Genomic DNA, 57,671 nt, shown 5'->3' with positions numbered 1-57,671 from the left:
GCGCAAGCTTTTGTCACTTGTGATGATATTTTGGCTATTAAATTGCAAAAGTTACTAAGGGAGAGTGGTCAGCAGGCTGATAAAAAAGCTATTATCAGTTTTAATAATTCAATCATTGCCCAAATCGCAACCCCATCATTGACCTCTGTAGAAATTTTTCCTTACAAGTTAGGAGAAGCGGCAGCTCAAGCTATTTTAGCTGAAAAGAAATTAAAGGATGAGGTATTAGTAATCCCTCATAAAATCATTGAACGTGCCTCAACACAAGAGTCCTAATGCTAATTAGGCTCTTTTTTAATTAATTTTAAGAAACCGCTTTACAAATTAAATTTTGGAGAGTATAATAAAAAGAAGAAAACCGCAAACGTTTGCGTAAAACGTTTGCAACTAGTAGATGGTTTTTATAGCTATGAGGAGATGAAGATGAAATCACAGGTTAAACAAATTTTTAGTTTCGAATTTTGGCAAAAATTTGGAAAATGTTTGATGGTTGTTATTGCGGTTATGCCTGCAGCAGGTTTAATGGTTAGTATTGGTAATTCCATTCCAATGATCAATCCCAATTCAGCAATCTTGGTTACGATTGGACACGTAGTGGCGGAACTTGGATGGGCCGTGATTGGTAATTTGCACTTACTTTTTGCACTTGCAATTGGTGGGTCATGGGCTAAAGAAAGAGCTGGAGGTGCATTTGCAGCTGGTTTAGCTTTTGTTTTAATCAACCGACTAACAGGTGCTATCTATAATGTTAATGCATCCATGCTTGCTGATCCTGCAGCAAAAATTAAGAGCTTTTTGGGAACCGAAATGGTTGTTAAAAACTATTTCACAAGTGTTTTGGAATCTCCAGCGCTTAATACTGGGGTTTTCGTAGGAATAATAGCTGGATTTGTTGGAGCTACAGCTTTTAACAAATATTATAACTATCGTAAACTTCCTGAAGTCCTAACTTTCTTCAATGGGAAACGCTTTGTTCCTTTTGTGGTTATTTTACGGTCATCTCTTGTCGCTCTAGTCTTAGCGCTTGTATGGCCGGTTATTCAAGCTGGAATAAATGGATTTGGAATGTGGATTGCCTCATCACAAGATACAGCTCCTATTTTAGCGCCATTTATCTACGGTACTATGGAACGTCTCTTGTTACCATTTGGTTTACACCATATGTTAACGATTCCAATGAACTATACAGCTCTCGGAGGAACTTATGAAGTAATGACTGGTTCTGGGATAGGTACTAAAGTATTTGGACAAGATCCACTTTGGTTGGCATGGGTTACTGACTTAGTTGGTCTTAAAGGATCTGGTGATACGGAAGCTTATAAACACTTATTGACAACCGTCACACCAGCTCGTTTTAAAGTTGGGCAAATGATTGGTGCTACTGGTACATTGATGGGAGTCGCTGTTGCCATGTACCGTAATGTTGATGAAGATAAAAAACCAAAATACAAAATGATGTTTATTTCGGCAGCGGCAGCTGTATTCTTAACAGGAGTTACAGAACCCCTTGAGTACATGTTTATGTTTGCTGCTATGCCATTATATATTGTTTACGCATTAGTTCAAGGGGCGTCGTTTGCTATGGCTGACTTGATTAATCTTCGTGTTCACTCATTTGGTAATATTGAGTTGTTGACACGGACGCCGATGGCTATCAAAGCTGGACTTGGGATGGACTTGTTTAACTTCATTTGGGTTTCTATCCTCTTTGCTGTCATTATGTACTTTATTGCTGATTTTATGATTAAAAAAATGAACCTAGCAACGGCTGGTCGTCTAGGTAACTATGATGCTGACATGTTAGCTGATGCTTCATCTGAAGGATCAGACCAAGTAGCAGATGCTAGTTCACAAATTGTAAAAATTATTAATTTATTAGGTGGTCGCGAAAATATTGCTGACGTTGATGCTTGTATGACACGTCTTCGTGTTTCTGTTAAAGAAACTGATAAAGTTGGCTCAGAAGACTTGTGGAAAAAAGCTGGTGCCATGGGTCTGATTGTTAAAGGCAATGGTGTTCAAGCAGTTTATGGTCCCAAAGCTGATATTTTGAAATCTGATATTCAAGATTTATTAGATTCTGGTGCGACTATTCCGACATCAAACTTCTCAAAAAATGAACCTGTTCAAGAAATGGCAACTTTTAAAGGTTTAACTGAAGAAGTATTGACTGTGGCTGATGGACAAGTTATGCCGATTTCGGAAGTGAATGACCAAGTTTTTGCCGGTAAAATGATGGGTGACGGGTTTGCTGTTGAACCTGAAAATGGTAACATCTATGCCCCTGTTTCAGGGATTATAACAAGTGTCTTCCCAACTAAACATGCCTTTGGTTTATTGACTGATAATGGACTTGAAGTTTTAGTTCACGTTGGTCTTGATACAGTAGCATTAAATGGTGTACCTTTCTCTGCTAAAGTTAAAGAAGGACAACGTCTTACAGCTGGTGATTTACTTGTCGTTGCTGATTTAGCAGCAATCAAATCAGCTGATCGTGAAACAACAATTGTTGTAGTCTTTACTAACCAGGCTGATATTGAATCTGTTGAATTGGTAGTACAAGGTCAACAAGCAGCGAAAACAGCAGTTGCAAAAGTAAAGTTATAAAATAAAATAAGTAAGGGTGACACAATTTATTTGTCACTCTTCTTGTACTTATTAAGGAGATGAATTGATGGCAAAATGTCTAACTTTAAATACCCATTCTTGGATGGAAGTTAATGCTTTAAAAAAGTTAGTTGACTTGGCTGAACACATTATGGCAGAAAAATATGAGATTATTTGTTTGCAGGAAATCAATCAGCTGATTGACAGTGAGGTTGCAAATGAACTTTTTAATTATCAGCAGGTGCCTGGAACGCCATCAATTCATAAGGATAATTTTGCTTTAATCTTGGTTAATTATCTTAGAAAGCACGGGCATGATTACTATTGGTCGTGGACTTATAATCATATTGGATACGGCATTTATCATGAGGGCGTAGCTATTCTCTCAAAGGAACCAATGGAGGTTTCTGATGTCTTAATTTCTAAGGCTGATGATGAAAGAGATTTCCACACTCGGAGGGCCTTGGTTGCTAGGACTCAACTTTTGGGGCGTGAGGTGACGGTTCTTAGTTTGCATATGTCTTGGTATGGCAAAGGATTTGAGGATGAATGGGCAAGGCTGGAGTCTCATCTTTTAGAGTTTGTTGATGGACCTTTGATGCTCATGGGGGATTTTAATAACCCAACGGATTTGGAAGGTTATCAAATGATTGAGAAGAGTCCACTTAACTTGCAGGATAGTCATAAGGTTGCTGACTTTGTTTTTGGTGACCACAGTATGATGAAAGATATCGACGGTTGGGAAGGTAATCAGCATACTTATAAGGTTGATCATATCTTTACAAGTAGGGATTTTGAGATTTCTTCTTCGGAGATCACTTTTGAAGGTGGTTATGCACCTGTTGTTAGTGATCATTTCGGGCTTGAAATAACAATTAAATAAGAAAAGACTAAGAAATGGATTCCTAGTCTTTTCTTATTTGTTGAGGATTAGTGCTCTTGCTGCTTCAATAGACAATTCAGGTGAGAGGATTTGTTCATCAAATAGTTTCAAGTAGTCTTTGTCATTCCACCATCTTTGAAGACTTTCTTGCCCAAAGTCATTTGCCTTAGCTCGGCCCTTGTGTCGTTTAAGTGTTTCTTCAAAGGATAAATCATAGTAGTAGGCTTGGCAGTCCTTTGGATAGTTTTGTAGAAGATGATCCCAAACGGGTTGATACCAATCTGATTTTAAGATTCCTTCAATAATAATGACATCATATTGGTGGTAAGAAAAATTAATTAGTTCAATCAGTAAGGGAATGGTCGGTGTATCAAAACCATCATGTGCACCTAATAAGTCCCTTCTAAGGGTGTCTTGAGATAGGATAATTGCTCGTTCGGGGAACTGACTTTGGACGGCTTTGGCAAGACTTGTTTTACCACTGGCAGAATTGCCTCGAATAATAATTATTTTTGCCATCATTAGGTCCTCTAAATTAGTCAATCATGTCACTTAAGAGATAAGCATCGACAAGCTTTTCTGTTGCCTCAACGGAATCAGTGTGGGTACGCTCGTAAGAATGGCTTGATTCAATACCTGCACCAAGGAGAGCATGACGGACTTCAGCACCTGAACGCATGGCTGCTGAAGCATCAGAACCATAGTATGGGTAGATATCTAGTTTAAATGGGATATTATTTTCTTGACAGAGGGCAACCATTTGCTGACGTAATTCATAATGGTAAGGGCCTGAGCCGTCTTTAACACAGATAGAAACAGTATATTCATCTGTTGTTTGATCGTCTCCCATAGCTCCCATATCAACTGCTAAGTACTCAACTGCTTGTTCAGGTAGGCTTGAATTTGCGCCATGACCGACTTCTTCAAAGGCTGAGAAGTAGAAATGCGTTGTATAAGGAAGTGTGATATTTTCTTGCTTATATTTTTTAAGCAGTTCAATTAGGATGGCAGCAGATACTTTATCATCTAAATGGCGTGATTTGATAAAGCCATTATCTGTTACAATAACACGTGGGTCAAAGGAAATAAAATCTCCAACTTCGATGCCAAGTGCGCGTGTTTCGTCGGCAGTACGGACTTTTTCATCTAAACGAACTTCCATGTTAGCTTGGTTACGTTCGGCTGTACCAGCATCTTTATAGACATGGACAGATGTTTGATGGATTAAAATCGTACCTGAAATCTCCTTGCCATTTTGAGCAAGATGGACAGTACAGTTTTCCCCTTCAATAGCATTATAGACAAAGCCACCAACAAGATCCATTTTCAAACGACCATCTGGTTTGATGGCACGGACCATAGCTCCTAAGGTATCAAGGTGGGCAGTAACTACACGTTGCTTTTGATCGTTTTCCCCTTTAACTGAAACCATCAAGCCACCTTTATTGGTGCGAACAATATCATAACCAAAGGATGAAATTTCAGCTGCAACGTAGTCCATAATTCTTCTTGTAAATCCTGTAGGTGATGGGATTTGCGTTAATGTTGTAATGTAATCAACTGTCGTTTTCATAAGTACTCCTATCAATTTTTCTTTCAACTATCCTATTATACCATGACTGAAGTTGAGAAAAAGGAAAAGGAGTGGGGCAAATATTCTCAAACTCTATTTTTTTATAGATTTATGTATATAAGGCAGTGGTTGAGTGGGCTCTAATACGTTGAAAATCAGATTTTATAGCCCTACTCAACTTTGCGGAGGTGGGATGACAAAATCAAATTGCTACGAAATTACCGATTTGTCCCACTTTCTTCTTTTTATGCCTTAAATGATTCTCTGGTTTCTAAAATGACTTTGGCAAGCCGTTCAATATCAGAAATGGTTCCACGCATTTCAAAATCACCAATCATAGGAAAACCGAAGCGTTTTGCATATTGCTTTGCGGTCAAGCAATATTGGTTATTGAAGTTGAGGTTACCTGAACCAATAACCCCGAAACACTGTTTATAGTTGTCGTGCGCAGCGATGAAGTCCCCAAGAGGAGTGGTCAGTATTTCGATATCTCCAGAATCCAGTCCGTTCCCACCTTCTAAGTAAGTTGGTAAGATCGCAACAAAGGATTGCTCAACTGGGAAGGTTTGATGATTTTGTTCCTTAATGTTGATTGGATTTGTCGTGATCTGATAGTTTTCAGCCAAATAAGTAGAGAGGCGTTTAACAAAGCTCAAGGTGTTTCCACTTAAGCTGATAAATACAATGGTTAACTCAGACATATTACTCCTTAACTATATCTTGTAATTATCTATCAGTTTAACACAATATATAGTAGTTAACAAGGTTGGAAATCTAAGTTCCTTAATTGATAATTGAATAATTTAGAGCATTACCGTATCAAAAAGCGAAGACTTTTCAATTGTCTTCGCTTTTTGTGGTTTGTTTAGTTTTGGCGACGATTTTTTCTTGTGAAAAGTGCGCCAAGGCTTAGGAATGCTAAACCAAACAGAGAAATGGCTTGTGATTCTTTGCTACCAGTAGTTGGTAAGTTTTCAGCTTTAGCAGCTAATTGTGTTGGTTGATGTGTTTCTTGGTAGACACGAGCAGCCAATGCTTGCATTTCTGCTCGGGTAGCAGGGCTGATTGTTGAAGTATTTTCAGTTGGTGCAGGTGCTTTATCAGTTGGGACAACTGGTTTCACGTAAGTGAAGACGAAGTCACCAAACCCTTCAACAGTCGATGGACCGACGTAAGAAATATCTGCTTTGTCTCCAATCAAATGTTGTGCCTTGTCTGCACTCAAGAAATGGAGATTTAATCCTTTGATACTATCTGTAAAGTACCAATTATTATCTGCTGATGGATTAATTGTTTTTTCAGAGATAATGTAATTAATGATGGCTTGGCGATTTTCTAAGTTTAGGAGACGATTGAGGCGTGCATTTTTTGCACCAGGGAATGTGCTACTTGCACGGTAGTTGTTTGTCACAATCATAAATTCTTGGTTTGGATCAATTGCTTTTCCTTGATACATTAAGTTTTTAACACGGTTAGCATCAGGATTAACTAGATTACCTTTGGCATCATATTTATTGGCTTGTGTGATATCGAATTCATATGTCAATCCATCAATAACGTCAAAATTATAAGTACGGTAGTCAGTATTGACAAGATTTTGTGGACCAGTATTTGTCGGATCAATCGTATTGAATTGTCCAGCTGACATTTCTAACCATTCCTTGAGGTCAGCACCTGTTACTTTTAGAATCGCAGTAACATTATCATAAAGATAAAGATCAGCAACGTTCTTAATGGCAATTGGACCTGCTGGGATATCTGTGTAAGCAGTTGGATCATTCCGTGTTCCAGCTTTAAATGGCGCTGCTGCTGAAAGGAGCGGTAGATTTGCTTCAGGAGTTCCTGCTAATTGCTGAGCAGCATACCAAAGCTGTGCTTTGTTAACGATTTGGACAGATGGGTCATCTTTAACTAGGGCAAAGTAAGAATTAATAGGAGAAGTTGTTTGGCCGACTGTTTGACGAACATAATCAACTGTACCATTATGAGCTTCTTGGGCTAAGGTGACAATGTCTGGATCAGCAAGAGTTGATTTGGTATCAATTTTACGAATTTCAGAATGATTTTTATTTTTATTAACCACCCATTGGCCATTTGTATAGGTAACATTTAAGTCAATCACCCCAATGTGATCACCGTATTTGCCAGCCATGTTTGTTGGAGTGCCATTGATTAGTCCGGCAACGCCATCGACACCTGTGTAGCTTTCATAAGAACCAGTTCCTTGTCCGCTTGGAAATTCAGCATGTGAGTGACCTGTAACAACTGCATCTACACCTGGTAAGCTTGCAATTTGATAGCCGACATTTTCTTCACCGACTTCATAGACATTGTCGCCAATACCAGTGTGGGCAAGAACGAGGGTGATGTCTGCGCCAGCTTGACGCATTTGAGGTAGAATTTTTTCCACTGCTTGAACAGCGTCGGTTACGGTTACTTTCCCAGTTAAATTAGCCTTATCCCACCCCATTATTTGAGGAGGAACAATTCCTGTTATGCCGATTTTAAGGTTGACAGCTTGGCCATTGGTATCCGTAAAGGTTTTTGTGATGACCTCGTAAGGTTTAAAATAATAGTTTCCTGTTGTTGCATCATAGACATTAGCATTGACAATCGGTAGCCCTGCTGAAGCAATGACTCTGTTGAGATAAGCTAAGCCATAGTTGAATTCATGGTTACCAAGGGTTGACGCATCAAAGCCTAATTTATCCAGTGCAGCATACATTGGATGAACTTCACCAGCTTGAATTGGATCGATTAGAGCGGTATAAGTTCCAAGTGGGGTACCTTGTAGGATATCACCATTATCAACTAAAACGGTATTTGGATTTTCGCGTTTAGCTTGATCGATGAGCACCGCTGCTTTTGCCAGTCCAATTGTTTGTGACGGCTTATCTTGGTAATAATCATAATTAATTAAGTTAGAATGAAGGTCAGTTGTTGACACAATGCGAACATCTACATTTTGTCCCTCAACTGGAGCCATTGCCATTGTGTCAGAAACTGTTGCTGTAGGTGTCGCAGTTGTAGTAGGCATTGGTGCTGCAATGGCTGCTTTTTCAACCGGAACTGATGATAGGGGTGTTGGACTTGCTGTAGTAGTGTTAGCATCTGCAGCTACGGGACTAGTTGCCAGGGGCTTAATAGCTGTTGTCTCAGGCTGACTATTGCTACTGCTTGATACCTCTGCAGAAACAATGTGAGCTGTTCCGGCAGCTACAATCATGCTCAAAAAAATAGCACTCTTTGAAACAAAGTGTTTTTTCATTTTTTAATCTCCTTGAAAATTATCCTAAAATTACCCAAATATGAACTTGGATATCTATTATAACCGAAGTAAAGGCTTTCATCAATACTAAATACGAACTTTTTTAATATTTTTGATAACAATATATTGTTATTTAGTGAGAAAATTTAATAATTAATAAAGTTGACTTGAAAAATGATTGTATTTTAGAGTTTTAGTCAGGGATTCTTTCTTTTTCTTTTGGTATGAAAGTGTTAAAATAGGAAAAAGACTAGATTTAGAGGATAATAATGGCAAAAGAAGTGAATTTATCAGGGGAAGAAGTTGTAGCTTTAGCAAAAAAATATATGAATGACAAAGATGCTGCCTTTGTAAAGAAAGCTTTAGACTACGCAACTGATGCTCATTTTTATCAGGCGCGGAAGTCTGGAGAACCTTATATTATTCACCCGATTCAGGTAGCTGGAATATTGGCAGATTTACAATTAGACGCTGTAACGGTTGCATGTGGTTTTCTCCATGATGTTGTTGAAGATACAAAAATTACATTAGAAGATATCGAAGATAAATTCGGCAAGGATGTTCGTGATATTGTTGATGGGGTCACAAAACTTGGTAAAGTAGAATATAAATCGCATGAAGAGCAGTTGGCAGAGAATCATCGTAAGATGTTAATGGCCATGTCTCGGGATATTCGTGTTATTTTAGTTAAATTAGCAGATCGCCTACATAATATGAGAACGCTTAAACATCTACGCAAAGATAAACAAGAACGTATTTCTCGTGAAACCATGGAAATATATGCTCCTTTGGCACATCGTTTGGGAATTAGCAGAATAAAATGGGAGTTGGAAGATTTATCTTTTCGTTACCTGAACGAAGTGGAATTTTATAAAATTACGCATTTGATGTCTGAAAAGCGTCGGGAACGAGAAGAATTAGTTGATCATATTGTTGAAAAAATCATTAGCTACACTAACGAACAGGGATTATATGGAGATGTTTACGGACGTCCTAAGCATATCTATTCCATTTATCGTAAAATGCGTGATAAGAAAAAACGCTTTGACCAAATTTTTGACTTAATTGCCATTCGTTGTGTCATGGAAACACAAAGTGATGTCTATGCCATGGTGGGCTACATCCATGAATTATGGCGTCCAATGCCTGGTCGTTTTAAGGATTACATCGCTGCGCCAAAAGCCAACGGTTATCAGTCGATTCATACAACTGTTTATGGTCCTAAAGGCCCCATTGAAATTCAAATCAGGACAAAAGAAATGCATCAGGTTGCCGAGTACGGGGTTGCCGCACACTGGGCATACAAAAAAGGACTAAAGGGTAAAGTTAGCCAGTCGGATCAAAAAGTTGGTATGAATTGGATTAATGAATTAGTCGAGTTACAAGATGCTTCAAATGGTGATGCAAGAGACTTTGTTGATTCTGTAAAAGAAGAAATTTTTTCTGAACGTATTTATGTCTTCACCCCTACAGGGGCAGTTCAAGAATTACCAAAAGAATCAGGTCCAATTGATTTTGCCTATGCGATTCACACGCAGGTTGGGGAAAAAGCTACTGGGGCAAAAGTTAATGGTCGGATGGTTCCCTTGACTTCGAAATTAAAAACAGGTGATGTGGTTGAAATTGTCACCAATCCTAATTCGTTTGGACCGAGTCGTGACTGGATTAAACTGGTCAAAACCAATAAAGCCCGCAATAAGATCAGACAATTCTTTAAAAACCAAGATAAAGAATTATCTGTTAATAAAGGACGTGAAATGCTTGTTTCCTTCTTCCAAGAACAGGGTTATGTAGCAAATAAATACCTTGATAAAAAACGGATAGAAGAAATTTTACCGCGGGTTAGTGTAAAAAGTGAAGAGTCTCTTTATGCGGCTGTTGGTTTTGGGGATATTAGTCCAGTTTCTGTGTTTAATAAACTAACAGAAAAAGAGCGTCGCGAAGAAGAACGAGCAAAACTAAAAGCAGAAGCTGAAGAACTGGTCAAAGGTGGCGAAGTTAAGCATGAAAATAAAGAAGTGCTTAAAGTTCGTAGTGAAAATGGGGTTATCATTCAAGGAGCAACAGGACTTTTGATGCGCATTGCAAAATGCTGTAATCCCGTTCCTGGAGATGCAATTGAAGGCTATATCACCAAAGGGCGCGGAATTGCTATTCACAGAGCTGACTGCAATAATATTAAGGGACAAGATGGCTATGAGCAACGTCTCATTGAGGTAGAGTGGGACCTGGATAATTCCAGTAAAGATTATCAGGCAGAGATTGATATCTATGGATTGAATAGAACAGGTTTGCTAAATGATGTTTTACAAATCTTATCTAACTCCACAAAGAGCATTTCAACGGTTAATGCACAACCAACTAAAGATATGAAGTTTGCCAATATTCATGTGAGCTTTGGAATTCCAAATTTATCTGAGTTGACAACAGTTGTTGAAAAAATAAAAGCAGTTCCAGACATTTATAATGTCAAACGTCGTAATGGTTAAAAAATAAGTAGGAGAAGTCAGTGAAAATTATTATTCAACGGGTATCACAAGCCTCAGTAGCTATTGATGGTTTGATTCATGGGAACATTCAAGCTGGTCTTCTTCTATTGGTTGGTGTTGGTCCAGAGGATAATCAGGATGATTTGGATTATGCTGTTCGTAAAATTGTTAATATGCGGATCTTCTCCGATCAGGATGATAAAATGAACTTGTCTATTCAAGATCGTCAAGGGGCTATCTTGTCTATCTCGCAGTTTACCTTGTTTGCTAACACCAAGAAAGGTAATCGACCAGCCTTTACAGGAGCTGCTAGCCCTCAATTGGCCAGTCAATTATATGATGATTTGAACCGTCAATTGGCAGGCTTTTGCCCAGTCGAGACTGGTGTTTTCGGAGCAGACATGCAAGTCAGTCTCGTTAATGATGGACCGGTCACCATTATCTTGGATACAAAAAATAGATAAGCTCAAAAGAAGAAGCATGAGAGAGAAATTACAAGAATATCGAACGAATCAATTGTTAGCCTATCTATTCTTTGGGCTTTTGGCGACTGTCTTTGATATTTTTCTGGCTGATTTCTATGTTATAATTTTTCTATGTTAACTAGTGAAAGGATTTCATATGACCCTTAAAGAGCTCTTTCCCCAACTACAACGGACACCTCTTCCTAAAGGGAGTCCTGAATGGATCAGTGTTGCCCAAGGTGATTCATATTTAAATTTTCCAAGAGCAGAACTGACAGCGCGTGAGCTGAAGTTTTTGGAACTTTTGGCTTTGGACAATAGCTCTGCAGGACAAGGAAAATCAGCATGGCAACGCTATTTAATCGAAAAAAAAGGTCAATTACCAACAGAGCTGGACGCTTATCAGTTTATTTACTTCAATCATCAGGAGCAACTTGATCAAGAATTAATTGACATTATTTCTTCCGTCCTTGGGCAAGTTAGTGAGCGTATTCCAATTAGCCCAACACGAACTGCTTTTTTGATTGAAAGAGAAGAAAGTCAAGATAGTTTGGGGATTCTGACTGATATTATGCCTACTTTAGAAAATGACTTTGGTCAGACTTTTAGAGTATTCGTGGGCAATAGATGGTCATCTGATAGTTTAGCTCCCCTATCTAGTTATTTTGAAGAAGAAAATAAACTTTTTTCAGCCTATCTTACTGAAAAAAGCGATCAGCAAGTAACAAGATATCCTGAGTTAATGCTCTGGTCTTTGCTAGCGGCGATTTCATTAAAAGCGATGGAAGCTCATTTTAACCATTGTTTAGTTCAGAACAAGGACATCTCAGATATAATTGTGGCAATGTGGCAATCACAAGGGAATCTGGTGCAATCTGCACAAAAATTATACATTCATCGTAATTCATTACAGTACAAGCTTGATAAGTTGAAAATGCAAACAGGTCTTAATTTAAAAAATCTTGATGATTTAGCTTTTGCTTATCTATATTTTAAAAAAAACTAACGATTGTGCAAGGTGCCCAAAGAAATTTGGGCGCTTTGTCTCTTTTATGAAATCGTTTACTTTGATATACTGGTTTTAACAAAAAAGGTTATATAGGAGCTAGACATGGTACAATTAAATTTGAATCACATTTTCAAAAAATACCCTAATACAAGTCACTACGCAGTTGAAGATTTTGATTTGGATATTGCTGATAAAGAGTTTATCGTTTTCGTTGGGCCTTCAGGGTGTGGTAAATCAACAACGCTTCGAATGATTGCGGGACTAGAAGATATTTCTGAAGGTGAGCTAAAAATTGACGGTGAAGTTGTTAATGACAAATCACCTAAAGACCGAGATATTGCCATGGTTTTCCAAAACTATGCCCTATACCCTCATATGACTGTATATGATAACATGGCCTTTGGTTTAAAACTTCGTAAATATAAAAAAGATGATATTGACCAACGTGTTAAAGAAGCAGCAACCATCTTAGGTTTGACAGAATTCTTAGATCGTAAACCGGCTGATTTATCAGGTGGACAACGTCAACGTGTTGCCATGGGACGTGCGATTGTTCGTGATCCTAAAGTTTTCTTAATGGATGAGCCATTGTCAAACTTGGATGCTAAGTTGCGTGTATCAATGCGTGCTGAAATTGCGAAGATTCACCGTCGCATTGGTTCAACAACCATCTATGTTACTCATGACCAAACAGAAGCAATGACATTAGCGGATCGTATCGTTATTATGAGTGCCACTAAAAATCCAGAGGGAAATGGTACTATTGGTAAAATTGAACAAGTTGGTTCTCCACAAGAGCTGTATAACCTTCCTGCTAATAAATTCGTTGCAGGATTCATTGGTAGCCCAGCTATGAACTTCTTTGAAGTAACTGTCAATGGTGGTCGTATCACGAGTGAAGAAGGATTGGATATTGCTATTCCGGAAGGCCAAGAAAAAGTCCTAGAAGCAGGTGGTTACCTAGGTAAAAAAGTCATCTTTGGTATTCGTCCAGAAGATATTTCAGCAAATCAAATTGTTCAAGATACATTCCCAAGTGCTAGTGTTAAAGCTGAAGTTTTAGTTTCAGAATTATTAGGTTCAGAAACAATGCTTTATGTTAAACAAGGTAGTACAGAATTTGCATCGCGAGTTGATGCGCGTGATTTCCATAATCCAGGAGAAATCGTAGATTTGACATTCAATGTGTCAAAAGGTCACTTCTTTGATTTGGAAACAGAACAAGCAATTCGTTAATGAGCGATTCCTCCTAGAATAAAGCAAAAACCTCAAAAGAAATGATTTTGAGGTTTTTGTTTCAAAAAAGACTAGAAAGAGTAACAAAAATGGAACAAAAATGGTGGCATAAAGCAACAATATATCAAGTTTATCCTAAGTCCTTTAAGGATAGTAATGGTGATGGTATTGGTGATTTAAAAGGAATAACCAGTCAATTGGATTACTTACAAGAGCTAGGGATTACAGCGCTTTGGATTTCGCCTGTTTATCAGTCTCCAATGGATGATAATGGCTATGATATAGCTGATTATCAAGCTATAGCAACTATTTTTGGAGATATGACTGACATGGATTGTTTAATTGCGGAAGCAAATAAACGAGATATCAAAATCATTATGGATTTGGTTGTCAACCATACATCGGATGAACATGCTTGGTTTATTGAAGCTAGAGAAAATCTAACAAGCCCGAAACGGGATTATTATATATGGCGAGATCAGCCCAATGACTTGACCTCAATTTTTTCTGGGTCAGCTTGGGAATTGGATCCAACTTCAGGACAATACTATTTACATTTATTCAGTAAGAAGCAACCGGATTTGAATTGGGAAAATGAAGAACTCCGACAAAAAATCTATGATATGATGAATTATTGGATAGATAAAGGTATTGGTGGCTTTCGCATGGATGTGATTGACTTGATTGGGAAATTACCAGACCAAGGAATCACTGGTAATGGACCAAGACTGCACAGCTATCTCAAAGAAATGAATAGAGCTAGTTTTGGCAACCATGATTTGCTGACAGTTGGTGAAACTTGGGGAGCTACACCAGAAATTGCCAAACAATACTCGCGCCCAGAAAATAAAGAATTATCAATGGTTTTTCAATTTGAACACATTGCTCTTCAGTCAAGAGAAGGTCACCCTAAATGGGACTTTACAGAAAGTTTAGACGTTTCTGCTTTGAAAAAGATTTTTTCTAAATGGCAAACAGAACTAAAACTTGGCGAGGGCTGGAATTCACTCTTTTGGAATAATCATGACCTACCTCGCATTCTCTCAATTTGGGGTAATACGGCAGAAAATCGGATTAAATCAGGAAAAGCTTTTGCGATACTCCTTCATTTAATGAGAGGGACACCTTATATCTATCAAGGTGAAGAAATTGGGATGACCAATTACCCATTTGAAAACTTGGGTCAAGTAGATGACATAGAATCTCTCAATTATGCTCAAGAAGCTATGGAGAATGGCAAAGCCATAGAGGATATTATGGAAAGTATCAGACGGATTGGCAGAGACAATGCTAGAACGCCAATGCAATGGGATGCTTCAGCCAATGCTGGATTTTCTGATGCTGAAACAACCTGGTTGCCAGTCAATCCCAATTATCAGAACATCAATGTAGCAGCAACTTTGGCTGACAAGAACTCAATCTTCTATACCTATCAAAAACTCATAAGCTTGCGCAAAACAGAAGATTGGCTAGTAGAAGCAGACTTCCAACTGTTAGAATCAGCTGACAATGTCTTCGCTTACCAACGCCAGTTACATCAAGATAAGTATTTGGTGGTAGTCAATCTATCTGATCAAAAACAAGCCATTAGATTACCAGAAAGTGACTATCAGGTTATCATTGCTAATACAGATGTTGATGCTGTAGTGCAATCATCTTGTTTACAACCTTGGGATGCTTTTTGTATTCATTTTCATTAGAAACTAAAAGACATGTTTTTGAACTGCCTCTAATCGTTAGCGTTTTTGTCTAACTTTTTGAAGGTAGTTCAAAAAGTTGTCTTTTTTAAAAAAATAAAAAACAAGCGATTGCATGTAATAAAACATTGATTTTTCAACTGCTATAATAAAATTAAAAAAATAAGCGGAAAGCGCTTGCTTTATTGTTTATGAGACGATATACTAATAATGAAAAAAGGTTAAGGAGAAAATAAGGATGTTGTCACAAAAAAAGCAAAAAGCGCTTTTACCTGAAAAGCGTCATATTTTTAGTATTCGTAAGTTCAAAGTTGGAGTTGCTTCAGTTGCCATTGCATCAGCTCTTTTTTTCGCGGGGCAATCACCAGTATTGGCCGATACGGTAAGGCCAGCAGCTAGTGCTGATGTCAGTCTAGTAACGCCTGTTACAGAGCCTTCTACGGCGATAATTGCGCAAAAAAATGTAACCGTTACCACGACCGAAGAGCCCATTATTGCACAAGGGAATCAAGCTACATCAGTGGCCGATACGAGTTCTGTTCAAGCAGCGCCAGCAATTGTTACAAGTCCAGAGCCAGTGACAAGTAGTGTGCAAAGTCAGCCTGACCAGAGTTTTGCTGCACCAGCAACTCAAGCGGCACCTAATGCTGAAGTGCCAATTGCAAGTGGTAACATTCGTTTGCATTTCCAAGGAGTGACAGATGCTAATGTAAACCAATCTTCTATTTGGACTTGGGGTGGAGTAGAAAAACCGTCTACTGGGACTTGGCCAACTGCTGCAACTTCTTTTAACAATCAACAAAAGGATGCTTATGGTCACTATTTAGATATCGCTAAAGCAGCCATTCCTGGTGATATTGGTTATGTTCTTTTGGATGGTGCTAATAAAGTGGGCGAGGCTGACCGCAAAGTACCACTAATTGATCCAAGTATGAATGAGGCTTGGATTGATAATCAGTTTAATACTTATACCTATCAACCGTTAGCTGATAAAAATAGCATTCGCATCAATTATAAACGTGCTGATAATAATTATGACGGCTGGGGAGTTTGGCCTTGGGGAGATGTCTCAACTACCAGTCAAAACTGGCCGTCAGGGGCTTTAGAATTTGTTAATGAAGGCAAGTATGGCCGTTATGTTGATGTGCCATTATCACAAGGTTTGGCCTCAAATTTAGGCTTCCTATTAGTTAATAAAAATGATCCAACAACATTAGGAAATAAAACGAGTGACATGCATTTTAGTGACCGTGAAAACAATAGCCAAATTTTCCTAAAGAGTGGTGACGATACCGTCTATACCAACCCTTATTACATCAAGGCTGATGCTGAACAAGATTTTTCAAAAGCTGTTCCTGGTAATAAAAAAGTTACAGCAACTGCAACTAGTTTACGAGCCTTTAATTACAATGAAACTGGTTTAATTGATGTACAGTTAACAAATCCAGACGCTGCTAAAATCACTCGGATGGAAGTTGACACAGCGCAACTAGGTGGGGGAAAAATTCTCATCTCACCAGAACTTAACCGAGTGACGATTACTGCTAGCTCTGCTACAAAGGTAGGTTCTTACAGTCTTCCGATTCGTATTTATGATGCTGATAATGGCTATTATGACACAAGTGTCACAGTATCAATTACAGATCGCCAAAAGAAAGACGGAGAAAAGGATTGGGATGAACAAATCATCTATTTTATGGTCACTGACCGTTTCTATAATGGCGATACTAGCAATGATAATCTCGATAATCAACCTTATAGCTCTGCGATTAATCAAAAAGGAATCTACAAAGGTGGTGACTTTAAGGGGGTAATGGCTAAGCTGGATTACCTTAAATCGTTGGGAGTAACGAGTGTTTGGATTACTCCAATCGTTGAGAATGTGCCACAAAATGTTTCGACTGAAGCAAGCAAGGAGTATTATGCTTATCATGGTTACTGGGCTAATGATTTTGAAAAGTTAAATCCTCACTTAGGCACACTTGAAGATTTCCATAACTTGATTGACCAAGCCGCAGAACGTGGAATAAATATCATTGTTGATGTTGTTTTAAACCACGCGGGCTATGGTGCTGGAAATAAATTTGCTGGAATGATTAGGACAGGTAGTGATGTTGTTAAAGGAGATGATCAAAAAGATTCATTAGCAGGGTTGCCTGACTTTAAAACTGAGGATGCCGCTGTCCGCAAACAATTAGTAGAATGGCAAAGTCAATGGTTAGAAAAATCAAAAACTGCTAAAGGTAATAGTATCTATGCCTTTCGTGTTGATACCGTAAAACACGTTGATGATACCACTTGGCAACATTTTAAAAATGAATTAGCTTTGAAAGACGCTGATTTCCACTTAGTTGGCGAAAGTTGGGAAGCAAGTTATAAGGATACTAAAGGTGACCTTGGCACTGGAACAATGGATAGTTTGCTTGACTTTGGCTTTAAAGATATTGCTAAGTTGTTAGTAAACGGTCAAATGAAGGCGGCTAGTGATGAATTAGCAGCACGAAATCAATTTATCACAAGTAGTCAACTGTTGTCACAGTTCTTGGGCAGCCATGATGAAGACGGCTTCCTCTACAGTATTGGTGGTGATCTTAATAAATTCAAATTAGCTGCTAGTTTGTTATTAACGGCAAAAGGGCAACCTGTTATTTATTATGGTGAAGAGCTTGGTCAAAGTGGGGCAAATAATTGGCCTTTCTATGATAACCGTTATGATTTTGACTGGGCTAAAACAAGCAATAGTGATCTCCTTGAACATTACAAGAAATTATTAGCCTTTAGAAAAGCACACAGCGATTTGTTTGCTAAGGGAGATTACAAACTAATTGCCTCAAATGACAGCCAAAAATGGCTTTTAAGTAAACAATCTTCGGCGACTGACCAAGCATATATGTTGTATCATGTGGAAGAGGCTGCTCGACAGTTAACGCTTAAAGTGAGCAGTGCGGATGCTGTGATAACAGATGCTTATACTGGTAAAACTTATCAGGCCCAAACAGTGGCTGATGGATTATACCATGTAACGCTAGAGGTGCCAGGATCTATTTCTGGTGGCACCATGTTGCTTACTATTAGTTCTGGCGAGATTTTAGGTGTAGAAACTAAGGTTGATACTGAAACACCTATTGCTGCGGGTTTTATCAGAATGCATTTCAAAACACTGCCATCAGATAATCTTTCAAGTTTGGGATTGTGGACATGGGAAGATGTTGATGTGCCGTCTGAAAAAAAGGGACCTTGGCCAACAGGAGCAACTAGCTTTTCTAGTGCTAAACAAGATAACTACGGTTATTATTTAGATATTAAGATGTCTGAAGGACCACGTGATTTACTGAAATGGTTGATTAATGATACAGCAGGAAATAATATCACAGGTGACCAGTCCTTAGACATTCTTAGTCAGTCAATGAACGAAGTGTGGTTTGACGAGTCATACAAAGTGCATTATTACTTGCCTCAAGCTGAAGGAACAGTGCGTATTAACTATTTCCGTACCGACGGAGACTATACCAATAAGTCTCTTTGGCTATGGGGGAGTGTAGATCCTAGTGTTCTTAGCCAGCTTGGCAAATGGCCGGACGGCATAAACTTTAAAACTATTGGAAAGTATGGAGCGTATATAGATATCAAAATGACAAACCAACCAAGTGAGCTAGGCTTCCTTCTCTTGGATGAGAGTAAAGCTGAAAATGCCGTTAAAATTCGTCAAGAGGATTACAAATTCATCGATTTTAAGAATCACTCTCAGATTTTCCTCAAAGACGATGATGCGACTATCTACACTAATCCTTATTTTGTGAATAACGTGCGTATGATGGGGGCTCAACAGACAAGCCCAACAAGTATTGTAGCCAGCATGACAAGTTTGGAAGGGGCTGACCAGGCAACAATTTTGAAAAATCTCACGATTACTGATAAGAATTCACAAGTTGTGGCAATATCTGGTATTCAATTATCTCCGATCAACAAAACCATTGACATCACAGGTAATTTCCTTGCTGGCAATGGTCCATACACTGTTTCTTATCTAACTGATAAATTTACAGCAAAAAGCAATTGGCAATATAAAGATGCCCTATATGCTTATGACGGCCCTCTTGGGGCGACTGTCTCTGAAAATGGACAAGTGGTTGATTTGGGACTCTGGTCACCAAGTGCAGAGGCTGTTTCACTCGTTATTTATGATAAAGACAATCAAAACGTAGTAACTGGAAAAGTAGCCATGACTAAAGGAGATAAAGGGCAGTGGACCCTTCGTTTGGACCAATCATCTGGTTTAGGAATTAGTAACTATAGCGGCTATTACTATCATTATGCAATTATGCGTGGTGGAAAAGAGTTTCTTGTTCTAGATCCGTATGCTAAATCCCTAGCGGAATGGAATTCTGATATAGCTGATAAAGGGCCATCATATGCAGTAGCTAAAGCAGCTTTTGTTAACCCAAGTCAACTTGGTCCAAAAGAATTAGATTTTGCTAAAATTCCAGGTTTTAAAACAAGAGAAGATGCTATTATCTATGAAGCTCATGTACGAGATTTCACCTCGGATCAAACGATTTCAGGTCAATTAACCAACCAATTTGGAACCTTTGCAGCCTTTGCAGAACGCTTGTCCTATTTGAAAGAATTAGGAGTAACCCATGTGCAATTGTTACCTGTAATGTCTTATTACTTTGTTAATGAAATGAACAAAGAACGTTTGACTAATTATGCTTCAAGTAGCACAAACTATAACTGGGGATATGACCCACAAAGTTATTTTGCCTTGACTGGTATGTATGCTACAGACCCTACAGATCCTGCTAAGCGAATTGAAGAATTTAAAAATTTGGTTAATGAAATTCATAAACTGGGGATGGGAGTCATCTTAGATGTGGTTTATAACCATACAGCTAAAGTCAATCTTTTTGAAGATTTAGAGCCTAATTATTACCACTTTATGGATGCTGATGGCACACCTCGTTCAAGCTTTGGTGGTGGTCGTCTTGGAACAACCCATTACATGACAAAACGCTTAATGATTGATTCCATTACCTACATGGTCAATGAATTTAAAGTAGATGGTTTTCGTTTTGATATGATGGGTGACCATGATGCAGCTTCGATAGAAGCTGCCTTCAAAGCAGCCAAAGCAATCAATCCAAATATTATCATGTTAGGCGAAGGTTGGGTTACCTATGCTGGTGATGAGAATCAACCACAAGTAGCAGCTGACCAAAAATGGATGAGTAAGACAGATACTGTTGGAGTGTTCTCAGATGACATGCGAAATATCTTGAAATCTGGATTTGGAAATGAAGGGCAACCTGCTTTTCTAACTGGTGGTGCTAGAAGTGTTAATGGACTCTTTAGTAACATCAAAGCACAACCAACTAATTTTACTGCGGATGACCCAGGAGACGTTATTCAATACATTGCAGCACATGACAATTTAACCCTATTTGATATCATCGCGCAGTCAATCAAAAAAGACCCATCAATTGCAGAAAATAACGCCGAAATCCATCGTCGTTTACGTCTTGGTAATTTGATGATGATGACTTCTCAAGGAACAGCATTTGTTCACTCTGGTCAAGAGTATGGTCGCACGAAACAGTTCCGTGATCCAGCCTATAAGTTGCCAGTTGCTGCAGATAAAGTTCCTAATAAGTCACACTTTTTAGTTGACCAAAATGGAAAACCTTTTGACTATCCATACTTTATCCATGATTCTTATGACTCAACAGATGCGATTAATCATTTTGATTGGCAAAAAGCTACTAATGCACAACTATTCCCAGAAAATGTTAAGAGTCATGACTACATGAAAGGGTTGATTGCACTACGTCGTTCAACAGATGCTTTCCACTTGAGCACAAAAGATTTAGTTGACCAAAATGTGAAGCTCTTGACTATTCCAGGGCAAAATGGCGTATCTGAATCTGATTTAGTGATTGGCTATATGGTGACAGCAAGTAATGGTGACCGTTATGTTGTTTTAGTCAATGCTGATCAAAAAGAGCGTCACTTCACTTTGGATCAAGAATGGCTTAAAGCACAAGTTTTAGTTGATGCTGATCGCGCAGGAACAAAGAGTTTGACAGATTATGTCGGACTTAAATTTGATGCTACTGGTCTAACACTCAGTGCCTTAACAGCGACTGTTTTGAAAATTGCTGCGCCTTCAAGTGATTCTGAGCCAGAGACAAGACCCGAAAAAGAGCCAGTGATCAGTCCAGAAGCTGGCTCACAGGATCCTAACCCGTCAGAAACTCCAAGTAGTGACGATAAAACTCCTAGGCCAACACCAACAGAACAACCATCTACTAAAGGGGATTCTCCTGTTGAAGAGGGAGTACCTGGGAAAGCTAAACAGGCCAAAGGTTACCAAACAGTAAATTATGGCCAATACAAGAAATGGGTAGCAACAGGAAAGCTAAACAAAGCTGAAAAAGAAATGCTGAAAATGGCTAAAAAAACTAATAAGCACAAGAAAAAAAGAATGCTAGGTAATGCCTCAACAACTCAAGCTTCAGTTGGGTTGCTAGCGCTCATGAGCTTAGGTGCTGTAGTTGTTTACAAGAAGAAAAACTAATGGTTGTCGATTCTTTTAAAGACATTAATAAGATGAATGCTTTAAGATAATTCCTGAAAGCTATTAGTTAACTAAGAGACAGTCTGGGCTGTCTCTTTTCTTACCTAAAAAATTGTAGAGAAAGATATTGAGAAATGCCCTTATGACAGTTGAAAAAAATCTTTTAGATGAGTATAATAATAGAGCGTATTTAGACTATAAACAACAAAGAACATAATCATAATATTGTGGGTTAAGTGAGTTAGAAATATTTATAAATAAGAATGCCTAATTAGCTAGTTTTATTTAAGGAAATAGGAGAATAAGAAATGACAATTTTAGTACTTGGTGGAGCTGGTTATATCGGGTCGCATATGGTTGATCGACTCATCGAAGTGGAAAATGAAGAAGTTGTAGTCGTTGATAATTTGGTTACAGGACATCGTCAAGCAGTTCATAAGGATGCTAAGTTTTATGAAGGTGATTTAGCCGACCAGAACTTTATGCGTCAGGTTTTCACAGAAAACCCTCAAGTTGATGCAGTTATTCATTTCGCAGCTTATTCTTTGGTCAGTGAATCAATGGAGAACCCACTTAAATACTTCGACAATAACACAGTAGGCATGGTAAAATTATTAGAAGTGATGAATGAATGTGGTGTGAAAAATATTGTCTTCTCATCAACAGCTGCTACTTATGGTATTCCAGAAGAAATGCCAATTAAAGAAAGTACTCCACAAAAACCAATTAATCCTTATGGTGAAAGTAAGTTGATGATGGAAAAAATCATGGCTTGGTGTGATGAAGCTTACGGCATCAAATTTGTAGCACTTCGTTATTTCAATGTTGCTGGTGATAAACCTGATGGTAGCATTGGTGAAGACCACAATCCAGAGACTCACTTGATTCCCGTTGTCTTACAAGTGGCCCAGGGCAACCGTGAGAAAATGACTATCTTTGGAGATGATTATGATACAGCAGATGGGACTAATGTTCGTGACTATGTTCATCCTTTCGATTTGGCGCAAGCGCATAGCCTGGCGGTTAAGTATTTAAGAGAAGGAAATGAGTCAACAGCTTTCAACTTAGGTTCTTCTACAGGCTTTTCGAATTTGCAAATTGTAGAAGTAGCACGTAAAGTAACCGGAGAATCAATCCCTGCTGAAATTGGTCCCCGGAGACAAGGTGATCCAGATAGCTTAATTGCTGATTCAAGTAAGGCACGTGAGGTACTTGGTTGGAAACCAGAATTTGATGATATTGAAAAAATTATCGCAACTGCTTGGACTTGGCATTCAAGCCATCCAAATGGTTATGAAGAATAGACTTAAAAAGACTAATTTTAGTCTTTTTCATTTCATTTCTTGAAAAATAAGAATTTTTCGCATAAAATAACAGATATAATTGAAAGAAAAAGGAAAAGATATGCATTTTAGTGACGTTATAAAACAGTTCGAAGAAGTTACTGTTCAGGAACTTAGTGATAAGATTGAAACAGAAGATAAAGTCATTGCCTTTTTAGGTCGTGACACCTGTTCATTCTGTCGACGGTTTGCTCCCAAATTAGCATCAGTCAGTAAAGAAAAAAATTACCATGTATACTTCGTTGCAAGTGATAATATGGTCGATTTGCCACTGATATCTCAATTTAGGGAAGACAATCATATTCCAACTGTCCCTGCCTTGCTTGTTTCAAAACACGGCAGTATCAGACGAGTTTGTGATTCATCATTAAGTGAGCAAGACATTATCAGCTTCATTGAAGCATAGAAAAAATAATCTTGATTTTTTAAAGACAAGAGAAGAAGTGGAATTTTTGCCTCTCCTGTCTCAAGGGTATTTCTTTAATTTATGACTACAAAGCCGTTTGAGCTATTTTATTAGGTGACTTTGTCTATCAAGCTGTTTAAGGCATCTAAATTAGTTGGGCAATTAAAAAAATGATTGTCGATTTTATAGGCTTTCCTTGATATATATCAGCATTTTTGATATAGTTAAACTTGACTTTAAAATAGATTTAAGGAGAAATCATGGGAATTTCAACAATATTAATGTTTGTAGTAATGATTGGATTGATCTTTGTCATGCAACGTCAACAAAAGAAACAAGCCAATGAACGTCAAAATCAATTGAATGCTATTACTAAGGGTGACCAAGTTGTTACAATTGGTGGTATGTATGCTTTTGTTGATGATGTTGATAAAGAAGCTAATCGTGTTGTTTTAGATGTAGATGGTATATTTTTACCGTTTGAATTGTCAGCCATTAAACGTGTTGTTTCAAAAGGTGAAGCAGTGACAGAAACAGTTGCATCAACTGAAGAAGTTGTAACTGTTGATGAAACAAATCTTCCAGTAGTTGAAGACACAGATATTGCTGTTCAAGAAGAGACAGCAATTAGTGAATCAAAATAATATTTTTTATGTCATATGTATGAGTTCTTGTAGTTATTTGATGGTCATCTAGCTATAAGGGCTCATTTTTTAAGTAAATCCACTATAAAAGGTAAGTAATATACTTGTAATTATGGTAAAATATTAAATAAGTACGCTTAAAATAAGGATAAGACATGTTTGGATTAAAAGTAAAATCAAAAAATACAAAATTAGATAAGATTCCAAAACATATTGGAATTATAATGGATGGCAATGGTCGTTGGGCAAAAAAACGGTTAAAACCACGAGTCTTTGGCCATAAAGTAGGAATGGATGCTCTTCAAGAAGTGACTATTGCAGCTTCTAAATTAGGTGTAAAAGTATTGACAGTTTATGCCTTCTCAACTGAAAATTGGTCTCGTCCAGAAGAAGAAGTGAATTATATTCTGAATTTACCCGTTGAGTTCTTTGACAAATATGTCCCTGAGTTGAACAAAAACAATGTTCGTATTCAAATGATCGGTGAGACGCACCGGTTACCAGAATCAACTTTAGAAGCTTTAAATCAAGCAATCGAAACAACACGTCGCAATTCAGGGTTAGTGCTTAACTTTGCTTTGAATTATGGCGGCCGTGCTGAGATTACCAGTGCTGTGCGAATGATAGCTCAAGATGTATTGGATGCTAATTTAAATCCAGGAGATATTACGGAGGACTTGATTGCCAGTTATTTAATGACAGATCATCTCCCTTATCTTTACCGAGATCCTGATTTAATCATTCGAACAAGTGGCGAATTACGGCTAAGTAATTTTTTACCATGGCAATCAGCCTATAGTGAGTTTTATTTTACGTCAGTATTATGGCCGGATTTTAAACAGGCCCAGTTGATTGAAGCATTAGAAGAGTATAACCGTCGTCAACGTCGATTTGGTGGGGTTTAGTAGGAGTATTTGTTTATATGAAAGAACGTGTAATATGGGGCTTAATTGCAGTAGCGATTTTTTTACCCTTTTTAGCATTTGGTAGCCTACCTTTTCAACTATTTGTTGGGCTGTTGGCAATGATTGCTGTTTCTGAAATGTTCAAAATGAAGCGACTTGAAGTTTTTTCATTTGAAGGCACTTTGGCGATGATGGCAGCTTTTGTGTTGACTATTCCGATGGATTCATATTTGACTTTTTTGCCGATTGATGCAAGTTTTGCTTGCTATGGGTTATTTGTCTTTCTCATTTTAGCTGGAACGGTTATCAATAGTGAGCGCTACTCATTTGATGATGCAGCCTTCCCGATTGCAGCTAGTCTTTATGTAGGGATTGGCTTTCAAAATTTAGTCCATGCAAGGATGGCAGGGATTGACAAAGTCTTATTAGCCTTATTTATTGTTTGGGCTACTGATATTGGTGCCTATATGATTGGTCGTCAATATGGGAAACGAAAATTGTTACCAAAAGTATCTCCTAATAAAACTATTGAAGGTAGTCTAGGAGGTATTCTGTCAGCAGTTGTTGTAGCATTTCTTTTCATGCTTATTGATAAAGCTGTTTATGCGCCATTTAACTTTTTTATCATGCTTATTTTTGTAGCATGTTTCTCTGTATTTGCACAATTTGGTGATTTAGTTGAAAGTGCTATCAAGCGCCATTATGGCGTTAAGGATTCAGGGAAGTTAATTCCTGGGCACGGGGGCATCTTAGATCGATTTGATTCGATGATTTTTGTTTTTCCAATTATGCACCTATTTGGCTTATTCTAAGAAAAATGAAATAAACTGAAAGGAAAGTTATGTTAGGCTTATTTACCTTTATTATCATCTTTGGAATCTTAGTTATTGTCCATGAATTTGGGCATTTCTATTTTGCAAAGAAATCTGGTATTTTAGTTCGCGAATTTGCAATTGGAATGGGACCGAAAATCTTTTCAAAAGTTGACAAAGAAGGAACGCTCTATACTATTCGTATTCTCCCTTTAGGTGGCTATGTTCGAATGGCCGGTTGGGGTGACGATACCACTGAAATTAAAACAGGTACTCCTGCTAGTTTAAGCTTGAATGAAGAAGGCTTAGTAAAGCGGATAAACCTCTCTCAAAGGAATATTGATCCTACGAGCTTGCCGATGAATGTAACAGCTTATGATTTAGAAGACAAGCTAGAAATTACTGGATTGGTGATTGATGAACGAAGAACCTATGCTGTGCATCATGATGCAACTATTGTTGAAGAAGATGGGACTGAAATTCGCATTGCACCATTAGATGTTCAATATCAAAATGCCAGTATTTGGGGAAGATTAATCACCAATTTTGCTGGTCCGATGAATAATTTTATTCTTGGTTTAGTGGTCTTTATCATCATGGCTTTCGTACAAGGCGGTGTTCCGGATTATAATACAAATCATATTCGTGTTGTGGACAATGGCCCAGCTGCTAAAGCTGGCATTAAAACGGATGATCAAATCATTAAAATTAATCAGTACCCTGTTAAAAATTGGCAAGATTTAACAGAAGCTGTACAGTTGTCTACCAAGAAATTATCTAGTGTTGATTCTTTACAAGTGACAACGCTATCGCACGGCGAGAAAAGAGTACGCAACTTAAAACCTGAAAAGCAGGGAAAACAATACCTTATTGGTGTTCAATCGCAACTTAAAACTGGCTTAAAAGATAAATTAGTTGGTGGTTTTGAGATGGCTTTGAACGGTGCTATGATAATAATTAGAGCATTAAAAAATCTGATTACAGGATTTAGCCTTGATAAACTAGGTGGTCCCGTTGCTATCTATCAAATGTCCAGTCAAGCTGCTCAAAGTGGGTTGGTCTCTGTACTATCATTAATGGCTATGTTATCTATAAATCTAGGAATCTTTAATTTGATCCCAATTCCAGCTCTTGACGGTGGGAAAATTTTTATCAACTTGATTGAAGCTGTCCGTCGTAAGCCACTGAAACAAGAGACTGAAAGTTACATCACTCTTGCAGGAGTAGCAATTATGATAGTATTGATGATTGCAGTAACTTGGAATGATATTATGCGTGCTTTTTTCTAATGAAATAGGAGAAATTAATTACTATGAAACAATCAAAAATGCTTATACCAACACTTCGCGAAATGCCAAGTGATGCCCAAGTTATCAGCCATGCTTTGATGGTGCGTGCTGGATACGTGAGGCAGGTTTCAGCTGGTATCTATGCTTATTTACCACTTGCAAACCGCACAATTGAAAAGTTTAAAACGATTATGCGTCAAGAGTTTGAAAAAATTGGTGCCGTTGAAATGCTTGCACCAGCGTTACTCACTGCTGATTTATGGCGTGAATCTGGTCGTTATGAAACCTATGGTGATGACCTTTATAAACTTAAAAATAGAGATCATTCTGATTTTATCTTAGGTCCAACGCATGAAGAAACCTTTACAACATTGGTTCGTGATGCGGTTAAATCGTACAAGCAATTACCATTAAACCTGTATCAAATTCAGTCTAAATATCGTGATGAAAAACGTCCACGTAATGGGTTGCTCCGCACGCGTGAATTCATCATGAAAGACGGCTATAGCTTCCACCCTGATTACGAAGATCTTGATATTACTTATGAAGACTACCGTCGTGCTTACGAAGCTATCTTTACCAGAGCTGGTCTTGATTTCAAAGGAATCATTGGCGATGGCGGAGCAATGGGCGGTAAAGACTCTCAGGAATTCATGGCAATCACACCTGAACGTACTGATCTTGACCGTTGGTTAGTTCTTGATAAATCCATTCCATCTGTGGATGACATTCCTGAAGATGTCTTGGACGCTATTAAAGCAGAACTTAAAGCCTGGATGATTTCAGGAGAAGATACCATTGCTTATTCAAGTGAGTCCAGCTATGCAGCTAACCTTGAGATGGCAAGTGATGAGTACAAACCTTCTCAAAAAGTTGAAGCACAAGCTGAGTTGGCAGAAATTGCTACTCCTGATTGTAAAACAATTGATGAGGTTGCAGCCTTTCTTGACATCGATGAAAAGCAAACGATTAAAACCTTGCTCTTTATAGCTGACCAAAAACCAGTTGTAGCTTTATTGGTTGGTAATGATCAAGTTAATGACGTTAAATTGAAAAACTATCTTGGTGCAGACTTCTTTGAAGTGGCAACTGAGGAAGAAGCTTTCACAGTTTTTGGTGCTCATTTTGGCTCACTTGGACCAGTTAATTTAGCAGATGATATTCAAATTGTGGCTGACCGTAAAGTAGCGGACCTTGCTAACGCAGTTGCTGGAGCTAATAAAGATGGCTATCATTTAACTGGTGTCAACCCTGAGCGTGATTTTAAAGCTGAGTATGTTGATATTCGTGAAGTTAAAGAAGGTGAAGTTTCTCCAGATGGACATGGTGTTCTTCAATTTGCGCGTGGTATTGAAATTGGTCACATCTTCAAGTTGGGCACGCGTTATTCTGACAGTATGGGTGCAACGATTCTTGATGAGAATGGCCGAGCAGTTCCAATTGTTATGGGCTGTTATGGTATCGGAGTAAGCCGTATTTTATCAGCTGTGATTGAGCAGCATGCGCGCCTGTTCGTTAATAAAACGCCTAAAGGCGACTATCGTTTTGCATGGGGAATTAACTTCCCTAAAGAATTGGCACCGTTTGATGTCCACTTGATTACGGTTAATACAAAAGACCAAGAAGCGCAAGAGTTAACAAGTCGTATTGAAGCTGATTTAATGGCTAAAGGCTATGATGTTTTAACGGATGACCGTAATGAACGTGTAGGCTCAAAATTCTCGGATAGTGATTTGATCGGCTTACCAATCCGTGTTACAGTTGGAAAGAAAGCCTCAGAAGGCATTGTTGACATTAAAATTAAAGCAAGTGGTGACAGCATTGAAGTGAATGTTGAAAATCTTATTGAAACTTTAGAAATTTTAACTAAGTAAAGAGATAAGAGAGTGGGACAGACACCCATGAGGATTTTGTCCTCATGGGTGTCTGTCCCAGCTTTCTTTTTTATTTCCTAATGGTCTGGGTCGAAATGTCTTCCTATTTATGGTAAAATATAGGCTAAGATATTCAGGAGAAAACTATGTCAGATTTATTCGTTAAATTAATGGAACAGATAGAAATGCCGCTTGACATGAGAAGTTCAAGTGCTTTTTCGTCTGGAGATATCATTGAAGTTAAGGTACATTCTGTGTCGCGACTTTGGGACTTTCATTTTTCTTTTGCGGAGCTATTACCAATCGAAATCTATCAAGAATTAGCTTATCGACTGAAGCATACGTTTGAAGCTGCAGAAATAAAGACACGTTTTGATATTACGGTTGATCGTCCAGAGTTCTCTGGTCAACTCTTGCAAGCTTATTACCGTGAAGCGTTCGAACACGAACCGTGTAATGGGGCAAGTTTCAAGTCGTCTTTTGCAAAATTAGAAGTGTCTTTTACTGATGGACAAGTTCGAATAATGGCGCCTCACTTTGTCAATAATGACCACTTTAGAATGAATCACATTCCAAATCTAGTTAAACAATTTAAGGAGTTTGGCTTTGGAGACTTAGACATCATCATGGTTTCTGATTCTGAAATGACACAAACCTTACAAGCGAATTTTGATAATAGCCGTCAAGCTATTTTAGAAAAAGCTGTGCAAGAAAATCTCGAAGCTCAAAAATCATTAGAGGCTTTACAACCTGCTCCTGAAGAACAAGCACCGAAGCCAAGTTTTGATTTCAAAGAACGGGTGGCGCAACGTCAAGCAGGATTTGAAAAGGCGACAATAACACCGATGATAGAAGTTGAAACTGAAGAAAATCGGATTGTCTTTGAGGGAATGGTATTTGATGTGGAACGCAAAACCACGCGAACTGGCCGTCACATCATCAATTTTAAAATGACAGACTATACATCTAGCTTTGCTATGCAAAAGTGGGCTAAAGATGATGATGAGTTGCGTAAATTTGACATGATTGCTAAGGGAAGTTGGTTAAGAGTTCAAGGGAATATTGAAAACAATCAATTTACAAAGAGTCTGACAATGAATGTGCAACAAGTCAAAGAGATTGTTCATCATCAACGCAAGGATTTAATGCCTGAAGGTCAAAAACGCGTTGAATTTCATGCACATACTAATATGTCAACAATGGATGCTTTGCCAACCGTTGAATCCTTGATTGACACTGCTGCAAGATGGGGACATAAGGCTGTTGCTATTACAGACCATGGGAATGTTCAAAGTTTCCCTCATGGCTATCATCGAGCGCGTAAAGTTGGCATAAAAGCGATTTTTGGTTTAGAAGCCAATATTGTAGAGGACAAGGTTCCTATTTCCTATGATCCGGTTGATTTGGATTTGCATGAAGGCACTTATGTTGTCTTTGACGTAGAAACAACTGGTCTTTCAGCTATGAACAATGATTTGATTCAAATCGCAGCTTCAAAGATGTATAAAGGTAACATTCTGGAGCAATTCGATGAATTTATTGACCCGGGACACCCACTGTCAGCTTTTACAACAGAATTAACGGGAATAACTGAGAATCATTTGGTTGGTGCAAAGCCATTACAACAAGTTTTAGAAGAATTTCAGGAATTTTGTAAGGATACGGTACTAGTTGCCCATAATGCTAGTTTTGACGTTGGGTTTATGAATGCCAACTATGCTCGAGCTGGTTTACCATTGATTACGCAACCTGTCATAGATACTTTAGAGTTTGCTAGGAATTTATATCCAGAGTATAAACGACATGGTTTAGGCCCGTTAACCAAACGCTTCCAAGTAGCTCTTGACCATCACCACATGGCCAATTATGATGCTGAGGCGACTGGTCGACTACTATTTATTTTCTTAAAAGATGCTAGAGAAAAACGTGATGTTACTAACTTACTAGATTTAAATACCAAGTTAGTGGCAGAAGATTCTTATAAAAAAGCCAGAGTTAAACACGCTACCATTTATGTTCAAAATCAAATTGGTTTGAAAAATATGTTTAAGTTGGTTTCGCTCTCTAATGTTGTTTATTTTGAAGGTGTTCCAAGAATTCCTCGCACAGTGCTTGACCAGTATAGAGAAGGTCTTTTACTGGGAACAGCTTGTACAGAAGGTGAAGTATTTGATGCTGTCTTAAATAAAGGTGTTGATGCGGCTGTTGAAGTAGCAAAGTATTATGACTTTATTGAAATTATGCCACCAGCTATTTATCAGCCATTGATTGTAAGGGAGTTGATAAAGGATCAAGAGGGAATTTATCAGATTATTAAAGACCTGATTGAAGTAGGTGCGCGACTGAACAAGCCTGTTTTAGTGACTGGAAATGTACACTATTTAGAGCCTGAAGATGAGATTTACAGAGAGATTATTGTTCGTAGTCTTGGACAAGGAGCAATGATAAATCGGACTATCGGAAGAGGCGAAGGGGCAAAACCAGCGCCACTACCTCAAACACATTTTCGAACCACTAATGAGATGCTAGATGACATGGCTTTTCTTGGGAAAGAGTTGGCCTATCAGGTGGTTGTTCAAAATACTCAAGACTTTGCTGATCGAATTGAAGAGGTTGAAGTGGTTAAGGGAGATCTTTATACCCCATATATTGATAAAGCAGAAGAAACGGTTGCTGAGTTAACTTATCAAAAAGCTTTTGAAATCTATGGCAATCCCTTACCTGACATTATTGACTTACGAATTGAAAAAGAACTGACGTCGATTTTGGGAAATGGCTTTGCGGTGATTTATTTGGCATCTCAATTGCTTGTTAATCGATCAAATGAGCGTGGTTATTTGGTTGGTTCACGGGGATCAGTTGGATCAAGTTTCGTGGCGACCATGATTGGGATTACAGAGGTCAATCCCATGCCACCGCATTATGTTTGTCCTAACTGTCAGCACTCGGAGTTTATTACAGATGGGTCAGTCGGTTCTGGCTATGATCTTGCTGATAAAGCCTGCCCACAATGTGGTAGTAAGTATCAAAAAGATGGCCAAGATATTCCCTTTGAAACCTTCCTTGGTTTTGATGGTGATAAGGTTCCCGATATTGATTTGAACTTCTCAGGGGATGATCAACCTAGTGCCCATTTAGATGTTAGAGATATTTTCGGCGCTGAATATGCCTTTAGGGCAGGCACTGTAGGTACAGTGGCAGAAAAAACAGCTTATGGTTTTGTTAAGGGATACGAGCGAGATTTCGGGAAATTTTACCGTGATGCGGAAGTGGATCGTCTTGCAAGTGGAGCAGCTGGTGTGAAGAGAACAACTGGACAACACCCAGGTGGGATTGTTGTTATTCCCAACTATATGGATGTTTATGATTTTACTCCAGTACAATATCCAGCTGAGGATGTGACGGCATCTTGGCAAACCACTCACTTTAATTTCCATGATATTGATGAGAATGTCTTGAAGTTAGATATCCTTGGTCATGATGATCCAACGATGATTAAGAAATTGGAGGATTTATCAGGAATTGATGCGAAGACGATTCCAGCTGATGACCCGGGTGTTATGGCCTTATTTTCTGGAACGGAAATTCTTGGTGTTACCCCTGAACAAATTGGAACACCAACAGGTATGTTAGGGATTCCAGAATTTGGAACGAATTTTGTTCGAGGAATGGTTAATGAAACCCACCCAACAACTTTTGCAGAACTGTTACAGTTATCTGGGCTATCTCATGGTACAGATGTTTGGTTGGGAAATGCCCAAGATTTAATTAAAGAAGGAATTGCCACCCTAAAAACAGTTATCGGGTGTCGTGATGATATTATGGTTTACCTGATGCATGCTGGTTTAGAACCTAAAATGGCTTTCACCATTATGGAACGTGTACGTAAGGGGATGTGGTTGAAAATTTCTGAAGATGAACGTCAGTCATATATTCAGGCCATGAGAGAAAATAACGTGCCAGATTGGTATATTGAATCTTGTGGAAAAATCAAGTACATGTTCCCCAAAGCTCACGCGGCAGCCTATGTTCTAATGGCTTTACGTGTAGCCTACTTCAAAGTTCATCATCCATTGATGTATTACTGTGCCTACTTTTCAATAAGGGCTAAAGCCTTTGAGCTAAAAACGATGAGTAGTGGTTTAGATGCGGTTAAGGCTCGGATGGAAGATATTCAGCTTAAACGAAAAAATAATGAGGCGACAAACGTGGAAAACGACCTCTTTACGACCTTAGAACTTGTTAATGAAATGCTCGAACGTGGTTATAAATTTGGGAAGCTTGATTTATACCGTAGTGATGCTATCGAATTCCAAATTGATGGTGATACCTTGATTCCTCCATTTATTGCAATGGAAGGATTGGGTGAAAACGTGGCTAGACAAATTGTTCGTGCGCGTCAAGAAGGTGAATTTTTATCTAAGATGGAATTGCGTAAACGTGGCGGTGCTTCATCAACCCTCGTTGAAAAAATGGATGATATGGGAATCTTGGGTAATATGCCGGAAGACAATCAATTGAGTCTTTTTGAAGATTTCTTTTAAATAGACAAAAGTCAATTGCTGCTACAGCAATTGACTTTGTTACTAGTTAGTGTTAAACTGACACAAATAGATAAATGAGAAGGGAGTAATATGGCAGAATTTAAAAACCAAGCAGTAAAATCAATGGTAGTGATGCGTAAAGCTTTTAGAACTATTGATGCTAAGGTCTCTGATTCTTACAAAGAATTTGACCTAACCCAAACACAATTTGCAGTTCTTGATTTGTTAAATGCAAAAGGGACGATGAAAATAGGGGAGTTAATCAATAGTATTTTAGCCACCTCGGGTAATATGACGGTTGTTATTAAAAATATGGAAAAAAAGGGATGGGTTGAGCGTATTTCGTGTCCTAATGATAAACGGTCATTTCTAGTCAGTTTGACGCAAGAAGGCAGAAGTGTGATTGATAAAGCGTTACCTAATCATATTGCTTTTGTTGAAGAAGCTTTTTCTGTTTTAACTGAGGAAGAACAAGGGCAACTCATTAAATTGTTGAAAAAATTTAAAAATTTATAAGCAAATGACTTTACAGATTTTTTAAAGGTGATATAATTACTACATAGTACTAATAATCACTATATAGTAATAAAGTCGAAAGCAGTACTTAGCTGTTTTTGATAACTGGAAAACCACATTTAAAGGAGAAGCATCATATGTCATTTTTAGAAGAATTGAAAAACCGTCGCACTATCTACGCTTTGGGTCGTAACACTGAAGTTTCAGATGAAAAAATTGTAGAAGTCATTAAAGAAGCTGTTCGCCAATCACCATCAGCATTTAACAGTCAAACTACACGTGTTCTTATTTTATTGAATGATGAAGTAACATCATTTTGGAATGACATGGTTGCGAACGATTTAGTAGCAACAATGAAAGAACAAGGTGTTCCTGAAGAAGCTATTGCAGGCACAAAAGAAAAACTTGCTAGCTTTGGTAATGCAAAAGGAACAGCATTATTCTTTGAAGACCAAGACGTTGTTAAAGCTCTCCAAGAACAATTTGCACTCTATGCTGACAACTTCCCAATTTGGTCTGAGCAAGCTTCAGGGATTTCAACAGTTAATGCGTGGACTGCTTTATCAGCAGAACTAGGATTGGGTGCAAACCTACAACACTACAATCCAGTTGTTGACGCATCAGTTATGGCAAAATACGGTGTTCCAGAAAACTGGAAACTTCGTGGTCAATTAAACTTTGGTTCTATCGAAGCTGCAGCTGGAGATAAAGATTTCATGGCTGATGAAGATCGCTTTAAAGTGGTTGGTTAATCGTTAGCCATTTAATAAGCTTATTTTAAGCTCATATTCTCATAATATAAAAACGCCCCTATTTTTTAGGAGCGTTTTTATGTTATGTTTGTAACCATTACAATCGACAGATTGGTTTAGTCAATAATAAGCATGTCCTCTTTGACTGCAAAAGGTGAGCCAGCATTGATTCGATCATAGAACATGATACCGTTGATATGGTCGATTTCGTGTTGAACAACAATAGCATTGTAGCCTTTTAGCTTCATTTTTTGTTTATGTCCATATTTGTCAAAGAATTCCACAGTGACGCGAGCATGGCGAACAACATAACCTTCAACTAAACGATCAACAGATAAACAACCTTCTCCATCTGCAAGTGCAGCATCCTGAACAGAATGTGAGACGATTTTTGGGTTGTACATAATTTCTTTAAGGCTATATGCTTCTTTTGGAGGGTTACCTTCTGCATCTTCCATGTTTGGAACTAGCACGGCGATAAGTCGTTTTGAAATATCTAATTGCGGTGCAGCTAAACCAACTCCTCCGCGAAGTCCGAGTTTTTCAGCCATAACGGGATCTTGTGAATTTTTTAGAAACTGCATCATTTTTTCGCCTAAGAGAATATCTTGGTCAGTAAGAGGTAGATTAACCTCCTTGGCATGAGCTCTTAAGGTTGGATTCCCTTCGCGAATAATGTCATCCATATTAATGAGATGACTGGCTTTTATTAGTTTATCTTGTGCAGACATTATTACTCCTTTTTTTAATTCAATGGCTATACTATATCATAATTTATGCCTTTTTTAAAGAGCACACCATACTATCGTTCTCTAAAAATGAGAAGCAAGACATGGCTAGATACATGTATTTGTTGACTCAGCATCAAGCTGTTGACAGTAGTTTAGGATAGGACTATAATAACATCATCATTTGAAGGCGCCGTTAAATAAATGAAGGTGCGTGACTTTTATGAGTGATCAATTAGAATCACTTATTGCATTTGGTATTAGTAATTGGGATAGGCTTTGGTGTTTATTCAGCAGTTAAAGGAAAACTTTTGTTAACGAAGAATATGGTGTATGATTATTATATCTACTTTAAAAAGACAGCTAAGCCAATTAACTTAAAAACTGATCCTACATTACTTAAGCGAGTGCGAATTGTAGCTAACAGTAAGGATTTTCAGCTTATTCTGTCTAGTCTAAAATGAATGACAAGGCCCTCAAGAATTACCTGATGACGCCTTACTAATTAACTGGCCAACAGGTCTTTGTTCAGATAGAGCAATTATCTGGTCCGTTAGGGATGTTGTAATTGGTGTAGATGTCTTGTTTTTTACAGACAAGTCGTCCGTGTAAAGTGAATTTTTTAGAAAAATTAACCCAACAACTTGTTTTTTGCAGACAAACAAGTTATCATATCACTAATCTCCAAACAATGATTCTTAGTGAGAGAGAAGAATAAACTGGAAAACAATTTAAAGACCGATTCCTTAATCTAGGGATTGGTCTTTTGCATTTTTAGAAAGGAAAAATCAAAAAAGGAAAATTAGATGCTATATTATTACAGCATAATCTATTATAATGAAAAGAGACCGTAACGAGAAATGAGGATTTTACAATGAAACATCTGACAGAAAAAATCAGTCTATTAGCTTTATCCCTAATGATGATTACACCATTTTCTGTTTCACCAGCAATTTCAATGATGTTGGATTACTATCAAGAACAAGGCTATGGCAGTAAAGATGTCAATATTCTTTTCTCACTATCTTCCTTTGCTATTTTAGGAATTTTGTTAATCAATCCCTTTATTAGTAAATGGCTATCAGCCAGAAAAACTGTTATTACAGGGTTGCTTTTAATTGCCTTTGCGGGAGCTACACCGGTTTTCACTCAAATTTACAGTTTGGTTTTTCTGTCACGATTATTACTGGGGGCAGGTATTGGATTGATTAACGCCAAGGCTATTAATATTATTAGTGAACGCTTCACTGGGAAAGAACGCATTCAGATGCTGGGACTCAGATCTTCTGCTGAAGTTGTCGGGGCAGCTGTCATGACCTTTTTAGCGGGCTATCTCATCAGCTTTGGGTGGCAAAATGCTTTCTTGATTTACCTATTTGCAATTATTATTCTAGCCATGTATCTTTTATTTGTTCCTGAAGTTAAAGTTGAGCAGATAAGAGACAGTAAAGAAATTCCTTTGTCAGCAAAGCAAATTATCAGTCTTGTGGCCATGGCAATCTATGCAGGTTTTGTTATTTTAGTCAACACATCAAACACCCTTAGAATCCCACTGGCTATGGATCAATTACATATGGGAACACCAGCACAGGCTAGTTTGATTTTGAGTTTAATGATGTTGATGGGGATTCTCTCAGGAATTTGTTTCAGCCGACTACTGTCTTGGTTTCATTCCTACTTAATGGCTGTTGTTGCAATCTCACTGGGTCTTGGCATGTTTGTGCTTTATTATGCAAACAATCTATTTCTTATTGGGCTAGGGGCAGTTTTAACCGGTTTTGTTTATAGTGTCGGGGTGACAGTTATCTTTCATACGGTATCTGAAAAAATTCCAGGTAATCAACTTACAGCAGCAACAACTCTTGTCCTGATTGGTTGTAATATTGGTGGTGGTGGGGCGGCCCTAGTTCTGCAGTGGTTAACTAGCCTTACCAAATCAGTCATTGCACCTTATTTTATTTATGCCGTCCTTAGTTTACTATTGGGATTAGGATTATTGCTAGCAGAGCTAGTAAGAAGAAAAGCTGTTAGAAACTAAGTTGGATTCAATTGTTAAATAAGTTGACCTTGCTCAGCGATTCTGCTAAAATAGAATGGTCGTAAAGACACACCAACTTTTTCTTGGTTTTAGGAGTGCCAATCCTAGGACTCGGATTAAGCAAAAAAAGGAGACATTATTATGGCAATCTCAAAAGAGAAAAAAAATGAAATCATCGCTCAATATGCACGTCATGAAGGCGATACTGGATCAGTTGAAGTTCAAGTAGCAGTACTTACTTGGGAAATCAACCACTTGAACGATCACATCAAAGAACATAAAAAAGACCATGCAACATACCGTGGTTTGATGAAAAAAATTGGTCACCGTCGTAACCTATTAGCTTACCTACGTCGTACAGATGTTAACCGTTACCGTGAGCTTATTCAATCTTTAGGTCTTCGTCGTTAATTTTAGTTTTAAAAGCTTTTCTGACTGCTTCAAGTTATCTTGATGAGCTCAAGTTCTATCTTCAATCACTTTCATTGTCAGAAATGCTTTTATAAACTAAAATACTAGAGACTTCCATTTGGAAGTCTTTTTTTGTTGTCTTGGTATACTTGGGTATTATCATCGCTCCTCTGCCTTGTTAGCAAGAAATTTTAGTTAGAAAAATAGGGAAAGTCTTCAGAGATGGAGTCTTTTTTGTTGCTTGTTATTTTAGATTTAGCAATGTATGTATACTTTGTTTTTGCCTTGTGTGGACATGGCTCAATTAGAAGAGCAATGGTTTTTGGAACACATAGAGTTGTTGCTTTGTTGTGTGATAACTGTAATAATTCAGGATAATAATAAAAGATTCTTTTATTATTATCCTTTCAGAAACTGTTTGTCTCTATTTTCTGAAATAATTGCATAAGACATTAAGCTTCTTTTAGTTGTGAAAAGGTTTTAAAAATCTTCTTAGAGTAGCCTCAAAGGTCATGAAATTTTTCTTAATTTGTGGTAAAATGAACCAGATACGTCGTTTGATACAAAGAGGAGTAGATAAGCTATTATCTGTTGCTTTTTGTAGCAGAACAACGTAGACAAAAACAAGATATTTTTGAAAGGGATGAAGTAGATTTTGTCTTATAAAATCTGCTTTAGGTAACGTATTTTATGTCAAAACAAACATTTACAACAACATTTGCTGGTAAACCGCTTGTTGTTGAAGTTGGACAAGTCGCAAAGCAAGCCAATGGTGCAACTGTTGTCCGTTATGGTGACTCAACTGTTTTAACAGCTGCTGTTATGTCTAAGAAAATGGCAACAGGTGATTTCTTCCCACTCCAAGTCAATTATGAAGAAAAAATGTATGCTGCAGGAAAATTCCCAGGTGGCTTTATGAAACGTGAAGGCCGTCCTTCAACGGATGCTACCTTAACGGCTCGCCTGATTGACCGCCCAATCCGTCCAATGTTTGCGGAAGGCTTCAGAAATGAAATCCAAGTCATTAACACCGTTCTTTCTTTTGATGAAAATGCTAGCGCCCCTATGGCAGCAATGTTTGGGTCATCATTAGCACTATCTATTTCAGATATCCCATTCAACGGCCCAATTGCTGGTGTACAAGTTGGTTACATTGATGGCGAATATATCATCAACCCAGATAAAGCACAGCTTGAAGCTTCGCTATTAGAATTAACGGTTGCTGGTAGTAAAGAAGCTATCAACATGGTTGAGTCTGGAGCTAAAGAATTATCTGAAGATATCATGCTTGAAGCTTTGCTTCGTGGTCATAAAGCTATCCAAGAATTGATTGCTTTCCAAGAAGAAATTGTCGCGGCAGTTGGTAAAGAAAAAGCAGAAGTTGAACTCTTACAAGTCAATGCTGACTTACAAGCTGAAATTATTGCCAAATACAATGCAGACCTTCAAAAAGCAGTTCAAGTTGAAGAGAAAAAGGCCCGTGAAGCAGCAACTGAGGCTGTTAAAGAAGTCGTTAAGGCTGATTATGAAGCTAAATTTGCTGAAGATGAAAACTTGGCAACAATCATGCGTGATGTGGCTGAAATCCTTGAACAAATGGAACACGCAGAAGTGCGTCGTTTAATCACTGAAGATAAAGTTCGTCCTGATGGTCGTAAGATTGATGAAATCCGTCCCTTGGATGCTCAAATTGATTTTCTTCCAAAAGTACATGGTTCAGGTTTGTTTACACGTGGACAAACTCAAGCTTTGTCAGTTTTAACACTAGCACCAATGGGTGAAACACAAATCATCGATGGCTTAGATGTTGAATACAAAAAACGGTTCCTACACCACTACAATTTCCCACAATATTCAGTTGGGGAAACTGGTCGTTACGGAGCAGCTGGACGTCGTGAAATTGGTCATGGTGCTTTAGGTGAACGTGCGCTTGAACAAGTTCTTCCAAGTTTAGAAGAATTTCCATATGCTATTCGTTTAGTTGCGGAAGTCTTAGAGTCAAATGGGTCATCTTCACAAGCATCAATCTGTGCGGGAACACTTGCCCTTATGGCTGGTGGTGTGCCAATTAAAGCACCAGTTGCAGGTATTGCCATGGGTCTTATCTCAGATGGAACAAATTACACTGTCCTAACAGATATCCAAGGTTTAGAAGATCACTTTGGCGACATGGACTTCAAGGTTGCGGGGACACGTGACGGTATCACTGCTCTACAAATGGATATTAAGATTGAAGGAATTACACCACAAATTCTTGAAGAAGCTTTAGCACAAGCTAAAAAAGCACGTTTTGAAATCTTAGATGTAATCCAAGAAACAATTGCTGAGCCTCGTCCAGAATTAGCACCAACTGCACCAAAAATTGATACTATCAAAATTGATGTTGATAAAATCAAAATTGTCATTGGTAAAGGTGGCGAAACGATTGATAAGATTATTGCTGAAACAGGTGTTAAGATTGATATTGATGATGAAGGAACAGTTCAAATCTTTTCAAGTGACCAAGCTGCTATTAACCGTACCAAAGACATTATTGCTAGCTTAGTTCGCGAAGCTAAAGTTGGTGAAGTATACCATGCTAAAGTTGTTCGTATTGAAAAATTTGGTGCCTTTGTTAACTTATTTGATAAAACAGATGCCCTTGTTCATATTTCAGAAATTGCTTGGACTCGTACAGCTAATATATCAGATGTCCTAGAGTTGGGTGAAGAAGTTGATGTTAAGGTTATTAAGATAGATGAGAAAGGGCGTGTTGACGCGTCAATGAAAGCCCTCCTTCCAAGACCACCAAAATCTGAAAAAACTGAAGAGGAAGCGTCAGCTGATAAGCCAAAAGAAAAGCACCAAGGTTTCAAACACCAGGGACGTAAACCTCATCATGCTGATAAAAAAATAGAAACAAATAAAGAAGAAAAACATGACTAATAATACTATCAATGAGTTAGATATTCGCTTGCGAGCCTTTATCAATGCACCGGATAACTTTTTAGACGGAGTTGGTCTGGTTAATGCATTACATCATTTTCCGGTTTGGGCAACCAAAGAACCATATGCTATCGAAGTCGATAGTCAGGTTGTCACACCGGTATTTACTGATAAAGATGATATGGCACTTTTTAAGGAAGATCAAGAGAGCGCACAAAGCCATTATTGGCTTGAGCGTTCGGCCATCGCAGTCCTTGAGGAAGTGATTAAAGCAGGTGTTTCGGGCTTAGTCTTTAATCTAAAGAAAAAAGGTGATTTTGGTAATTCAACTATTTTTAAAAGTAGTGATTTGATTCGTTTCTTAAATGATTATACTGGAATTCTCAATGCACTTATGGGAGATGAGAACCAGGAAGCAGATACAATGGATAAGTTATATCTTGTTCCTGCTTTTGTTTTACCACGTGAAGATAATGTATTTGATCGCCTATTTCCAACAATGGCAACGCCTGAGGGGAAATCATATATTCCTGCTTTTTCAAACTTAGAAAGTTTTGCCAAGTGGTATAATCAAGAAGATTTTGGTGGTGCCTTTCGTAAGAGTCATGGTGTCATTTTGACCTGGAAGATTGAAGATATTTATCAGCCACGTAATGGTGACAATGACATTGATCAAACTGTAGGGGTAGCTATTAATCCATTTGACGATCAACAGATTTTACTCAATTGGACTGATATTGAACAGTAAAAGGAGTTTACATGGGCTGGTGGAAAAAAAGTATTGATATTATTAAAGAAAAAGACCCAGCAGCACGTAGTTCTCTTGAAATTATCTTAACTTATCCTGGTTTAAAAGCTTTGGCTGCCCACCAATTATCACATTGGATGTGGCAGAAAAATTTAAAACTATTAGCAAGAATGCACAGTCAAAGTTGGCGATTTTGGACAGGGATTGAAATTCATCCAGGAGCATCGATTGCACCTGGGGTTTTCATTGATCATGGTTCGGGTTTAGTAATTGGCGAGACAGCTATTGTAGAAGAAGGGGTTATGCTTTATCATGGCGTCACTTTAGGTGGGACTGGTAAGGATAAAGGGAAACGTCACCCGACGATCCGAAAAGGGGCGCTTATCTCTGCGCACTCACAAGTCATTGGTCCAATCGAAGTTGGTGAAAATGCCAAAGTTGGTGCGGCAGCTGTTGTCTTATCTGATGTTCCAGGAGATGTAACGGTAGTAGGTGTACCTGCTAAAGTGGTTCGTGTCCACGGAGAAAAAGATGAAGTACAAATAAAAACAATTGAACATAAACGTGAAGAATCTTATTATTCATCAAAGCTGTGAGCTATTTATAGACAAAAAGGATTTGATTACAAAAATATGATTGTATAGACTTCGGTAATCTCTGTTGTCTTGTTACTTCTAGTAACTATTAGGTGCCCAAAAGTAGATGGGTAATTAGGGTGAATACCCGAATAGTAATAAAAAGCTCAACAAATATTCTCTGCAGTTTGTCAAAGTAAGTATAAGATATTATACTCAAATATAGGTATAAAATGTAAAGGACGAAAGTAAATTTCGGCTCCTTGTCAACTGTAGTGGGTAGCTGAAAAGCTAAGTTCTGGAGAGTATCAACTTGATACTCTCCTTTTTGATGTTCAAAGCAATCAAAATACCTGTTTTAAAGTTTTCAAAGTTCCGAAATCCAAAAGCATTACGCTTAATAACTTTAATAAGATTGTTAGTAGCTTCTAGCTTGGCATTAGAGTAAGGAAGTTCCATAGTATTTATTATCTTGTCTTTTACCTTAAGAAAAGTCCGAAAGACTGATTGATGTAAATCTAGGGCAGACGGTATTAATATGATCTGTGATAAGTTCAAAGAAAGGGTCAGCTTGCTTCTCTTGAAAATGAAAGAGTATAGGTCATAGTGGTATTTCAATTCCTCAGAAAAAATTAGGAATTTATTGATAGAAATTGAGAAATTCAAAAAAACTATTGACAACTGTAAGCGATTCCTATAAAATTAACTTAAACGTTTAAGTTGATCGATTTTTCAATATGATTAACCTTTATTTAGAATTTTAGGAAGTTACTAAGCCACAGAAAGGTTCTGGTGACTATTTTAAGGAGGATACTACAATGACATGGCGTTTTAAAAGATTATCTGTTTGTGGAACGGTAGCTTTAGCTTCGTTGGGAATTTTATCAGCTTGCAGTGATAGTTCAAAATCGGCTAAGCAAGATGGGGGCAACAAGCTAACTGTTTCTGTTGATGAGAATTATGCCGACTACATTAACAGTATTAAAGCAAATTTTGAAAAGAAAAATAATGTTTCAATTACTGTAAAAAAAGAAGGCATGATTGATACACTTGATAAATTATCAACCGATGGGCCAACTGGTGCTTCACCTGACGTATTTTTGGCACCATATGATCGTGTTGGTGGGCTAGGAACTGAAGGGCAGATTGCTGAAGTTAAACTAGGAAATAGTAAGGACTATGATAGTACAGTAAAAAATCTCGTAACAATTAAGGGTAAAACATATGGTGCGCCAAATGTTATTGAGACACTTGTTGCCTATTATAATAAGGATTTAGTTTCTAATCCTCCTAAAACTTTTTCGGAACTTGAGGAGTTACAAAAAGACACTAAATTTTCATTTCCTTCTGAACCGGGAAAATCAGTTGGATTTTTAGCTAAATGGACTGATTTTTATTATGGTTATGGTTTAATAGCTGGTTATGGAGGCTATGTATTTGGTGACAACGGGACAAAAGCTAGTGACTTAGGAATTGGAAATGATGGTGTAGTCAAGGCACTAACTTATGCAAAAAGTTGGTATAATGTATGGCCACAAGGGATGCAAGATTCCAAAAAAGCTGGAGATTTTATAACAGAACAATTTGCTTCTAAAAAAGCAGGTGTCATCATTGATGGGCCGTGGGCTGCAAGCTCCTTCAAAGCTTCTGGGATTAATTTTGGTGTAACAGCTATCCCGACGTTACCTAATGGGAAGAAATACCAACCATTTGCTGGTGGAAAAGCATGGGTTATTTCTAACTATTCTAAATCGAAGTCAAATGCACAAAAATTCCTTGATTATGTGACAAATGAAACAAACCAGAAACTTTTTTATGATAAGACTCAAGAGATTCCTGCTAACTTAAAAGCAAGAGAACAGGTTTTAAGTCAAGGTAATGATCTAACAAAAGCAGTTATAAGTCAATTTAGTAGTGCTCAACCTATGCCTAATATTCCAGAAATGGCTGAGGTATGGAATCCAGGAGCTAATTTGTTCTTTAATGTTGCTTCTGGAAAACAAGAGCCTAATAAAGCAGTAAAACAAGCGACCAATGAAATTAAAGAAGCGATTCGACAAAAGTATCAAGACTGACAAATTTTATAATAGAATCTTGACGTACTTGTCTTGTAATTTTAAGTTAATTAATAGAATTTTTTTGTAAGTAATGGAAGGACAACAGTCAAAAGTCATTTAAGTTGTCAAATAGTGGAGGAAAGAATGAATAGTGCTGGAATGCTACATGTTACTGATTCGAGGTATTGTTTTGCAATATCTGAAAAGGAACTTGTCATCCGATTACGTGTAGCTAAGGAAGATACGAATATTAGCGTAACATTGGTTTATGGGCCAAAATTTCATTATCATGAATACCAAGAAGAGACAGAAATGTCATTGGCATTTATTGATCATACACATGCCTATTATGAGACTAAATTAAAGCTTGAAGATGTTCGCCTTGCTTACATTTTTAAAATTGAAGAATGTGGGAAGATCTACTATTTTAGTGAAGATGGACTTACAGAAACTTATGATTTTACTCATGGTTTTTATAACTTTTTCCAGATGCCATATATCAATGCCGCTGATATCCATCATATTATACCCTGGACGAAGACAGCAGTTTTTTATCAAATATTTGTCGATCGTTTTAATCGTGGGGATTTTAGAAAAGATGACTCTTATATCAATATGAATTGGTTGGATAAGCCTACCCCAGAAAGTTTTGCTGGTGGAGATTTGAAAGGTATTTCAGAAAAATTAGATTATCTTGATAATCTAGGTATCAATGTAATTTACCTTACTCCGATTTTTAAATCTGCAAGTAACCATAAATATGATATTAGCGATTATTATGCGATTGATCCACATTTTGGAGATAAGTTTGACCTACACAATTTAATCAAGCAAGCTCATCAAAAGGGAATTAAGGTTATTCTAGATGCAGTATTTAACCATGCAAGTAGTACATCGGATGAATTTCAAGATGTTATAAAAAATGGGAAAGATTCAATTTATTATGATTGGTTTATCATTTATGATGATTTTCCGACGATAGATTTGAAAAATTATGAAACCTTTGCTGATTGTAGTAATATGCCTAAGTGGAATACCTCGCAGCCAGCAGTTCAGGATTATTTGATTCAAATTGGAAAATATTGGGTTACTGAGTTTGATATTGATGGTTGGAGACTGGATGTTTCAGATGAAATTTCTCATGATTTCTGGCGTCGTTTCCGCAAAGCTATTAAAGCTGTTAAATCAGATGTCATCTTGATAGGAGAAAACTGGCACGATGCATGGCCCTATTTAAAAGGGGATCAATATGATGGCATAATGAACTATGCCTTTACAAAGGCATGTCTAGATTATTTTGCCTATGAAACAGTTGACTCAAAGCGTTTTGCAGAAAAATTAAGTCATATTGTGATGAGAAATACTTGGCAAGTGAATGCTATGAATTTAAATTTATTAGATTCGCATGATACCCACCGTTTTTTTACGCAAGTGAATCAAAATAAGGACAAATTATTAGCAGCCTTAGCTTTACAGTTTGTCTTTGTAGGCATTCCTTGTATTTATTATGGAACTGAGTTGGCTATGACTGGCGGGTACGATCCAGATTCTAGACGAGGATTCGATTGGAATGAGGCAAAGAGAGATGATCAATTCTTAGAAAGTGTCAAACAGATTATCGGGCTTCGTCGTCTAGAGATTATCCAAGAAGGTAGGATTATTTTTGATACTCTTGCTGACTGTTTAATAATCAAGAGAGTCTTAAACGATAGGTCAGTTGTTTTATATATTAATAATGGTCAAGATGCTATTAATATTAAAGATAGAGGACAAATCTTGGTAGGAAATAAAGTTGATTGTAAACACTACCAATTATTGCCAAATGGTTATGTAGTTGTTGAATACTAACCTATAGTAAAGGAGTGAGTGATGAGCAAACTTAATCTAAAACTTTGTAGATGGTTAACTACATGCGCTCTTATATTGACAATTATTTGCGGAGCAACAACAGTATTAGCTACAGAAAATACTCTTGTTACAAATAAGGCAGATTTTTCAACTGATACGGTTTATCAAATCGTTACCGATCGTTTTCATGATGGTGATGTTACAAATAATGTGATATCTGAAGTTTTTGATAAACATGATCCTAAAAAGTATCATGGTGGTGACTGGCAGGGGATTATTAAAAAAATTCAAGATGGTTATCTTACAGGAATGGGAGTATCAGCTATTTGGATTTCTTCACCTGTTGAAAATAGTGATAGGATTGATCCATCAAATGAAAGTGCAGCTTATCATGGTTATTGGGGCAAAGATTTCTTTAGAACCAATAAACATTTTGGGACAGAAGCAGAGTTTATACAGTTAATAAAAGTAGCCCATGATCACAATATTAAGGTGGTTATTGATTTTGCGCCCAACCATACTTCGACAGCTGAAAAAGAAGGTATGGTATTTCCTGAGGATGGTGCTTTGTATAAGGATGGAGAATTAGTTGGCTCATTTACGAAAGATAGTCAAAAGATTTTTAATCATGAATCCTGGACGGATTTTACTACTTATGAAAACTCCATTTATCATTCATTGTATGGCTTAGCAGATCTTAATAATATCAATCCAACAGTTGATAGTTATATGAAGGAAGCTATTGATAAATGGTTAGATATGGGTATTGATGGAATTCGTGTCGATGCTGTTAAACATATGTCTCAAGGTTGGCAAAAGAATTGGTTAAGTCATATTTATGAAAAACATAATATTTTTACATTTGGTGAGTGGTTTTCAGGACATACAGATGATGAATTTGATATGACAACTTTTGCGAATAATAGTGGAATGGGGCTTTTGGATTTCCGATTTGCTAATGCTGTTAGAAATTTATATACGAAATCTGCAACATTCACAATGAGCGATTTTTACAAAGTTCTTGAAAACAGAGATAAGGTTACCAATGAGGTGACTGATCAAGTAACGTTTATTGATAATCATGATATGGAACGGTTTGCATCAATAGTATCAAACGATAAATCTGCTATTAATCAAGCTTATGCTTTGCTATTGACCTCAAGAGGTGTTCCAAATATTTATTACGGCTCAGAACAGTATGCAAGAGGGAACAAAGATCCAGAAAATCGTGGAGATATGCCTGATTTTAATAAGGACTCAGAAGCCTATCAAATTATTTCAAAATTAGCCCCTCTAAGAAAAGAAAACCTTGCCTTAGCTTATGGCACAACCGAACAGCGGTGGATTAATAATGATGTCTTAGTCTTTGAAAGAAAATTTGGTGATAATGTTGTCTTGGTAGCAATTAATAGAAGTAAAACGAGCAGTTTTACAATTGAAAATGTTAAGACTACACTGGGTGCGGGAGATTATGCTGATCAATTAGAGCAGATGATGAAAGGAAATGATATTTCTGTTTCATCTAATGGAACTGTAAAAACATTTACCTTGCAACCTGGTGGTGTATCCGTTTGGACTTCAACAAAAGTGAGCAAAGCTCCACTATTAGGAGATGTTGATCCCTCAATGGGGATTGCAGGAAATAAACTGACCTTAGTTGGTCAAGGTTTTGGAGATAGCAATGGAACTGTTAAATTTGGTAACGTAGATGCGGAAGTGTTGTCCTGGTCGGATACAATGATAACTATTAAAATACCATTAGTAACTGCTGGTTATTATAATATTTCAGTGATTGCTGCTGATTATCAAAATAGTAATGCATACGAAGCTTTTGAGGTACTTACAGGCAAACAGATTCCTGTTCGTTTAATGGTAAACAATTTCAAAACAGATCACGGCGAACAATTGTATCTTTTAGGAGATGTGTTTGAATTAGGTGGAAATGATCATAGAAATGCAGTTGGACCATTGTTCAATAACACTAAGTCAGTTGCTAATTATCCTAACTGGTTCTTTGATGTTAATTTACCTAGTCATACGGATATAAAATTAAAACTTGTAAAAAAAGACAAAAATGGTAATGTATTATGGACGAGTCCTGAAGACTATATTATTCATACTGGAGATAAGGCAGAAACGATTGCAGTCAAAAAATAAATTTTAGATAGTTGGCCAGTTGTTATTAGTTAGGATTACATAATTATTTATGGGAAGAGGAGTTGAAAGTGAAATCTATAGATAAAGAGAAGGGACGAAATCCTAATATAGCAATGTGGTTATCAATTATCCCAGGATTAGGTCAATTTTATAATCGGCAAACAGCTAAAGGTTTGATCTTGCTAGGTATATTTTTTATTGAAGTCTGTGAAATTTTTGCCTTTGGACTTCCAGCTTTAGTTGGATTGGTTAGCTTGGGTAGTAGACCAATGATCGATCATTCCTTATTTCTACTCATTAAGGGAGCGATGCAATTAATAGTATTTGCAATATTTGCTCTTTTCCATTTAATTGCAATGAGAGATGCTAGAATTGTTGCTCAAGAATTCAATAAAGGGAAGGTTGTTCGTAAAAGTATAGAAGATTTAGTTAAGATTGCTTACGAAAAAGGCTTCCCTTATTTACTCATTGTGCCTGCTTATTTGGTTATGGCTTTTACAATTGTTTTTCCTGTACTAGTCACTTTATTAATTGCTTTTACAAATTATGATTTTAGGCATATTCCTCCGTATCGGCTTTTAGATTGGGTGGGGTGGAAAAACTTTCTTAATATTTTAGAATTGAGTACTTTTAAGGTTGCGTTTTCATCTGTATTATCATGGACAATTATTTGGACACTATTAGCCACTAGTTTACAGATTATCCTTGGGATTACCACAGCAGTCATAGCTAATCAACCATTTATTAAAGGTAAACGTCTATTTGGAGTTATTTTCTTATTGCCTTGGGCTGTACCTGCTTTTATTTCAATTATGAGTTTTGGCAACTTTTTTAACGACTCTATCGGAGCGATGAACGTTCAGGTTTTACCATTTATTGAGAAACTCTTTCCCTTTTTTGAATTTGGCCTTATTCCGTGGAAAACTGATCCGTTCTGGACAAAAGTTGCAGTTATTATGGTTCAGGGGTGGTTGGGATTTCCTTATATTTATATTCTTGTATCAGGGATTTTACAATCGATACCGTCAGATTTATATGAGGCTGCGACTGTTGATGGAGCGACTACTTTACAGAAGTTCCGTCATGTTACTTTACCAATGATTTTTGCAGTAGCCGCACCAACCTTAATTTCACAATATACCTTTAACTTTAATAACTTTTCCATTATTTATCTCTTTAACAATGGAGGGCCGGGATCTGTTGGCGGTGGAGCTGGAACAACAGATATATTAATTTCATGGATTTACAAATTGACCACGCAAACTTCACCACAATTTTCACTGGCTTCAGCGGTTACTTTGATTATTTCATTGATTGTAATTTCAGTTTCATTAGTGACTTTTAATAAATTTAAGGTATTTGATATGGAGGATAGGCAATGAGGCAACTTTTTAGAAGCGGATCTATAAAACGAAAACGTTTCGTATTGCAAATAATGACTTATTTTTATCTGCTATCGTTATCCGTTGTTATACTTTTCCCTATATTGGTTACCGTTAGCTCGGCATTCAGGCCTGGAAATGCAACTGCTTTTAGTTTGACATTTAATGAGTCGTGGACTTTAGCTAATTTTAAAACGTTATTTAATGACACATTATATTTTCATTGGTATTGGAATACATTAGTGGTTGCCTTTTTCACTATGTTGATTCAAGTGACAGTTGTTACCTTGACAGGATATGCATATAGTCGCTATAATTTTCTAGGACGACGCAGTAGTTTGCCTTTTTTCTTGGTTGTTCAAATGGTTCCTACCATGGCTGCGCTAACAGCATACTTTGTTATGGCTTGGTTATTCAATGCATTAAATCATTATTGGTTTTTAATTCTGATTTATGTTGGTGGAGGAGTTCCTATGAATACTTGGCTGATGAAGGGCTATTTTGATACGGTTCCGTATGATTTAGATGAGTCTGCGCGCCTAGATGGTGCAGGCCATCTTGTAAGGTTCTCTAAAATTGTTCTTCCACTTGTACGACCAATGATAGCAGTTCAAGCTTTGTGGGCATTTATGGGACCGTTTGGTGATTTCATGCTTGCCAAATTTTTGTTGCGTACACAGGAAAACTATACGGTTGCTGTCGGTTTACAGTCATTTATTACTAATGATGCGAGAAATCCTAAAGTAACTTTGTTTGCGGCAGGTGCTATTCTTATTGCTATCCCAATTTCACTACTCTTTTTCTTCTTGCAGAAGAACTTTGTTTCTGGATTAACAAACGGAGGAACAAAAGGATAGACTAACAAGGAGTCTAATTAATGAATTTTCGAAAACCAATGCTTATTGAATACCTTCAAAATTGCTTTACTCCTAAATCAATTTTTGCTAACCGCAATCGTTTTAAGTGGTGGCAAAACCTATTTCTTACTATTTTCCTAAATTCATTAATTATGGTTCCGGTTACTATTCATTATGCTAATTTAAAAACTTACCCGTTGGAGTTGATTGTCAAAGAGAGTTTATCTCCGATTACTCAAAAAACTTCAGTTTCCTTGAGACAAGGAACTATTGATGATAACACTTACTCTGGTAAATCGATAGTTATTAGAGATGGGAAGGTTGCTATTGCTGTTTTGCCAACAATAGAGCAACGTCGTCAATTAAAACGAAGTAAATTAAACCATATTATTCTAACAAGAGATACATGGTACTTTGTTACTCACGGAGACAAAGTATTATCTTCCCCTGTAAAGGGCAAGAAATTCTCTTTAGAAAGCCTTAAGGATAGAGAGAGTGTCAGAGAATTTGTTAATCAACAGTGGTTTTTAGGGAATAAATCGAGTTTACTATCCTACCTTTTGTTGGTATTTGGTTTGGTCATTACTTCGGGAAATTTGGTCATTATTGGATTAGGGACGTTATTTTTAACACTTACTAAAAAGTCTAACTTATTTTCAATAAGAAGTACTTCAGAAAGTTTTGGAGTGATGGTGAACTGTTATGCTTTACCAACTCTACTAGCAACTTTGTTAAGTATTTTTGTTCATAATCCTGTTTTGCTAATGAATTGTCAAGCATTTGGAACGTTATTGATGCTTACTTGGGTTTTTTCTAAAACACGCTTTAGAGATGAGCTATCATAAATTTTTGATGAGTAAAAAGAGTAGGACGAAAAAACAGTGATTTTGTGGCTATTTGATTTTGCTAGCATTCCTCCGCAAACTTGTGGAGGGTTGAGGCAGTTGATGTATCAACATATTAGAGCTTATCCAACCATTGCTGATCAAATATAAGACTATAAAAATGATAACTGTCGAATAATAAATAATGATGTGATTCGAACAATTGTTCAAAATGTTATAAGCAATATTTATTGCAAGAGTAAAAAAATCAATTGACTAATTAAGAGCAATTGATTTTTTTGTGGTATCTTTTAGATGAGGAGGTTATGATTTTTATCGAGTTTACGATTTTTAGCCCATTTGATGGCTTGAAGGAGTAGATCACATTTTGCAAAGTCAAGAGAATCAAGATAGTACTTATTGGGGTGGTCATTAAAAAACTGATCTAGGGAATTATTGAGGATAAGGATTGGCTTGTCTTTATAGGCATTAAGATCATTGGCAATATCGCAAAAAATGATATTGGGAAAGATCTCGACTAGTCGCTCGCGTAAATGCTTGTTATTAACGGGAAGACTGATTACATGGTAGGCTGTTTGATTGAAAAAAGCCTCGGCTTTTTTCTTAGCTTCTAAATAGTTTGTATTAATTTGGAAAAATAAGGGATCATTAATGAGTGCGTTTAGTGCAATCAATGGTTTAAAATTTAGTTGACCGATTTTATAAAAACTTTCGTTACTGATATCGAATGTTAAAATGACATCAGCCCAATCAAATTGTTCAATCATCTTATCTGATAAACAAACCAATTGATAATTGTTTTGGTGTAGGAAACTTGAGAGAGTATTAATAATATGCATTTGCTCTGCTTGTACCAAAATAGAATGACTTTGCTTATAATATAGTACGATACTATTGGATTGACGCATCACAAGGGAGCGAGCAGCTTGATTGGGGGTGTAATTGAGGAGGTTACTGATATGAAGTACTTTATCTCGTGTTTCATCGCTTATTTTTTGATCTTGTCTATTATTTAAAACATAAGAAACAGTGGCAACAGATACACCGGCTTCTCGTGCAATATCCTTGATAGTAACTTTAGTCTTCATAATGATGTTATATACAAAATTAGAATGAAAGTCAAGGATTATTCCCAAGATAGTAACATTTTAGTGCAATAGCTCAAGTAAGTGAATGACACCATTTATTTTTCACAAATTATATTTCTTTCATCTCTCGGAGTACAGCTTCTTTGTGGTATAATAAGTCTAATTGATAAAAAAGCGAGTGACAGTGTATGATTAAAATTTACGATACCATGACCCGTAGTCTGCGTGACTTTATCCCACTAAAAGATGGAGAAGTTACTATTTATGTTTGCGGTCCAACGGTTTACAACTATATTCATATTGGTAATGCGCGCTCAGCTGTAGCCTTTGATACCATTCGTCGTTATTTTGAATATAGTGGTTACCAAGTTAATTATGTCTCCAATTTTACTGATGTCGATGATAAAATTATTGATGCAGCCGCAAAGGCTGATATGACACCAAAAGAATTAGCAGATAAATTTATTGCAGCATTTATGGAAGATACCAAACAACTTGGTATCAAGCCAGCGACTCATAATCCACGAGTGATGAACTATATGGATCAGATTATCGCGTTTGTGGTTGCTTTAATTGACAAGGGCTTTGCCTATCAGTCTGCTGGTGATGTCTACTTCCGTGTCGACAAGTCAAGTAACTATGGTAAATTGGCTAATAAGACCCTTGAGGATCTTGAAATTGGAGCCTCTGGTCGAACAGATGCGGAAACTGATTTGAAGGAAAATCCATTGGACTTTGCCCTTTGGAAATCGGCCAAAGCTGGTGAAATCTCATGGGACAGTCCATGGGGATCAGGACGACCTGGTTGGCACATTGAATGCTCAGTCATGGCGACTGAAATTCTTGGTGATACCATCGACATTCATGGTGGTGGTGCTGACTTAGAATTCCCTCACCACACGAATGAAATTGCTCAGTCTGAAGCTAAAACCGGCCACACCTTTGCTAATTATTGGATGCATAATGGCTTTGTTAATGTCGACAATGAAAAAATGTCCAAATCTTTGGGGAACTTTGTGACAGTTCACGACATGCTTCAAACAGTAGATGGACAAATCGTGCGATTCTTCTTGGCAACGCAACAGTACCGTAAGCCCATTAATTTCACAGAAAAAGCCATCCATGATGCGGAAGTTAACCTGAAGTACTTAAAAAACACCCATGGTCAACCATTAACAGAAGATGCTTCAGTAGAAGAATTGCAAAGCTACGTCACAGCCTTTACAGATGCTATGGATGATGACTTCAACGCAGCTAATGGGATTACTGTAGTCTTTGACTTTGCCAAATGGATTAATTCAGGTCATTACACAAGTGCTGTTAAGGCGGCTTTTGAGCGCATGTTAGATGTCTTTGGCATTGTTTTCCAAGAAGAAGTGCTTGATGCTGATATTGAAGCATTGATTGCCGATAGACAGGCTGCGCGTGCTAGTCGTGATTTTGCGAAAGCTGATGCCATTCGTGACCAATTGGCAGCACAAGGTATCAAATTGTTAGATACTAAAGAAGGTGTGAGGTGGACGCGTGACTAATCTCGATGTCAACTTGATTAATGGGATAGCTTTGGCTTTTGAAGGGGACGCAGTTTATTCTTATTATATCCGCCGGCACTTGATTTTTTCAGGACAAACCAAACCTAGTCAGTTGCACCACAAGTCAACTCGCTATGTATCTGCTAGTGCCCAAGCCATGCTGATTACAGCTCTCTTGGAAGCGCAGCTATTGACTCAAAAAGAAGAAGAAATCTATAAACGTGGTCGCAATACCAATAGTCATACCAAAGCTAAAAATGCTGATATCATAACCTATCGCATGTCAACTGGTTTTGAAGCCTTGATGGGCTATTTGGATATGACGGCACAAACTGAACGCCTTGAGGAATTAATTAGCTGGTGTATTAATTATGTAGAAAGTCATTAAAAGAGAAAAATCCTTTCTCTTTTTTTGTTTGGTCAATTTTTATAAAAACTGTAAATAATTGATTTATTGGTGAAAAGTTTTATAATAGGAGATAATCATTAAGGAAAACGGAGTAATCGATATGGATAAAATGAGAAAAATGGCAATTTATAGTGTGCCTTTGCTTGCTAGCATGGGTTTATTAGTATTTTCTAGTAATCCTTTGGTTTCTGCAGAAACTCAACAATCAGCTGTGACGAGCCAAAATCCAGTAACAGCTCATCAGGTCATGGTTACTAATGCTTACCGTGACAAAACATCCATTATGGATATCCAAATTACTCTTGGGACGGCTTTTCAAAAAGGAGGACAGGCTAAAATCAATCTTTTGGATGCTAATAAGCAAATTGTAAGTTCCATCGATTATACTCTTGCCTCTGGTCAAAAGGGGATGACAGCTTGGTTTGATTTAATGGGGAGCAAAGAGGGAAATTACACTATTCAGGTCACTGTTTCCGATGACAAAGGAAAAGAAGTTATTGAGACAGCTCCCTTTAGTTACCCCCTTGTCTAACTTGCCTTAAGTAATACGGACTGGTTAAAAATTGGCCGGTCTTTTTTTCTAGAAAAAGGGAAGTCAAAACGCCAATCGGCTGCATTCATGTTATAATGAAACTATGAAAAATAACCAATTAATAGAAGAAAGCAACGATATGGTCTATGGCGTACATGCCGTAGTTGAAAGCCTAACAGCAAACACAGGAAACAAACTCTACATCCAAGATGATTTACGTGGCAAAAACGTTGATAAGATTAAGGCCTTAGCAACTGAGAAAAAAGTGTCAATCTCTTGGACACCAAAGAAAAGCTTGTCTGATATGACGGACGGCGCTGTTCATCAGGGCTTTGTTTTACGTGTGGCAGAATATGCTTACGCAGAATTAGACCAGATTATCACCAAAGCTGACGCAGAGGATAATCCACTGATCCTGATTTTGGATGGGATTACAGACCCCCACAATTTTGGCTCGATTTTGCGGACAGCTGATGCCACAAAAGTTGCTGGTGTGATCATTCCTAAGCACCGTGCTGTAGGTGTGACACCAGTGGTTGCCAAAACCTCAACAGGTGCCATTCAGTATATGCCGATTGCCCGTGTAACCAATCTTAGTCAAACCCTTGATAAGTTGAAAGAACGTGGCTATTGGATTTTTGGAACAGATATGGATGGCACTCCATCACACAAATGGAATACCTCAGGAAAATTAGTCTTGATTATTGGCAGTGAAGGTAAAGGTGTTTCTCACAATATCAAAAAACAAGTAGATGAAATGATTACCATTCCAATGGATGGACATGTACAGAGTCTCAATGCCGGTGTCGCTGCAGCTGTCCTCATGTACGAAGTCTACAGAAATAAATTGTAGGATTAGCCTATGAAACGAAAAATCATGTTGGTCGATGGCTATAATATGATTGCTTTTTGGCAAGAGACCAAACAACTCTTTAAAACCAATCAATTAGACCAAGCACGGACAATTTTGTTAAATAAATTGAACAACTATGCCCATTTTGAGAAAATTGAGATTGTCTGTGTTTTTGACGCCCAGTTCGTACCCGGTGTCCGACAACGCTATGACCAATATATGATTTCAGTTGTTTTTACAGAAGAAGATGAAACAGCTGATAGTTACATTGAACGCACCGCGGCAGACCTCAATACCGTTCGAAATTTGGTTGAAGTAGCAACCAGTGACCTCAATGAACAGTGGACCATTTTCTCTCAAGGTGCCCTAAGAGTGCCAGCTAGAGAACTCGAGCGCCGTGTTAACACGGTCAAATCAAATCTAGATAAAATGTCTCAGAGTATTGATCTCAAGAAACCAAGACTTGGCCCTTGGAACCCCAAGCAAATGGACAAGCTACAACAATTATTAGAAGATTTATAAGAGTAAGAAGACCAGAGTTTGTGTCTTCTTTTTTAGGATAGGCAATTATCATGTGATTTGTCTTGTCAAGCAAAACCATTTTTGGTAAAATAATGCAACAATGCTTTGAAAATCAAATTAATTTTAAGGGGAACCGGATGACTTTCACCATACTAACTGATTCAACCTCAGATCTTAATCAAGACTGGGTTGCAGCTCACCAAATAGCTATCTTAGGCTTAACCGTTGAGCTCAATGACCAAACTTACCAAACAGTCGGTCAGGATGCACTGGACTCAAATCAACTCCTTGAGGAAATGAAAAAAGGAGCCAAACCTAAAACAAGCCAGATTAATGTCGGAACCTTTGAAGCTTACTTTAGAGAAAAAGCAAAGCTTAAGGAGCCAGTTCTCTATGTAGCTTTTTCATCAGTTTTATCAGGAACCTACCAAAGTGCAGTGATGGCGCGTGATATGATTTTGGAAGATTACCCTGAAGCGGTAATTGAAATAATTGATACCTTAGCTGCCGCGGGCGGCGAAGCACTCTTGGTCCTCAAGGCAGTAGAAGCCCGTAAGAGTGGCACTAGCTTGCAAGAAACAAAGGCGATGATTGAAGCACTAGCACCACGTATCACTTCTTATTTCCTAGTGGATGACCTTTACCACCTCATGCGAGGCGGACGCCTCTCTAAAAGCTCTGCAATTCTAGGAAGCTTAGCCTCTATCAAACCGATTTTAAGTATCGGTGCAGAAGGGGCTTTGATGCCAATCAGCAAGGTACGTGGTCGAAAGAAAGCTATTAGGGAGTTGTTGACCTTATCTTTAGCCGAGGTGGCCAATGAACCACTGGTCATCTCCTACACGGGCGACAGCCAGCAAGCTGAGGAGCTAAAAGCTATTATCTTGGAAGAAGGAAGCGTTTCTGAAGTCTTACTGATGCCAATCGGACCAGTGATTGCAGCTCACGTTGGCCCAGATACCTTAGCAATCTTTAGCATAGGACAGTTTGAACGGTAAAATTGCCAAAAAGATTGATGAGAAATCATCAATCTTTTTTTGAAGTCATTAAAATAGCGTTTTGTCAAGTATAGTTGACAAAATAGATGGAATAGTTTGTATTTTTGGTATATATGAAAGTTCTAAAATGAAGTTAGCCACTTAAAGGGTATCAAAAAAACATCTCAGAGAGATATAATTGTAATCTACCACAACAACAATTGGAAGGTCTCTGAGATGCAAAACTATTATACACCAAAAGGTAAACAGTTAACACTAACTGATCGTAGAAATATACAACG

Annotated in this window: 42 protein-coding genes and 1 pseudogene (1 of these 43 running past the window's edge); 36 read left to right on the top strand and 7 right to left on the bottom strand. The window is 37.6% G+C overall.

Annotated features, from left to right (window positions below; translation table 11 throughout):
• From ACVRZD_RS07390 to ACVRZD_RS07380, 3 genes are all read left to right on the top strand, one after another.
• A protein-coding gene (locus ACVRZD_RS07390; protein WP_037626497.1) for a LacI family DNA-binding transcriptional regulator crosses the window boundary here: on the top strand, positions 1-276 show its end. The gene continues 720 nt to the left of window position 1, outside the view; only the last 276 of its 996 coding nucleotides appear in the window; its start codon lies beyond the left edge, outside the window; the stop codon is at positions 274-276.
• Between the two features lie 147 nt (positions 277-423).
• Positions 424-2,607 carry a PTS transporter subunit IIBC gene (locus tag ACVRZD_RS07385; protein ID WP_037626434.1) on the top strand — a complete coding sequence of 728 codons (2,184 nt, stop codon included), beginning with the start codon at positions 424-426 and terminating at the stop codon, positions 2,605-2,607.
• A gap of 67 nt (positions 2,608-2,674) precedes the next feature.
• Positions 2,675-3,490: an endonuclease/exonuclease/phosphatase family protein gene (locus tag ACVRZD_RS07380; RefSeq protein ID WP_037626436.1), complete on the top strand. Its 816-nt coding sequence runs from the start codon at positions 2,675-2,677 to the stop codon at positions 3,488-3,490.
• 33 nt (positions 3,491-3,523) lie between these two features.
• On the opposite strand, the gene ACVRZD_RS07375 is transcribed toward ACVRZD_RS07380, so the two are convergent.
• From ACVRZD_RS07375 to ACVRZD_RS07360, 4 genes are all read right to left on the bottom strand, one after another.
• Positions 3,524-4,012 (bottom strand): AAA family ATPase, encoded by a 489-nt coding sequence (locus ACVRZD_RS07375; protein WP_198777480.1) that lies wholly within the window; start codon positions 4,010-4,012, stop codon positions 3,524-3,526.
• Positions 4,013-4,025: 13 nt separating this feature from the next.
• On the bottom strand, positions 4,026-5,063 hold the full coding sequence (locus ACVRZD_RS07370) for a M42 family metallopeptidase (protein ID WP_447450397.1): 1,038 nt from the start codon (positions 5,061-5,063) through the stop codon (positions 4,026-4,028).
• 245 nt (positions 5,064-5,308) lie between these two features.
• On the bottom strand, positions 5,309-5,764 hold the full coding sequence (gene nrdI, locus ACVRZD_RS07365; RefSeq protein ID WP_037626439.1) for a class Ib ribonucleoside-diphosphate reductase assembly flavoprotein NrdI: 456 nt from the start codon (positions 5,762-5,764) through the stop codon (positions 5,309-5,311).
• Positions 5,765-5,928: 164 nt separating this feature from the next.
• Positions 5,929-8,331: a bifunctional 2',3'-cyclic-nucleotide 2'-phosphodiesterase/3'-nucleotidase gene (locus ACVRZD_RS07360; protein ID WP_037626441.1), complete on the bottom strand. Its 2,403-nt coding sequence runs from the start codon at positions 8,329-8,331 to the stop codon at positions 5,929-5,931.
• A 269-nt stretch (positions 8,332-8,600) separates the two neighbouring features.
• Between ACVRZD_RS07360 and ACVRZD_RS07355 the strand changes: the two genes are divergently transcribed.
• From ACVRZD_RS07355 to ACVRZD_RS07280, 16 genes are all read left to right on the top strand, one after another.
• Positions 8,601-10,820: a RelA/SpoT family protein gene (locus tag ACVRZD_RS07355; protein ID WP_447450396.1), complete on the top strand. Its 2,220-nt coding sequence runs from the start codon at positions 8,601-8,603 to the stop codon at positions 10,818-10,820.
• Positions 10,821-10,840: 20 nt separating this feature from the next.
• On the top strand, positions 10,841-11,284 hold the full coding sequence (gene dtd / locus ACVRZD_RS07350) for a D-aminoacyl-tRNA deacylase (RefSeq protein ID WP_037626443.1): 444 nt from the start codon (positions 10,841-10,843) through the stop codon (positions 11,282-11,284).
• A 157-nt stretch (positions 11,285-11,441) separates the two neighbouring features.
• Complete coding sequence (locus ACVRZD_RS07345; RefSeq protein WP_037626445.1) at positions 11,442-12,290, top strand: helix-turn-helix domain-containing protein; 849 nt, start codon at positions 11,442-11,444, stop codon at positions 12,288-12,290.
• Between the two features lie 105 nt (positions 12,291-12,395).
• Positions 12,396-13,529, top strand: coding sequence for an ABC transporter ATP-binding protein (locus ACVRZD_RS07340; protein WP_037626446.1), 1,134 nt, complete (start codon positions 12,396-12,398; stop codon positions 13,527-13,529).
• 89 nt (positions 13,530-13,618) lie between these two features.
• Positions 13,619-15,229 (top strand): glycoside hydrolase family 13 protein, encoded by a 1,611-nt coding sequence (locus tag ACVRZD_RS07335; protein ID WP_447450395.1) that lies wholly within the window; start codon positions 13,619-13,621, stop codon positions 15,227-15,229.
• Positions 15,230-15,464: 235 nt separating this feature from the next.
• On the top strand, positions 15,465-21,800 hold the full coding sequence (locus ACVRZD_RS07330; protein WP_447450394.1) for a pullulanase: 6,336 nt from the start codon (positions 15,465-15,467) through the stop codon (positions 21,798-21,800).
• Between the two features lie 308 nt (positions 21,801-22,108).
• Entirely contained in the window at positions 22,109-23,104 is a 996-nt protein-coding gene (gene galE, locus ACVRZD_RS07325; RefSeq protein WP_037626448.1) for a UDP-glucose 4-epimerase GalE, read from the top strand.
• A 79-nt stretch (positions 23,105-23,183) separates the two neighbouring features.
• Entirely contained in the window at positions 23,184-23,549 is a 366-nt protein-coding gene (locus ACVRZD_RS07320; RefSeq protein ID WP_230588956.1) for a DUF6568 family protein, read from the top strand.
• 260 nt (positions 23,550-23,809) lie between these two features.
• On the top strand, positions 23,810-24,193 hold the full coding sequence (gene yajC, locus ACVRZD_RS07315) for a preprotein translocase subunit YajC (protein ID WP_037626452.1): 384 nt from the start codon (positions 23,810-23,812) through the stop codon (positions 24,191-24,193).
• 155 nt (positions 24,194-24,348) lie between these two features.
• Positions 24,349-25,098, top strand: a complete 750-nt coding sequence (gene uppS / locus ACVRZD_RS07310) for an undecaprenyl pyrophosphate synthase (RefSeq protein ID WP_447450393.1) — start codon at positions 24,349-24,351, stop codon at positions 25,096-25,098.
• A gap of 17 nt (positions 25,099-25,115) precedes the next feature.
• Positions 25,116-25,910, top strand: coding sequence for a phosphatidate cytidylyltransferase (locus ACVRZD_RS07305; RefSeq protein ID WP_447450392.1), 795 nt, complete (start codon positions 25,116-25,118; stop codon positions 25,908-25,910).
• A 29-nt stretch (positions 25,911-25,939) separates the two neighbouring features.
• On the top strand, positions 25,940-27,199 hold the full coding sequence (gene rseP, locus ACVRZD_RS07300) for an RIP metalloprotease RseP (protein ID WP_037626453.1): 1,260 nt from the start codon (positions 25,940-25,942) through the stop codon (positions 27,197-27,199).
• 23 nt (positions 27,200-27,222) lie between these two features.
• Positions 27,223-29,073 (top strand): proline--tRNA ligase, encoded by a 1,851-nt coding sequence (locus ACVRZD_RS07295; protein ID WP_037626455.1) that lies wholly within the window; start codon positions 27,223-27,225, stop codon positions 29,071-29,073.
• Positions 29,074-29,219: 146 nt separating this feature from the next.
• A complete protein-coding gene (locus tag ACVRZD_RS07290) occupies positions 29,220-33,617 on the top strand; it encodes a PolC-type DNA polymerase III (RefSeq protein ID WP_037626457.1) in 4,398 nt (1,465 codons plus the stop codon).
• A gap of 90 nt (positions 33,618-33,707) precedes the next feature.
• The gene (locus tag ACVRZD_RS07285) at positions 33,708-34,133 is read left to right on the top strand and encodes a MarR family winged helix-turn-helix transcriptional regulator (RefSeq protein WP_037626459.1); all 426 of its coding nucleotides are present in this window, start codon (positions 33,708-33,710) and stop codon (positions 34,131-34,133) included.
• Between the two features lie 137 nt (positions 34,134-34,270).
• Complete coding sequence (locus tag ACVRZD_RS07280; RefSeq protein ID WP_037626461.1) at positions 34,271-34,885, top strand: nitroreductase family protein; 615 nt, start codon at positions 34,271-34,273, stop codon at positions 34,883-34,885.
• A gap of 116 nt (positions 34,886-35,001) precedes the next feature.
• Here ACVRZD_RS07280 and def read toward each other — a convergent pair whose 3' ends face one another.
• Positions 35,002-35,616 carry a peptide deformylase gene (gene def, locus ACVRZD_RS07275; protein WP_037626462.1) on the bottom strand — a complete coding sequence of 205 codons (615 nt, stop codon included), beginning with the start codon at positions 35,614-35,616 and terminating at the stop codon, positions 35,002-35,004.
• Positions 35,617-36,481: 865 nt separating this feature from the next.
• On the opposite strand from def, the pseudogene ACVRZD_RS07270 reads away from it, so the two are divergent.
• The 5 genes and pseudogenes from ACVRZD_RS07270 to cysE all read left to right on the top strand — a co-directional run.
• Positions 36,482-37,651, top strand: a pseudogene (locus ACVRZD_RS07270) (MFS transporter); the annotation flags it as partial.
• Between the two features lie 141 nt (positions 37,652-37,792).
• Positions 37,793-38,062: a 30S ribosomal protein S15 gene (gene rpsO / locus ACVRZD_RS07265; RefSeq protein WP_037626464.1), complete on the top strand. Its 270-nt coding sequence runs from the start codon at positions 37,793-37,795 to the stop codon at positions 38,060-38,062.
• 690 nt (positions 38,063-38,752) lie between these two features.
• On the top strand, positions 38,753-40,987 hold the full coding sequence (pnp, locus tag ACVRZD_RS07260) for a polyribonucleotide nucleotidyltransferase (protein ID WP_037626466.1): 2,235 nt from the start codon (positions 38,753-38,755) through the stop codon (positions 40,985-40,987).
• Positions 40,980-41,735, top strand: a complete 756-nt coding sequence (locus ACVRZD_RS07255) for an SseB family protein (RefSeq protein ID WP_037626468.1) — start codon at positions 40,980-40,982, stop codon at positions 41,733-41,735. The genes pnp and ACVRZD_RS07255 overlap by 8 nt, the downstream gene beginning before the upstream one ends.
• An 11-nt stretch (positions 41,736-41,746) precedes the next feature.
• The gene (gene cysE / locus ACVRZD_RS07250) at positions 41,747-42,331 is read left to right on the top strand and encodes a serine O-acetyltransferase (RefSeq protein ID WP_037626470.1); all 585 of its coding nucleotides are present in this window, start codon (positions 41,747-41,749) and stop codon (positions 42,329-42,331) included.
• Between the two features lie 270 nt (positions 42,332-42,601).
• Here cysE and ACVRZD_RS07245 read toward each other — a convergent pair whose 3' ends face one another.
• Positions 42,602-42,868, bottom strand: a complete 267-nt coding sequence (locus ACVRZD_RS07245) for a transposase (protein WP_447450391.1) — start codon at positions 42,866-42,868, stop codon at positions 42,602-42,604.
• Between the two features lie 260 nt (positions 42,869-43,128).
• Here ACVRZD_RS07245 and ACVRZD_RS07240 point away from each other — a divergent pair, with 260 nt between their 5' ends.
• The 6 genes from ACVRZD_RS07240 to ACVRZD_RS07215 all read left to right on the top strand — a co-directional run bounded on the left by ACVRZD_RS07240 (position 43,129) and on the right by ACVRZD_RS07215 (position 51,456).
• Positions 43,129-44,385, top strand: coding sequence for an extracellular solute-binding protein (locus ACVRZD_RS07240; RefSeq protein ID WP_037626472.1), 1,257 nt, complete (start codon positions 43,129-43,131; stop codon positions 44,383-44,385).
• Positions 44,386-44,511: 126 nt separating this feature from the next.
• Positions 44,512-46,215, top strand: coding sequence for a glycoside hydrolase family 13 protein (locus tag ACVRZD_RS07235; RefSeq protein ID WP_037626474.1), 1,704 nt, complete (start codon positions 44,512-44,514; stop codon positions 46,213-46,215).
• A gap of 21 nt (positions 46,216-46,236) precedes the next feature.
• Complete coding sequence (locus ACVRZD_RS07230; RefSeq protein WP_037626475.1) at positions 46,237-48,372, top strand: alpha-amylase family glycosyl hydrolase; 2,136 nt, start codon at positions 46,237-46,239, stop codon at positions 48,370-48,372.
• Positions 48,373-48,485: 113 nt separating this feature from the next.
• Positions 48,486-49,754 carry an ABC transporter permease subunit gene (locus ACVRZD_RS07225; protein WP_052128140.1) on the top strand — a complete coding sequence of 423 codons (1,269 nt, stop codon included), beginning with the start codon at positions 48,486-48,488 and terminating at the stop codon, positions 49,752-49,754.
• Positions 49,751-50,611 carry a sugar ABC transporter permease gene (locus ACVRZD_RS07220; protein ID WP_037626479.1) on the top strand — a complete coding sequence of 287 codons (861 nt, stop codon included), beginning with the start codon at positions 49,751-49,753 and terminating at the stop codon, positions 50,609-50,611. Before ACVRZD_RS07225 ends, ACVRZD_RS07220 begins: the two co-directional genes overlap by 4 nt.
• Before the next feature lie 20 nt (positions 50,612-50,631).
• Positions 50,632-51,456: a maltodextrose utilization protein MalA gene (locus tag ACVRZD_RS07215; protein ID WP_037626480.1), complete on the top strand. Its 825-nt coding sequence runs from the start codon at positions 50,632-50,634 to the stop codon at positions 51,454-51,456.
• A 290-nt stretch (positions 51,457-51,746) separates the two neighbouring features.
• Here ACVRZD_RS07215 and ACVRZD_RS07210 read toward each other — a convergent pair whose 3' ends face one another.
• Positions 51,747-52,544, bottom strand: coding sequence for a LacI family DNA-binding transcriptional regulator (locus tag ACVRZD_RS07210; protein ID WP_037626500.1), 798 nt, complete (start codon positions 52,542-52,544; stop codon positions 51,747-51,749).
• A gap of 188 nt (positions 52,545-52,732) precedes the next feature.
• On the opposite strand from ACVRZD_RS07210, the gene cysS reads away from it, so the two are divergent.
• From cysS to ACVRZD_RS07180, 6 genes are all read left to right on the top strand, one after another.
• A complete protein-coding gene (gene cysS / locus ACVRZD_RS07205) occupies positions 52,733-54,076 on the top strand; it encodes a cysteine--tRNA ligase (protein WP_037626481.1) in 1,344 nt (447 codons plus the stop codon).
• Positions 54,069-54,464, top strand: coding sequence for a Mini-ribonuclease 3 (locus ACVRZD_RS07200; RefSeq protein WP_037626482.1), 396 nt, complete (start codon positions 54,069-54,071; stop codon positions 54,462-54,464). The genes cysS and ACVRZD_RS07200 overlap by 8 nt, the downstream gene beginning before the upstream one ends.
• Before the next feature lie 139 nt (positions 54,465-54,603).
• Entirely contained in the window at positions 54,604-55,017 is a 414-nt protein-coding gene (locus ACVRZD_RS07195; RefSeq protein ID WP_447450390.1) for a hypothetical protein, read from the top strand.
• Between the two features lie 103 nt (positions 55,018-55,120).
• Complete coding sequence (rlmB, locus tag ACVRZD_RS07190) at positions 55,121-55,870, top strand: 23S rRNA (guanosine(2251)-2'-O)-methyltransferase RlmB (protein WP_037626486.1); 750 nt, start codon at positions 55,121-55,123, stop codon at positions 55,868-55,870.
• A gap of 9 nt (positions 55,871-55,879) precedes the next feature.
• On the top strand, positions 55,880-56,392 hold the full coding sequence (locus ACVRZD_RS07185; RefSeq protein WP_037626488.1) for an NYN domain-containing protein: 513 nt from the start codon (positions 55,880-55,882) through the stop codon (positions 56,390-56,392).
• Between the two features lie 137 nt (positions 56,393-56,529).
• Positions 56,530-57,390: a DegV family protein gene (locus ACVRZD_RS07180; RefSeq protein WP_037626490.1), complete on the top strand. Its 861-nt coding sequence runs from the start codon at positions 56,530-56,532 to the stop codon at positions 57,388-57,390.
• The last annotated feature ends 281 nt before the right edge of the window (positions 57,391-57,671 follow it).

This window comes from Streptococcus hongkongensis, from assembly GCF_053206145.1.
The sequence above is the reverse complement of the archived record's forward strand: the minus strand, read 5'-3'. Positions and strand labels throughout refer to the sequence as shown.

Excerpts from the sequence above, each read along its gene's own strand:
- def (WP_037626462.1), bottom strand. The coding sequence starts at position 35,616 with ATGTCTGCACAAGATAAACTAATAAAAGCCAGTCATCTCATTAATATG.
- ACVRZD_RS07225 (WP_052128140.1), top strand. The coding sequence starts at position 48,486 with ATGTGGTTATCAATTATCCCAGGATTAGGTCAATTTTATAATCGGCAA.
- ACVRZD_RS07385 (WP_037626434.1), top strand. The coding sequence starts at position 424 with ATGAAATCACAGGTTAAACAAATTTTTAGTTTCGAATTTTGGCAAAAA.
- galE (WP_037626448.1), top strand. The coding sequence starts at position 22,109 with ATGACAATTTTAGTACTTGGTGGAGCTGGTTATATCGGGTCGCATATG.
- ACVRZD_RS07280 (WP_037626461.1), top strand. The coding sequence starts at position 34,271 with ATGTCATTTTTAGAAGAATTGAAAAACCGTCGCACTATCTACGCTTTG.
- cysS (WP_037626481.1), top strand. The coding sequence starts at position 52,733 with ATGATTAAAATTTACGATACCATGACCCGTAGTCTGCGTGACTTTATC.
- ACVRZD_RS07220 (WP_037626479.1), top strand. The coding sequence starts at position 49,751 with ATGAGGCAACTTTTTAGAAGCGGATCTATAAAACGAAAACGTTTCGTA.
- rpsO (WP_037626464.1), top strand. The coding sequence starts at position 37,793 with ATGGCAATCTCAAAAGAGAAAAAAAATGAAATCATCGCTCAATATGCA.
- ACVRZD_RS07335 (WP_447450395.1), top strand. The coding sequence starts at position 13,619 with ATGGAACAAAAATGGTGGCATAAAGCAACAATATATCAAGTTTATCCT.
- pnp (WP_037626466.1), top strand. The coding sequence starts at position 38,753 with ATGTCAAAACAAACATTTACAACAACATTTGCTGGTAAACCGCTTGTT.
- ACVRZD_RS07340 (WP_037626446.1), top strand. The coding sequence starts at position 12,396 with ATGGTACAATTAAATTTGAATCACATTTTCAAAAAATACCCTAATACA.
- ACVRZD_RS07230 (WP_037626475.1), top strand. The coding sequence starts at position 46,237 with ATGAGCAAACTTAATCTAAAACTTTGTAGATGGTTAACTACATGCGCT.
- ACVRZD_RS07255 (WP_037626468.1), top strand. The coding sequence starts at position 40,980 with ATGACTAATAATACTATCAATGAGTTAGATATTCGCTTGCGAGCCTTT.
- uppS (WP_447450393.1), top strand. The coding sequence starts at position 24,349 with ATGTTTGGATTAAAAGTAAAATCAAAAAATACAAAATTAGATAAGATT.
- nrdI (WP_037626439.1), bottom strand. The coding sequence starts at position 5,764 with ATGTCTGAGTTAACCATTGTATTTATCAGCTTAAGTGGAAACACCTTG.
- ACVRZD_RS07305 (WP_447450392.1), top strand. The coding sequence starts at position 25,116 with ATGAAAGAACGTGTAATATGGGGCTTAATTGCAGTAGCGATTTTTTTA.
- ACVRZD_RS07215 (WP_037626480.1), top strand. The coding sequence starts at position 50,632 with ATGAATTTTCGAAAACCAATGCTTATTGAATACCTTCAAAATTGCTTT.
- ACVRZD_RS07195 (WP_447450390.1), top strand. The coding sequence starts at position 54,604 with ATGGCAATTTATAGTGTGCCTTTGCTTGCTAGCATGGGTTTATTAGTA.
- ACVRZD_RS07380 (WP_037626436.1), top strand. The coding sequence starts at position 2,675 with ATGGCAAAATGTCTAACTTTAAATACCCATTCTTGGATGGAAGTTAAT.
- ACVRZD_RS07355 (WP_447450396.1), top strand. The coding sequence starts at position 8,601 with ATGGCAAAAGAAGTGAATTTATCAGGGGAAGAAGTTGTAGCTTTAGCA.
- ACVRZD_RS07375 (WP_198777480.1), bottom strand. The coding sequence starts at position 4,012 with ATGATGGCAAAAATAATTATTATTCGAGGCAATTCTGCCAGTGGTAAA.
- ACVRZD_RS07235 (WP_037626474.1), top strand. The coding sequence starts at position 44,512 with ATGAATAGTGCTGGAATGCTACATGTTACTGATTCGAGGTATTGTTTT.
- ACVRZD_RS07285 (WP_037626459.1), top strand. The coding sequence starts at position 33,708 with ATGGCAGAATTTAAAAACCAAGCAGTAAAATCAATGGTAGTGATGCGT.
- ACVRZD_RS07330 (WP_447450394.1), top strand. The coding sequence starts at position 15,465 with ATGTTGTCACAAAAAAAGCAAAAAGCGCTTTTACCTGAAAAGCGTCAT.
- ACVRZD_RS07370 (WP_447450397.1), bottom strand. The coding sequence starts at position 5,063 with ATGAAAACGACAGTTGATTACATTACAACATTAACGCAAATCCCATCA.
- ACVRZD_RS07240 (WP_037626472.1), top strand. The coding sequence starts at position 43,129 with ATGACATGGCGTTTTAAAAGATTATCTGTTTGTGGAACGGTAGCTTTA.
- rlmB (WP_037626486.1), top strand. The coding sequence starts at position 55,121 with ATGAAAAATAACCAATTAATAGAAGAAAGCAACGATATGGTCTATGGC.
- cysE (WP_037626470.1), top strand. The coding sequence starts at position 41,747 with ATGGGCTGGTGGAAAAAAAGTATTGATATTATTAAAGAAAAAGACCCA.
- rseP (WP_037626453.1), top strand. The coding sequence starts at position 25,940 with ATGTTAGGCTTATTTACCTTTATTATCATCTTTGGAATCTTAGTTATT.
- yajC (WP_037626452.1), top strand. The coding sequence starts at position 23,810 with ATGGGAATTTCAACAATATTAATGTTTGTAGTAATGATTGGATTGATC.
- ACVRZD_RS07185 (WP_037626488.1), top strand. The coding sequence starts at position 55,880 with ATGAAACGAAAAATCATGTTGGTCGATGGCTATAATATGATTGCTTTT.
- ACVRZD_RS07360 (WP_037626441.1), bottom strand. The coding sequence starts at position 8,331 with ATGAAAAAACACTTTGTTTCAAAGAGTGCTATTTTTTTGAGCATGATT.
- ACVRZD_RS07345 (WP_037626445.1), top strand. The coding sequence starts at position 11,442 with ATGACCCTTAAAGAGCTCTTTCCCCAACTACAACGGACACCTCTTCCT.
- ACVRZD_RS07210 (WP_037626500.1), bottom strand. The coding sequence starts at position 52,544 with ATGAAGACTAAAGTTACTATCAAGGATATTGCACGAGAAGCCGGTGTA.
- ACVRZD_RS07180 (WP_037626490.1), top strand. The coding sequence starts at position 56,530 with ATGACTTTCACCATACTAACTGATTCAACCTCAGATCTTAATCAAGAC.
- ACVRZD_RS07295 (WP_037626455.1), top strand. The coding sequence starts at position 27,223 with ATGAAACAATCAAAAATGCTTATACCAACACTTCGCGAAATGCCAAGT.
- ACVRZD_RS07290 (WP_037626457.1), top strand. The coding sequence starts at position 29,220 with ATGTCAGATTTATTCGTTAAATTAATGGAACAGATAGAAATGCCGCTT.